Raw genomic sequence first — 57,671 nt, 5'->3', positions numbered from 1 at the left:
CACAGCCGTCTTTGTTGCCGTTCAGTATAAAAGCATGAAATCCAGCATAACCAGCAGTATCCAGCAGACCTGCTCCTCTGTGGCAAAGGATGTGGACCTGCAGATCGGACAAATGGATACTGTCAGCATAAATGTGCTGTATTCCCATCTCATCAAAGATACTTTTGAAAATTATTCCAACCCGGACAGCACATTGACACAGTACATGAAAACCCAGGCGGCATCCATGCTCACCGGGCTTTTGACCTCCATCCGCGGGGCCAACAGTACGGTCCGGCAGATAAACCTTTATAACCTGGACCGGGGCTGCTTAGGCTCCGGCAATTACATGGGCTATCAGGATATTAAAACCTCCGGGCAGGACTGGTATGCGCCCACCATGGAGCGTGACGGGCACCGTTATGTGGCCCCTCCGTCCCGCAATGCGTTTCTCTCCACCAGCAGCGGAACCAGCGAAGACCGGTACTATCTGTCCCTGTACCGCCTCTATTTCAACAACTACCGGAAGCCAGCCGGCATTGTGGAGGTTATGCAGTATTATGACACCACATTTGAGCGGGCTTACCACCCGGACAGCAGCTACAACATTAAACTCGTAGTGTATGACCCGGATGGAAATGTGCTCTTTCCCCTTTCAGAGGCATCTGAGGATCTGTTTGATTATTATGGCAGCCGTGACGGCGCCTCCAGAAAGACTCTGAAAAACACCATAAGCGGAAGAAAAGAATATGTATACTACAGCGATATGGAATTAAGCGGCTTCACCACTGCCGTAGCCGTGGAGGAATCCCAGGTATTTGCGCCTATTTTCAGGAACCTGATCCCTATCCTCCTGATCGTGGCATTGATGGTTTCCCTTTGTTATCTCATTGCCTACAAGCTGTCCCAGAGACTTGGGCGCCCATTGATACATATGTATGAATATCTGTCGGATGTGGATTTTGTGGACCACTGGAAAGGGCTTCCCGTGGAAGATTCCCATGTACGGGAAATAGACAAGCTGCGGGATTCCCTGAATGAATTCCAGGAGCGGCAGAAAAATACAGTCCACTCCATGATGCTTTTAAAGGAACAGGAGCTTCAGTCCCAGATGCTGGCTCTCCAGTCCCAGATGAATCCTCATTTTCTCTACAATTCCCTGGCTACCTTAAGCGCCATGGCGGAGGAGGGCATGACCGGTGAGATCAGCCAGATGTGCATGGACATCACTGCTATTCTGCGCTACATATCTTCCAACAAGCAGACCGTCTCAACCCTGGAAGATGAACTGGAACACGCGATCCGCTACTTAAACTGTCTGAAGCTTCGTTTTGGCCGGGCTCTGACCTTTGATGTGGATGTGGAGGATGAAATGCTGGAAATCACCATGCCAAAGCTCTGCATTCAGCTATTGGTTGAAAACGCGGTCAAGTTTACCACGCAGAGCACACCACCTCCATGGCATATTACCATTGAAGGCTTTATGGATATGACCGAGTGGTGCGTATCCGTAAAGGACAACGGCACAGGATTTTCCAGGGAAGTCATTGACTCTCTCCAGGAGAAAATCAATGAGATCCGGAAAAGCGGCCTGCTCCCCAGTCTGGAACTGGACGGCATGGGGCTTATGAATATTTACATACGTTTTTACCTGACTTACCACGCTGTATTCATTTTTAATCTGGGCAATCTGCCGGAAGGCGGAGCTATTGTCACCATAGGAGGAAAGATCAATGATTAAAATATCTCATTTTAATATTATGCTGGTGGAGGATGAGATTCTGCTCATGCAAAGCCTGGCGCGCCATATCGAGAAGCTGGATATGGGGTTCCATGCTGCCTGTCAGACCACCAACGGCCAGGATGCACTGAAACGGCTGGAAAAGGAAAATATCCATCTGGTCATCACAGATATCCGCATGCCGGTCATGGACGGCCTGCAGTTAGCCAAGGAGATCCATCTGAAATATCCAAGTATCAAGACAGTCATCCTGTCCGGCTACGCGGAATTTGAATACGCAAAAGAAGCTCTCTCCCAGGGCGTCATAGATTACCTTCTGAAACCAGTGGCTGCAGACCAGCTGGAAAATACACTGAGCAAGGTAAAACTGGAACTGGAAAAGACTTATGAGCTGGAGGAGGACACTTCCCTCACAGGGCAGAATGCCGCCCAGGTGGTGGAATACGCCTCGCTGTATCTAAAGGAGCACTATATGGATGATGTGGATTTCAGCATCTTCTCCCAGAAGCTTGGCTTCAGTTCCGCCTACCTGACAAAACTGTTCAATAAATACAAAGGCTGCACCCCTTTGAAATATCTCACGGACATACGCATCCATCAGGCCAGGGATCTTCTGCTGAACACAGACCTGACTATCCGGGAGGTAGGGGAAAAGGCAGGCTATCCCGACCAGTTCCATTTCAGCAAAACCTTCCGCAAGACAACCGGGACCAGCCCCTCTGCCTTCCGCAGCCAGTCTGAGGAGCATTAGCAAAAAAGTGCACCGCCAAAGTAGTTTCCATTTGGCGGTGCACTTTTTTATTTGTCTTATTGTTTTTTAATTCCAGGCTTCATCTCCGGCTGCCTTAGCCTGCGTCTCACGTCTGGAGTCGATTGCCTGCAGAACTTCCTCTGACGTCATATCCCCGATAAACATGGATACCATATCCTGTCCGATATCGCCCCACTGAGGGTTCAAATATTTTATGACATCCTGGAATACCACACCCTGCTTTTCAAAGGAATCCAGAAATTCCTGGGTATAAGCACTGTAAGCCGGAGTCTGTCCCAGTTCATAGGGGAGATTCTCCACCTTTGCCTCCTTGTCGATCATGTGCTGCACGCTTTCTTTCTTCGTGATATATTCCAGATACTGTTTTGCCTCGTCCACATGTTTAGATCCGGAATAAATGAACCGGGACGGTCCGCAGGGATGTACATTCAGTACGTCATTGTCCAGGGTTGGAATCAGGAACATACCGAAATCATCCTCTGTGTAGGCACCGTCAGAAGCTGCCGCTATCTCGGCGATGGTTCCTGGTTTTGCCATACTCATGGCAAATTCGCCGGCGCCCAGCGCCACAGGCAGGTCTGCATACTCGTCAGACAGATAGTTATCTCCGAAATATCCCTTGTCAGCCAGTTCTTTTACCTGGTCCAAAACAATCTTAAACTCTTCCACATCTGCAAACTTTGTCTCATTATTGTTCAGCTTGTCTGTAATACCGGGAAGCAGATCTTCGTATTTGCCGCCGATTTCACAGAACCACATAACATGGTGCCACCCGTCACCCGCACACTCATAAAACGGTGTGATGCCTTTGTCCAGAAGTGTCTGGCAGATGCTCTCAAATTCAGCAAAAGTTGTTGGCTCTTTTAAACCATTTTCTTCAAATATCTTCTTGTTATACACAACATAAAAATCTGTCGTGGTATCAAAATATGTAGCTCCGTAAAGCTTTCCGCCCACACTTGTCTGCTCTTTCGCGAACTCATCATAATTGGCAACCCACGGCTCACCCGAGAGCTCCACTGCATTTTTCTCGATGCTGTACTGAGATACCAGGTCATAACTTCCTGACTGACCGCCGAAAATATCGGGGCCTTCACCGCTGTTCAGTTTTGTCATCAGCAGATTATAATACTGGTCTGAGGGAACGATCTGATAATCCACCTTGATTCCTGTCTCCTCCTCGAACTTCTGCCCCAGCTCCATCTCCGCGTCATAGACCCAGTCCTGGCTGGCCATGATCGTCAGCGTGGTGTCTGATTTCTTCCCGGAACCATCCGCTTCTGCCTCTTTGCTGCCGGAATCACCACTGCCCCCGCATCCTGTCAGCATGGCTGCCGACATAACCCACATAACAAACATACTGCCAATTTCTTTTTCATTTAGGAATACCTCCCTTGGATTTGATAGTTAAAGTATAGCAATCCCCCTGTATTTATACCATGTGTGTTCTTTCCTTGTTTTTGTCATTTTTTAACTCATTTTTCCTATAATGTACGCCATCCTTGTATATTTTGTCCAGTATCCCCTATCCGGCCTTGTACACATTTGTTATATCGTTCCTGATTTTGCAGATTCTTTCGTTGACTCCTGCCTGAAACTCCTTTACAATGAAAGAGCACTGCGAATAATAAAAACTACGCTTCGCAGGTTTTCTATTACGATGAATCACGAAAAGGAGACTGCATATGGAATTTTTTAACCTTGCATGTATAGACCCGTCCCTGATGCCCGGAGCTGTATGTGCCGTGGAATATCTGGAAGAAAACATGACCGGGGGATCCCGTGTAAAAATACTTGCAGAAAAAGGCGGCAGCGGCCTGTCCGTCCGCCTGGACCGGGATTTTGCCAGCATTACATACAGTAAAACTTCCGAGTTTTTCCGGGGCCTGGGTTTTGTAAAGGAATGGATAACGGAAAACCGCACCAGTGCTGCCAGGGAAGAACATCCCGTCTTTGAACATCTCACCTATATGGCTGACTGCTCCCGCAATGGGGTATGCCGCCCTGATCATCTGAGACGGCTCATGGTCAAACTTTCCCTGATGGGATATGACCGCCTAATGCTCTACACAGAGGATACTTACCAGGTGGAGGGCTATCCTTACTTCGGCCATTTCCGGGGCAGGTACAGCAGACAGGAACTGCGGGAACTGGACGAATTTGCCGCCTCACTGGGCATTGAAATGGTTCCCTGCATCCAGACATTGGCCCACTTAAATGCCATTTTCCGCTGGCCTGCCTTTAAACAGGTACACGACACGGGAGATATTCTCCTGTGCGGAAGCGACGATACCTATAAATTGATCGAAGCTATGATACGCACCTGGTCTGAAACCTTTAAAAGCCGTGTGATCAACATTGGGATGGATGAAGCGGAGATGATTGGCCGGGGCGCTTACCTGAACCAATTCGGATATGAGGAACGTATTGACATCATGGAGCGCCATCTGCACCGCGTCCTTGAAATCTGTGAAAAGTATGGATATACTGCCATGATGTGGAGTGACATGTTTTTCAAAATGATCTCCGGCGGAGAATATTACGGAAAGGAATTTCATATCACAGAGGAGATCAAAAAGAAAATCCCACAAAATGTGGAACTTCTCTATTGGGATTACTATTCCAGAGATGAAAAGACCTATGACCAGATGATGAAATACCACAGGGAACTGGCCGGAAACGTGGGCTTTGCCGGCGGTGCCTGGAAATGGAACGGATACGCGCCGCTTCTGAACCACAGTATGCAGGTCTCCCGCCTTGCCCTCAGGCAATGCCAAAAACACGGCATAACCAATGTACTGGTAACCGGCTGGGGAGATGACGGCGGTGAGGCATCCCAGTCTGCCGTTCTGCCTGTGCTCTCCCTTTTCGCAGAGTATAATTATGCGCAGACGGTAAATGACTGTGATCTGGCCCCGCGCTTCCTGGCGTGTACCGGGGCTGTGCTGGAGGATTTCCTGAAGCTGGACCTTCCTAACCTGACACCCGATAATCCGCTGCCAGGAAAGATGAGTGCAGCCCCTGCCAGATATCTGCTGTATCAGGATGTTCTTATGGGTATCTATGACTGCCATGTGGATATGAAGTCCTTTAAATCCCATTACCGACACTGTGCCGAAGAACTCCGGGCGATCGCCCAAAAGGGCGGGGAGTACGCCTGCATGTTCCGCACACTGGCACTCCTAAGTGAAGTGCTGGCAAAAAAAGCCACCCTTGGACTTGAAGCAAAGGCAGCCTATGACGGGGAGGACAAAGCCGCGCTTCTGCAGACTGCGGATATCTGCATCAAAACTGCCGGGCTGGTGGAACAGTTTAAACACGCATTAAAAGACCAGTGGTTTCAGGAAAATAAGGCCTTTGGCTATGAGGTCCTGGATATCCGCTTAGGCGGTCTGATGGAGCGCCTTAAAAGCTGTGCTGCCCGCATGGCGGATTATGCGGAAGGAAAGATCACCTGCATAGAGGAACTGGAGGAAGCGCGTCTTCCCCTGCTTACAGATGACAAAGGACAGCCCCTCTCCCCCGTCTGCGATAATATCTGGCGTGAGATGGTGACTGCCTCTGTGATGTAAACTGTTTACATATATTTATACTCTTAAATATTTAGAAAATTTGATTTTTCTTCCATTTGATCATTGACTATTGTTTCTAAAAGATTTAATATAAAGATAACAAATAAACGTGGAAAGGGGTGTTCATAATGTTGGAAAGATTGATTATCACTTTGATTTTTGCTACTGGATTCCTGTTAGTCTGTTGGACTTTGATGGAATACTGGCTTCGTTCTTCCAGACGCACAACAGAAACGGGGTTACGCGATAAAACCATTTTAGTGATCGGCCGGTTCTGCCAGGCCATTCAGCAGAAAAAGAACTTCCGCCACATCTGGATGGTAGAAGAATTCGGAAGTGCACACCTGAATCCTCTTCACAGTACAAAAAGCACTGCAGAGGCAGATGAACACACTGAGGGCAGAGAACAGGGAAGCAGATACCACGAGAAAAAATTCAAGATGAAGGTCAACATGTGAAGCCTTCATAAAATAGATCCTCTTTTAGAGGCCCGGTCCGATGCTATCGGCCGGGCCCCTTCTATTTCTCATAAATTCATAAACACACAGATCTGCACCGTGGTCAGCTAAGTTCTTCCATAATCTCTTCCACTGTCTCTATTTCATGGGAACGGTATGCATTGGAACCGCAGAACAAAAGTGCGTCCTCCACCCGTCCCTTCGCTGCATTGACCAAAGCCTGCGTGATACAGTATGGTATCTCTGCTGGTTTGCAGGTAACAATACAGTGGTAACAGTGTTCAATCCTGCATTTCTCAGTCTTCACCCTGTCCATAAAAGGATTTTTGATAGCTCTTCCCGGCATTCCCACAGGACTCTGTACAATACAGATATCCTCTTTCTGTGCGTTCAGATATGCCTCCTTGTATTCCGGCGCTGCATCACACTCTTTGGTGGTCACAAAGCGGGTTCCCATCTGTACCCCGTCCGCGCCCAGCGAAAGTGCATGGTCCATATGCGCCCTGTCATATATGCCGCCCGCTACGACCACAGGAATCTTTTTGCTGCATGTTTCCCCGTATTCTTTCACCTTCTCTATAATAGAAAGGATCACTTTATCATAGGATTCATCGGTGAAGGTATCCAGCTCTTCCCTGGAAAATCCCAGATGGCCGCCTGCTTTTGGACCCTCGATGACAACCAGGTCCGGTGCTTTCTTATATTTTCTGTCCCACATACGGCAGATGACATTCAGGGATTTCAGGGAGGACACAATAGGGGCAATCTTTGTTTTGGTACCCTCCACATATTTGGGAAGGTCTATGGGCAGTCCGGCTCCTGAGATGATCAGATCCACCCCTGCCTTCACTGCTGTCTTCACATATTCCTCATATCTCTGGGTGGCTACCATAATGTTCACGCCAATGATACCGCCTTTTGCAATTTCCCTGGCTTTTCTGATCTCCTTTTCTATGGCCCTGTAATTTGCCTCAAAAGGGCGTTTTCCAAAATCCGGCTCCCGCCATCCAATCTGTGCAGTGGATATCACACCCACACCGCCGCAGGCAGCCACACTGCCCGCCAGGCCGGAAAGGCTGATGCCCACTCCCATGCCGCCCTGTATCACAGGGATTTTAGCTGTCAAATCACCTATAACTAATGGTTTCCTCATATTCTAACTCTTTCTGGCTCACATTTTTCTGAATCTCTCGTACCGGAGGGCTGCCAGCTCTTCCGGTGTCTTTCCTTCCATCTCTGTAAGGAACTGGTGCATCCGGTTCTTCATATCCTCTGCGATCTGAGGCAGATTCTGCGCGCAGGCAGGCGTATCCTCCATGATCACATGCTCAATGATCCCCAAATCCTTCAAATCTCTGGCTGTGATCTTCATGACCTCTGCCGCTTCTTTTGCTCTCTTGCTGTCCTTCCAGAGAATGGATGCAAATCCCTCCGGTGAGAGAACGGAATATGTGGCATTTTCCATCATCCAGACTTCATTGCCTACCCCCAGAGCCAGCGCACCGCCGCTTCCGCCTTCGCCGATGACAATACTCAGCACCGGTACTTTCAAAGCAGACATTTCCAGCAGGTTTCTGGCGATGGCCTCCCCCTGCCCTCTCTCCTCCGCCTCAATTCCGCAGAACGCCCCCGGCGTGTCAATAAAATTAATGATAGGGCGGTTAAATTTTTCTGCCTGTTTCATAAGACGCAGTGCTTTTCTGTATCCTTCCGGGGACGGCATACCAAAGTTTCTCAGAATATTATCCTTGGTGTTTCTCCCCTTCTGTACACCGATCACTGTTACCGGCTGCCCGTCCAGCACTGCCAGACCTCCCACAATGGCGCCGTCATCCCGAAATGCCCGGTCTCCGTGCAGTTCCATAAACTCTTCAAAAATAGTTTCTATATAATCCAGACTGGTGGGACGTTTGGAGTCCCTTGCAGTCTCCACGCGCTCCCAGGCAGTCATATGCTTTTCCTTATTTCTGTGCCTGCGCCTTTTCTCCTCTTCCCCTGCTGCTTCCGGCAGGGTGATCCTGGTGAACTGGCAGTAACCGTTCTTTCTCTCATGAAATTTAACAAGACCGGACAGCGTCTTTTTTAACAGATTTCTGGTCACGATCCCATCAATAATACCGTGCTCCACCAGAAATTCCGCTTTCTGGAACCCTTCCGGCAGCTTCTGCCCAATGGTCTGCGCAATAACCCTTGGGCCTGCAAAACCGATCAAGGCTCCCGGTTCGGCCAGGATCATATCACCCAGCATGGCAAAGCTGGCTGTAACGCCCCCTGTCGTCGGGTCTGTGAGCACCGGAATATAGAGAAGACCTGCCTCGCTGTGCCTTTTGATGGCAGCGGATGTCTTCGCCATCTGCATCAGAGATACCATACCCTCCTGCATTCTGGCCCCGCCGGAACAGCAAAACAGGATGACCGGCAGCTTTTCCTCTGTGGCCTGCTCAAAAGAACGGGTGATCTTTTCTCCCACCACATATCCCATGCTCCCCATGAGAAAACGGGCGTCACAGACTCCCAGCACAACCCTGGTGCCGTCAATCCTGGCCTCTCCGATGCGGATGGCCTCCTCCAGATGGGTCTTTTCCTGCTGTTTTGCGATTTTCTCCTCATACTCCGGATAGTCCAGGGGATTAAAGGCATGAAGCCCTGTACACCATTCTTTAAAAGACCCCTTATCCGCCACCAGGCGGATTCTGGTCTTAGCCTTGATCCGGAAATACCCCTTGCATTTGGGACATACAAAATCATTTTTTACAACGTCTTCCTTGTATAGAAGTTCTCCGCACTTCGGGCATTTCACCCATAAACCTTCCGGAACGGAGGGTGTATTTTCACTGCCGGACGTCTCTTCCCCGGACACTTTGCTCTCCTCAGTCTCCGGCTCCTGCACATTAGTAGTCTTCTTGAATAAATCCTTTAATCTGGACATATCTGCCTGCTCCTTACTCGTAATGGTAACCGTTCAGATACCTAACTGTTACTCGTAATGCTCTTCTATGAAATGTGTCGTCACATTTCCATCCAGAAAATCTTTCTGGTTCAATATATCATACTGGAAATCCAGGTTTGTCTGCACGCCCTCGATGATCACTTCACCCAGGGTACTCCGCATTTTTGCTATGGCTCCCGCTCTGTCTTTGTCGTGGACGATCACCTTCATGATCATGGAGTCGTAGTTGGGCGGTATCTGATAACCGTTATACACCGCTGTATCAATGCGGACACCATTTCCACCTGGTACATGCAGGTACTCGATCACTCCCGGACACGGCATGAAGTTCTTCGCCGGATTCTCCGCGTTGATCCTGCACTCAATGGCATGGCCCCTCATGCAGAAATCCTCCTGCTTCACAGACAGGGGAAGGCCTGCTGCCACCCGAATCTGCTCTTTTACCAGGTCTACGCCTGAGACAAATTCTGTCACCGGATGCTCCACCTGTATCCTGGTGTTCATTTCCATGAAGAAAAATTCACCGTTTCCGTCAAGGAGGAACTCAATGGTTCCGGCACTCTCGTACCCTACTGCTTTTGCGGCGCGCACAGCCGTCTCACCCATGATCCTGCGCAGTTCTTTTGTAATGGCGCAGGAGGGGGATTCCTCGATCATCTTCTGGTGGCGGCGCTGGATGGAGCAGTCACGCTCCCCTAACTGTACTACATTTCCCAGTCTGTCCCCGATGATCTGCACCTCAATGTGGCGGGGTCTGCCAACATAGCGTTCTAAATACATTGTATTGTCTGCAAAAGCATTTACAGACTCTCTCTGGGCCGTGCTGAAATTCTCCCGGAAGTCCTCTCTGCTCTCCGCTATACGCATACCCTTTCCGCCGCCGCCAGATGAGGCCTTGATCATAATAGGGAAACCGATCTTCTCCGCCTCCTGCAAAGCCTCCTCCACAGTGTATACCGGCTCTTTTGTACCCGGCACCACCGGAACGCCTGCTTCCATCATGGTTCTTCTGGCCTCTGATTTATTTCCCATTTTATTGATCACCGCAGCGGATGGGCCGATGAATGTCACATTGCATTTCTCACACATCTCCACAAATTTACTGTTCTCAGACAAAAAGCCGAATCCCGGATGGATGGCCTCCGCTTTAGTGGCGATGGTGGCACTTAAGATCCGCTCCATGTTCAGATAGCTCTCCGATGCAGCCGCCGGACCGATGCAGACCGCCTCGTCCGCAAGCTGCGCGTGAAGGGCATCCCTGTCCGCCTCAGAATAGACGGCAACGGTCTTGATTCCCATTTCCCTGCAGGCACGGATTATGCGCACCGCGATTTCTCCTCTGTTTGCGATTAATATCTTCTGAAACATATCCGTTCTCCTATCCGATCACAAATGTCATCTCAGCGGATGTGGTTATTTTGCCGTCCTGGTTTCTGGCAACTGCTTTTCCCACGCCGACAGTCCCTTTTTCCTTAATGATCTCCAGTTCCAGGGTCAGTACATCCCCCGGTACTACTTTTGTTTTAAATTTTGCGGAATTGATAGCTCCAAAGTAAGCTGTCTTTCCTTTATTCTCAGGCTTGCTGAGAATGGCCACGGCTCCTACCTGGGCAAGTGCTTCTAACTGAATTACGCCCGGCATTACAGGCTCCTGGGGAAAATGTCCAGCAAAGTACGGTTCATTGTAGCTCACACATTTTTTTCCCACCCCACGGACACCCGGCTCCAGCTCCTCTATGGTATCAATCAGCAGAAAGGGCTGTCTGTGAGGGATGATTTCCATAATTTCCTTTGTGGTCAGTTTCATATCTATGCCTCCTAACGGATTACGAACAATGGCTGTCCGTACTCTACTACTTCCTCATTTTCCACCAGAATCTGTTCCACGGTTCCGTCAAATTCAGATTCAATTTCATTCATCAGCTTCATGGCCTCCACAATTCCCAATACCTGGCCTTTTTTTACAATATCTCCAACTTTTACAAATGTTTCCGCATCCGGTGAGGGTGCGTTGTAGAAGGTACCTACCAGCGGTGACTTCACCACATTGCCGGAAAGGACTGTCTCCCCTGCTTCCTGAAAAGATACCTCAGTCTGAAGGGGTCCCGGCTGTGCCTGGACAGCCTGCATAACAGGGCCGCCGGCTGTTGATGCCATATCAGATCCCGGTGCAGGTGCCATCATGGGCGCTGCGATCACCTTTGTCTGTTTATTTGTCTTCATGGAAATTTTCAGGTTTCCCTCTTCCATGGCAAACTGGGTCAGGTTTGAGTCGCTGACTGTTTTAATTAACTGAATGATTTTTTCAAATTCCATATGCGGCCTCCTAGTCTTCGTACTTTTTGATCAGCAGGCTGGCGTTGTGTCCGCCAAAGCCCAGGGAATTGGTGAGTGCGTAAGGAATTTCCATCTCCACACCCTTTCCTGTCACATAATCCAGATCGCAGTCTTCGTCCGGCATCCGGTATCCTGCTGTAACATGTACAAAATTGTTTTCCATCTCTTTTATACAGGCAATAAACTCCACCGCTCCTGCTGCTCCAAGCAGATGTCCGATCATGGATTTTGTGGAATTGACTTTCATTTTATATGCATGTTCCCCAAATAACTTCTTGATGGCTCTTGTCTCAAACAGATCGTTGTGATGTGTGCTGGTGCCATGGGCGTTAATGTATGTCGCATCCTCCAAAGAGATCTCTGCTTCCTCCACAGCATTCTTCATGGCCCTTGCCGCGCCTTCCCCGTCCTCAGCCGGGGAAGTGATGTGGTAGGCATCACTGGTGGCGCCGTATCCCACAACCTCAGCCAGGATTTTCGCACCGCGTTTCTTTGCATGTTCCAATTCCTCTAAAACCACAATGCCTGCGCCTTCACCCATGACAAAGCCATCTCTTTCTTTGTCAAAAGGAATGGAACAGCGGTCCGGGTCTGTGGATTTGGAAAGGGCTGTCAAAGCTGCAAATCCGCTGACGCCCACCGGGGTAATACAGGATTCCGCACCTCCGGCTACCATAATATCCGCATCCTCGAACTGGATGGTTCTGTAAGCCTCACCGATACAATGGGTACCGGACGCGCAGGCGGTCACCACATTGATGCTCTTTCCCTTTAAACCAAACTGGATGGACACATTTCCTGCTGCCATATTGGAGATCATCATGGGGACCATCAGCGGATTCACCCGGTTCGGTCCCTTTTCCAGCAGCTTCTTGTGTTCTCTCTCAATGGTCTGCAGGCTTCCGATACCGGAACCGATGGAACACCCCACCCGGTACGGGTCCTCCTCTTCCAGGGAATATCCTGACTGGGCAATGGCCTCTTTTGCCGCTGCCACTGCGTACTGGCAGAACAGTTCCATTCGTTTTGCTGCTTTTACATCCATGTATTCCTTGCCCACGAAGCCTTTTACTTCCCCTGCAAGATGTGCTTTATATTCTGAAGCATCGAATTTGGTTATCTGACCGAACCCATGCCTTCCTTCTTTTATGCCATTCCAGAATTCCTCTACGTTTAATCCCAGCGGGGTAATGGCACCCATTCCTGTCACTACTACTCTTCTCATGAAATCCTCCTATATGTTCATACCGCCATCCACACTGATGACCTGGCCGGTAATATAATCTGCTTTTTCTGATGCCAGAAATACCACCATGTCGGCGATATCTTCCGGTTTTCCGAATTTTCCAATGGGTATCTGGCGGCAGGCTGCCTCTTTGATATCCTCTTTCAGCACATCCGTCATCTCTGTCTCCACAAATCCGGGAGCTACGGCATTGACTGTGATCCCTCTGCTTGCCAGCTCTCTTGCCATGGTCTTGGTAAGTCCGATGACCCCTGCCTTGCTTGCCGCATAATTGGCCTGGCCCGCGTTCCCCAGAATTCCGGATACAGAGGAGATATTGATGATCTTTCCGCTTCTCTGCTTTAACATCTGGCGGGAAGTATGGCGGATGGTATTGAAAGCCCCTTTCAGGTTGGTCTCAATGACCGCGTCAAAATCCTCCTCTTTCATTTTCATGATCAGGTTATCTCTTGCGATGCCTGCATTGTTTACCAGAATATCCAAATGTCCGTATTCTATTATCACGTGCCGGATCATTTCCTGGCACGCCTGGAAATCCCCTACGCTGCACTGATACAGGGACGCCTGGCCTCCCTGGGCTTTGATCGTATCCACAACTTCCTGGGCCCGTTCTCTGGAGCCGTTATAATTCACAACCACTGCTGCCCCCTGTGCTGCAAGGGCAAGTGCAATGGCTCTGCCTATGCCGCGGCTCGCTCCGGTCACTAAAGCTGTTTTATTTTCCAACATAATACATTCCCTCACTTTTCAGGCTTATACTGCCTCTATTCTCTATCTGCCGTCTGGTTTTTCAGCGTTTCCACTGCTTTTTCAAAATCCTCCACGGTCTGGATATTCAGCATTTTTACATCCCTGCTGATTTTCCGCATGAAGCCGCTCAAGGTCTTGCCAGGTCCGATCTCCACGAAAGTATCCACTCCATCCGCAATCATTTTCTCCACGCACTGCTGCCATTTCACTGAGGAGGACACCTGCCTTACCAGCAGCTCCTTTACCTGGGAAGCTTTTGTCACATACTCTGCTGTCACATTAGTGGCGTAGGGTATCTTTGGCTCGCCAACCGCAGCACTTTGAAGAACCTCTGCCAGTTTTTCTCCGGCTCCTGCCAGCATAGCCGAATGAAACGGCCCTGACACGTTCAGTGGAACAATCCTTCTGGCTCCCAGCTCCTTCAGCTTTTCGGAAGCCTTTGCCACTGCCCCTTCTTCTCCGGTGATCACAATCTGTCCGGGACAGTTGTAATTGGCTATGGAGACAATCCCTTCCGTCTCCCGGCAGGCTTTTTCAATCACCTCTGCCTCTGTGCCCATAACCGCGGACATGGCGCCGCCCGCGGGCACTGCCTCCTGCATGAAGATCCCCCTTTTTCTCACTACAAAAAAGGCATCCTCCAAAGAGAGGACTCCTGATGCGATACAGGCTCCATACTCGCCAAGGCTCAGGCCCGCGCTCACATCAGGCATAAGGCCTTCCTGCTCCAGTGCCTTTAATATGGCAGCTTCCACGCTTAACATAGCAATCTGTGTGTACTCTGTAACATGGATCTCCTCATTCTCTGTAAAGCAGATCTTGGGAAGATCCAGGCCGGAAACCTGGCTTGCTTTCTCTATCACCTGTCTGCAGACAGGCATTTTATCGTAAAAGTCCTGGCCCATTCCCACATACTGTGCACCCTGGCCCGGAAATATAAATGCTGTTTTACTCATATGGTCCAAACTCCTTTGGCTGTAGAATATTTTGTATTTCAAAGTAAATATTTTTAAAAATAGAACCTGCCATGGCAGTACAGACCGCCGCGGCAGATTCCATTCATCTGCACTATACAGTTACATTTATTCTTCAACGCCCTTATTTTTCAGATACTCCATAACAGCGCCCACAGTTGTCAGTTCCTGTAATTCCTCAGCGGGAATTTCTACGGAATACTCATCCTCAAGTGCCATAACCAGTTCGAATAAATCCAGAGAATCTGCTCCTAAATCATCCTTGAAATTTGTTTCCGGATTGATTTCGCTTTCTTCACAATTTAACTGCTCTGCAATGATTTCTCTCATTTTTTCTAACATGATTTCTTATTCTCCTTTAAAATACATCTTATTCAAATCCATCTTGTGAATTTGTTTTTCTGATTTGATTTTTTGAAATACTTTGATGACCAAAGTATATCTTCTTTACCACCATTTGTCAACCCTTTTCTAAGGGCAACTGTACAGTTACTTTTATGTTTCAAATTTTATCTGTTTTGATACACTTAGGGCAATTCCCATTTCTATCATAAGAAAGAGAATAGATGTACCTCCGTAACTAACAAAAGGCAGTGTGATTCCGGTAGTTGGAATCAGGTTGATGACCACGCAGATATTCAGGATGACCTGAAGGGCAATGTGGAAAAATATCCCGCTCACGATCATGGAACCGTACAAGTCCGGCGCATTCTGTGCAATGAAAAACAGCCGGTACAAAAGATAGCCAAACAGTGCCAGGACGATCATCCCGCCAAACACCCCAAGCTCTTCACAGATGATGGAGAAAATCATATCATTCTGCGCTTCCGGAACCGGTCCCAGCTTCTGCACACTGTTGCCAAGCCCTTTCCCGAAAAATCCCCCGGAGCCAATGGCATACAGGGCCTGCATGATCTGATAGCCGCCGTCCTTAGAATATTGCTCAGGCTGCAGCCACACCATGATACGGCGGAGACGGAAGTCCTCAATGTTACCCACACCGCTTCCCAGTGTCATATGCAGGATAATGATCACAGCCACCAGTACACCGCCCAATATGGCTCCGCTGATCAGAAACGGCTTCATCTTTGGATGTGCCATAAATATCAGAAGTACAGTGATGGCTCCGATTATAATACCTGTACTCAGGTTATCTGTCAAGAGGAAAGCTCCGAGTGCAAGTACGCCGCCCACCGCCAATAGCAGAATCATGGACTGCCATTGCTTTATCTTCCGCCCTATCTTGATGATCAGACAGGGAATGAACGTGATCACAGCTATCTTGGCGATCTCGGAGGGCTGGAACTGTGTCCAGGATGGGCCGAATTTCAGCCAACGCTTTGCACCGTTGACTGTAACACCAAGCGGTGTTGGAACCAGACACATCAGGAACATGGATACCATGTAGATAATGGGTGACAGGTGAAACAACACATGATAGTCAAATCTTGAAAGCCACAGCGCAACGCCAATACTGACCGCACTGATCACCGCCTGTTTTCCAAAATAAGCCATATCGCTGCCTCTCTTTACCTGTGCCAGATAAGAACTGGTACTGTAAAGCATTACCAGGCCAAAGCAGGTGAGAAGAATAACCACTGCCACCAGATTAAAATCATAGTAGCGGACTCTGTTCGCAAATCTGCCTATGGGCTGGCCTCTTTTTCTCTTTTTTGCTGTTCCGGCTTTTTTAGCCACATTTAATGCCATCTGTTTCCTCCACTTTACTCACATCTGTCGTGCCTTCTTAAAATGACACCATGCATTTTAAGCTGTCTTATATTCTCAGGGCATACTTCATAAGCTCCCAAAAGCCTGTCTCCGTCTCACTTTCCCGGTTCATGACCTTTCGCACCAGGAGCGGATTGTCTGTGATGATATTATCCACTCCCACATCCATCATGCGTTTGATGTCACCACGGTAATTGACTGTCCATGCATGGACTTCTTTACCCAGGGAATGTGCTTCTCTGACAAAGGCTTCGTCAATGTAAGTGTACTTTACGCTGAAAAAATCCGCTGCTGTGATCCGAGAAACACTTCCGTATGTCATGGTCATGATGTAGCCGGTTCTGATATTGGGGTTTGCCTTTTTCACCTGCTGCAAAAAACCATAATTCATGGAAGTGATGACACAGTGGTCTTCAAATCCATTCTGTTCGATGACCCTGACCACCTTTTTTACAATGCCCTTATTTTTACCATTATACTTAATCTCTATATTTAAGTCCAGTCTTCCTTTACAAAATTTTAAAACCTCATCCAGAGTGGGGATTTTTTCACCTCTGAACTTTTTATGGAAACTGGAACCGGCATCCAGTTTTTCAATCTCCGCGTATTCCATTTCCCACACATTTTTGTTGACACCTGCAGTCCGCTTCAAAGAGTTGTCATGAAGCAGCACCAGCTCCCCCTCTTTTGTCTCCTGCACATCAATCTCTGCAAAATCCGCGCCGCTGTCAATGGTATAGCCCAGAGAGCTTATTGTGTTCTCGGGTGCCATCAAAGCCCCGCCCCGGTGGGCCGTAACTCCCATGGCAGTCAGCTGGCTACTCACCGCACTGTCGTGGGCGGAAGCCAAAACCACAAGATAAGCCCCTTCTCCGATAAGCAGTATCAGGGTAAGTACCGCTGCTATCCTACGCCTGCCCACTTTTGAAAACCAGATATGGTTCCGGACGATCGCCTCCATGGCAGCCTCCGTCTGGGGCTGTACGTGGAATCTGGCATATATCACGTACACAAATGCCAGGCTGCAGATCAACTGCACCGCACCGGCAAAGATTCCGAGGCCCATGTCGATCCAGCTGCTGTATATGAGCACTGTACTGACTACCGAGGAGCCGGATTTTGTAAGCATGGCAGCCCCGGTCATGCCTGCCTGCACCAGAACGTAGACCACAGCGATAAATACCAGCATTCCTATATGGAGCAGTACAAATCCGCCAAGCGTTTTTTTCCATTGCTTTTTCAGCAGCCTGAGACCGTCCTTCATTCCCTTAATACTCTTCTGCTCCTCTAAAAGACAGTAGGGCAGGGAAAAGATAAATAAGAAGGAGACCAACAGTGTGATCCCCAAAAGGCCATACAAAATCCAGTGCGGCCTTATCACTTTATAAATCTGTCTGGCCGTAAATTCCAGAACCCTGATATATGAGATTTCCCGAATGAGAAAATACATGGACAAAAAGGGAGCCGCCAGAATAATACACAAAAACCAGGAAACATGACTGTTTTTCAGAAAATCCCAGGAACGCTTCACACCTTCAATGAGCATATCACTGATATAAATCTTCCGGCCCTGGTAAGAGTGCCGGAAACAGGACAGAAGGGCAGAGATCTCTATCAAAAACAATAAAAGGATAAGCACCAGAATCCCCAGCAGCAGCACAATGGACAACGGACTTGCCAGAAATTTCAGATAGTTTTCCGCTGTGAGGTAACTGAAGTTCTGTGCTTTCAGTGAGTAATTGACCGCAGCGGAGACAGCATGCATCACCAGCAGAAAGGATGCCGTCCTGTAACCCGTCTCAAAAAGTATAAGACTTACCATATTCTTTTTTACTGCCCTTAACATACTTTTGAAAATCTGCTTCATGCCCTGTCACTTCCCGCCTATGATTCTGTCAGCCCACAGATGCCGCGCCGGCTGTTTCTTCTATTTTAACAAATATTATACCCGAAACACAAGTATACAAATAATTATTTATGCTGCAAAGCAAACCTTGACTTTCTCCTCCTCTATATTATAATGAATTTAGGTAGTTAAAAACATGTAGTGGAGGGTAACGTTATGACACCAGATGAATTGTATACGCAGGCCAAGGAATCTTCGGTCCTGTCACAGGAAGTAACCGATACTTTATTGGAATCGCTGGAGTACAGCAGTATTTCCTTTCTAAACCAGGCTGTTGAGATCCTCAGTGTTTTCCGGGCACGTCTGGAGCGTGGGGACAGGATCACTGTGGAGGATTCCGGAGATGTCTTAAATCTGAAAATTTTTAGGAAATATGTGGAAAATACATTTTCCGACTATATCTATGACCACGTATTCGCAGAGGAACGTGAACAAAAGAGGAGCTATTTCCATCTGGATGCCTGTGAGGGCGGCTACTCGCTGGTTCTGGCCGAGGATGGCAAACAGAATCTCTTTGAATGGATCTCCTCACCCAATGAGAGATTTTCCTTTGTCTATATGAAGGCCACCAATATTGTGTACATAAAGAATATCCGGACAGGAGATTATTTCCCATTTATATCCGAAAACGGAAAATACTGCAGGTATGACAAAGTACAGGGAATGCTTGTGGAAGTATAATAAAGATGCCGCTGGTTACTGTTAAGTGATCCAGCGGCATCTTTTTGATAATATTAATTATTTGTACAATTCATCCAGGTCATCCTGGCAGAGTGGTTTCACCCCGTTCTTTGTCAGGGCTTCGATTGCTTTTTCATTGTCGCCTACTCTTAAAATCATACATGCTTTATCTTTCACGCCTGCGGTGAAGGCATATGTGTACTCCACATTAATCTGATCATCCCCCAGAATCTGCATCACCTTTCCAAGGCTTCCCGGTTTGTTGGAAATGGCTATTGCCAATACCTTTGTGATGGAACAGATATACCCGCAGTCTTTTAAAACTCTGACTGCGTTAAAGGGATCATCCAAGATCAGGCGGATGATTCCGAAATCCTTGGTCTCAGCCAAAGACAATGCCCTCATATTGATCTTATTTTCATTCAGAGCGTTCGCCAGCTCTGCCAGCATACCCGGTTTATTTTCCACAAATACGGAAATCTGTTTTACTGTCATAAAAATCCCCCCTTTTTCTAGTAAAGATTGCGGTTATCAATCACACGTTTTGCTTTTCCTTCGCTTCTGGCAATAGTCTTAGGCGCAACCAGCTTCACAACGGCATAGATACCCAGCATGGACTTCAGGGCCTCGATCAGCTCCCGCTCTCTCACTTCGATCTCGCGGATGGAGTCAGAGAACATTTCCGGTGTCATCTCCACCTGTACCTCCAGCTTGTCACTGTTCTTTTCGCGGCTCACGATGATCTGGTAGTTGGCCGGATACCCCTTGTTGAGAAGTACGGTTTCAATCTGGCTTGGGAATACATTGACGCCTTTGACAATGAGCATATCATCACTTCTGCCCATTGGTTTGGACATGCGCACATGAGTCCTGCCGCAGGAACATTTTTCACGGTTCAGCACGCAGATGTCTCTGGTCCTGTAGCGCAGAAGAGGGAACGCTTCTTTTGTAATGCTGGTAAATACCAGTTCGCCCTTCTCTCCGTCCGGCAGCACTTCACCTGTGGCCGGGTCAATGATCTCAGCAATAAAATGGTCTTCATTAATATGCATACCACCCTGTGCGCTGCACTCAAAAGATACACCAGGGCCGGAAATCTCTGTGAGGCCATAGATATCATACGCGCGGATTCCAAGCTTGTCCTCCACATCACGGCGCATTTCCTCACTCCAGGCCTCTGCTCCAAAGATACCTGCTTTCAGCTTGATCTTGTCCCTGAGGCCTCTCTCACAGATGGTCTCTGCCAGATACGCCGCATAAGAAGGGGTACAGCAGAGGATGGTGGAGCCAAGGTCACACATAAACTGTATCTGCCTGTCCGTATTTCCGGAGGACATGGGTAGCGTCAGGGAGCCTACCTTGTGGGAACCGCCGTTCAGACCAGGACCGCCGGTAAACAGTCCATATCCATAACATACATGTACCACATCCTCTTTTGTACCGCCTGCTGCCATGATCGCTCTGGCGCAGCAGTCGTCCCACAAATCCAAATCATGCTGGGTATAAAATGCAACCACTCTTCTGCCCGTAGTGCCGCTGGTTGACTGAATACGCACACAGTCAGAGAGGGGAACTGCCAGCAGTCCGTAGGGATATGCCTCACGCAGGTCTTCTTTCGTCAAAAAGGGAAGCTTATGTAAGTCATCCACGGATTTAATATCCTCAGGCACTATGCCTTTTTCTTCCATTTTCGCTCTGTAATAGGGCACGTTGTCATATACATGCTTTACCTGTTTTGCCAGGCGCTCGTCCTGCCACTCCCGAATCTGCTCTCTTGAGGCACATTCGACATCCGGCTGATAATAATTCTCCATTGCTGTAAATTCCTTTCCATCCATTTTACTATAAAAACAACATCCCGGACCATCTATTGTTTCGGTCCTGACACGCCTGCCGCCAAACCTGTCCTGCAGCGGCTCGTTTTTGTTATTATATCATTTTAGCGCTTCAGCGTAAAGAATATTTAACATTTTATGCTTTCTTTCATAAGATATTACTGTATAAGTAAATAAAAAGGATAAACAGATATGGAAAAATGTCGAATGAATTATCAGGGCGTCCGTCCGCATTATCCGCCGAACAGAGAAATGCCGGCCCGGGAAAACTGCGGCCGCCGTACACCCTGCGGCTGTAACTGCGATATGGTAGACAACACCTCAATCTATGAACATGCCGATAAGCTGCCGCTTACCATGGCATATGTACCCATGCAGAAATACAAAAAAACATTTGAACTCTGCAAAGGCCTGCAGATGGGAACCATCTTCCCTGAACTGTGCAAGCCATTCTGCGGAAAGAGAGGTGGCTGTCGATGAAAGAATGCAGACGCAGTAAAGCGCAGTTAATGCAGCTGATCAATGAAGTCAGCTTTGCTGTCAACGATATGAACCTCTATCTTGACACCCATCCGGATGACAAGTCCGCCATGGAATTTATGTGCGATAAAATCCGCATCCGCGAAGAAGCACTGAAAGAATATGCCATGTACTATGGCCCGCTTACCATTGCAACTGCTGATGATGACTGCAGCAACTCATGGGATTGGGTGATGCAGCCGTGGCCTTGGGAATAGAAAGGAGTTTGCTAGAATATGTGGAATTATGAGAAGAGATTACAGTATCCGATTAATATTAAGACTCCGAATGCCAAGGCTGCTTTGTATATTATGAGTCAGTATGGTGGACCTGATGGAGAAATCGCCGCTTCTATGCGTTATCTGTCACAGCGTTTCGCAATGCCTAACCGCATCGCCATGGGTACCCTGAATGATATAGGTATATCGTTACCGCTTTGCCCCCCATTTACCTTTCCCCACCATGCCGTTATTCATATTTTTCTTAACAAGACACACATCCAGGATTTCCGTAGTATAATTTTCACGTTTGCCGCTGGTCTGTATCCGCATTTTTATCCCAAACGGCAAATCTTTCAGCCATATACAAACAATCTGTCCAGGATACACGACAGCCTTATCAAGTATTTCTCGGTAAAGGACATCTTCCTCCTCCTGAAAACGCAAGATACCTTTGATCGTTTTTATGTATTTTTCCGGACAATTACTTTCTTTCTCCTCAATCTCCTTCTCCTTTTCTATTTTTAACAGCCTTCTTTCCAGTCTTTTGATCTGCCCGTCGTACCAATCTTTCTGTTCAGCCAATTCTTGGGCATTTAAGATTCCCTCCAACGCCAAATCAACACATTTTTTCTTTTTGGACTGAATTTCTCCTATCCTTTTCTCAATAAAAGAGTCATCGTCCGTGTATAGCTCTGTCCGTTTCAGCCTTTTAATGCTCTGTAGAAGTTCTGCCGCTATAGTATCCTTTTCAATCCTTACCTGCTTTACCGCAAAAGACACACAGGCACGCAGCGCCAAGTCACTGACTGCTGTGTTTTGGCAGCAGGATTTACCATGATTTGCATGATTATAACATCTCCAGCTTTTGTAGATACTTCCATCGCTGCGTTTTTTTGTACGGATCACGAAACTTCCTCCGCATTCCCCGCATTTTACTTTTCCACTGCACCAATAATGACTGCATTGCCCGGCCACTCTTTGCTGCGATGAGGATCTTACTTTCAGCTCTCTCTGTGTTCTGTCCCACAGTTCCCTGTCAATGACCGGTGTGTGATGGTTTTTCAAATATACCATTTCCTCCTCCCCCTCATTTCTTTTTTTTCTGTGGGACAAGAAATCCGGGGTGATTGTTTTTTTCTGGCACAGATCCCCTGCGTACTTCTCGTTTTTCAGAACTTTTAAAATCATAGTATTAGACCATCTCTCTCCCTGTTTAGGCGGTATCCCCTCCTCCGTAAGCTCTCTGGCAATAACATGCGTGCCTTTTTGTTCATTTGTATATTTGTGGAATATGGCTTTGACGATCCCTGCCTCCTCCTCATTGACAAATAAATTGCCTGCCTTCACCGTATACCCAAGCAGGTCCCTGCCAAATACCACTCCCTGTTCCATCCTGCGTTTCTGTCCCCATTTCACACGTTCAGATGTCTTTCTGCTTTCATCCTGGGCAAGGGTTGCCATGATAGACAGACGAAGTTCTCCATCTCCGTCCATGGTATCAATATTATCAATGGTAAAAATAACGCGGACTCCCTTTTCCTTCAGTTTTCTTATATAAGAAAGAGTATCCACCGTGTTCCTGGCAAATCTTGATACTTCTTTTGTAAGGATTAAATCTATTTTACCAGCCATGGCATCCTGAATCATCTGGTTAAACCCTCTTCGGTTTGCAGTCTGGGTTCCGCTGATACCTTCATCATAATAAATACCGGTCAATTCCCAATCTTCGTGCTGACGAATGTAATCAGAAAAATACTCCCGCTGGCTTATGAGGGAATTCACCTGATCATCCTTCTCTGTGGATACTCTTCCGTACGCAGCTGCCCTTACTTTCTTTTTCATCTGGAAAGCCTCCAAACTTATCATATCAAATATATGACCCGGAAAATGATTCCGGCAGCCACATGATTTCATGGTTCCAGTTCATTCAGCAGCTGACTGAGCTGCTCATCTGTCAGCAGGCCGCTTCCATGAAGCTCTTTACAGATTCCCCGTTTTAACTGCCTGCAAAAATGCATCTGTTGTTTTGGCGTCAGCACAATATTTTCCATACCTTCCTGCTGCATCCAGATATCCTTCTCATTACAATTTCCCACATGGCATCCCCTGCTTTGTCATTATAATAGAATATGCAGAAACAAAACTTTTGCCATACTGTTATGTTTTTACGGTCAGCGCAGCAAATGCGCAGACCTGCTGAACACTTACCTTAAAACTAACATCCTGGACAATGTACAGATATACGGGCAGGATGACAGACAAAAAAGCACCTGAAAGCGGCTGCTGGTCTCTGCCGCTTTTAGGCACTTACTGTCATACTTTTCTTAATTTTATTACTTTACAAGATATCCTCCATCCACAGGAATTATGGCTCCGCCCAAATAATCACTGGCATGTGATGCCAGGAAAATACAGGCACCTTTCATATCCTCTCCGGTCCCCCACCGGTTGGCTGGAATCCTGTCTGTGATCTGCTGATATCTTGGATTTTCCTGGTCCAAAAGAGCCGCATTCATCTCTGTAGCCATATATCCGGGCGCAATAGCATTTACATTGATGCCTCTTGCGATCCAATCATTGCTCAGCTCTTTTGTAAGCTGTGTCACTCCACCCTTTGCCGCAGTATAGGCTGGAACTGTCTGTCCGCCAAACCAGGATACCATGGAGGCAATATTGATGATCTTACCATAGCCCTTTTCCAGCATGACTTTTGCCGCTTCCTGACACAGGATAAATACCGAATTCAGATTGACATTCAAAACCTCATCCCATTCCTCAATCGGAAAAACCTCTGCACTGTGGCGTCTCTGAATCCCATGAGCAGTCACAAGGATATCCAAATCTTTTCCAAGCTTCTCCACACACTCCCGGAAGCAGAGATACACTTCCTCACGGACGGCAAGATTCGCTTTTACGCCATGGCATTTAAAACCTTTCCCGCGAAAATGTGCTGCCGCCTCGTGTACCTTCGCAGATGTTCCTACAATGGCCACTTCACAGCCGGCTTCCATAAGACCCTCTGCCATCCCATATCCCAGGCCTCTTGTCCCGCCTGTCACGATCGCCTTTTTCCCTTCAATATTAAATAATTCATTTCCCTTCATACATATACTGCAGGATTTATATCCTGCCCTCCTTTCTAAAATCCCTATTGTAATCGCTCATCACCGAGCAGCATCATGTCGCCCTGTTTACATACCATACTTAAAACAGGATGACCATTTTCTTCACTGCAGGTTCCGGATGGTCCATATAATAAAATACTTTATCTATTTCACTGAAGTTTATAAATGTAGTGGCAATTCCCTTTGTATCAAACTTCTTATTTTCCATACCAGAAATAGTCGGCTCAAATTTATAACATGACATTCTGGTTCCAATAATATCCAGCTCTCTCTGGTTGATCATGGCCTGTGTGATTTCTTCCGGTTTTGTACAGAATCCCAGGGGAACCACACGCCCTGCATTACAGATGATCCCCGGCTGCATGACCATAGTGAGAGATCCCGGAAAACAGGCTGAATCAAATGCGATGGTAACTCCATGGCCCTCTGTGATCCTCTGTACCGCTTCTGCCAGGTTTTCCTTCTCTGTATTGATCACATGGTCTGCACCGTATCCCCTGGCCCGTTCCAGGGAACTGTCGCTGATATCACAGCAGATGACGGTTTTACATCCTTTTGCCTTGCAGGTCTGCAGTATAATAGCTCCGATCGTACCCGTCCCAAGTATCAGGACTGTATCCTCAGGCACCACCCGGCCTCTTGCCGTACAATGTGCACCGATTGCGTAAGGCTCCACAAGCGCAGCATCCTCCCATGTCACGCTGTCAGCGATCCTGTAGACCTCCTTTGCAGGCGCTGTAAAATATTCCCTCCAGCCGCCGTCCATACCGGAGCCCCTGACCATTACCTTCTCACATACATTCTTTCTTCCAATCCTGCACTGATAGCACTCTTGGCAGGTATGGATCAGGTCCACGATCACATGGTCTCCCTCTTTTATATCTGCCACATTTTTTCCTGTTTTCACCACAATTCCTGCATTTTCATGACCCGGAATACGGGGATATGTGGAGCAGGGATTCGCACCGTGATAAATATGGTGGTCACTTCCGCATACACCTGCAGCTTTCATCTGGATCAGGACTTCATCATCACCGGGAACGGGAATAGGGACTTCACGCACTTCCACCTGATGAGGCTTTACTACAACTACTTCCTTCATGGTATTCTTCATTTTCTTTCCTTTCCGGGTAATCCCCTCTGCCCGGAAAAATACCCGGGCAGTATTTATCTTCACAAATTAAAGTCCAACCATATCACTCCTTCAGGAAACCAGGTTCGGCAGCAGTGTGGATAGGGCGGGAACATAGGCAAAAATAACAGCACACACCACTTCCACTGCCACAAAGGGAATCAGATTCTTTGCCACTTTACTGACCGGCTGCTCCGAGAATCCACATGCCACAAACATGGTGGTTCCAAAAGGCGGTGTAGCCTGTCCAAGTGCCAGCAGAAATACAAACAGCATACCAAAATGAACCGGGTCCACCCCAAATGCCACAGCGATAGGTGCCAGAATAGGACCGAGAATCAGGTTGGTGGCTCCTACTTCCAGAAACATACCGCAGATGAGAAGCAGAACAATGATCAGTGCCAGGAATACATATTTATTACTTGCCACTGCCATAAATGCATTGGTCACTGCAACCGGAATCTTATAATAAGTGATCAGATATCCGAACATCTGTGCCGTAACCACCAGAAACATAAGATTAGCGGTGCTTACAGCCGTTCCTTTCAATATCTCCCACACATCTTTTCCGCTGATTTCCCTGTAAATGGCAATACAAACCAGAAAACCATAGAACACGGCAACCACAGCCGACTCCGTGGGCGTAAAAATTCCCGCGTAAATGCCACCCAGAATAACGATTGGCATGATCAATGCCCAGATCGCATCTTTGAAGGAGAGCAAAAACCTCTTGAAAGAAAATCCGGCTTCTTTTGGAAAATTACATTTCTTAGCTTTGTAAAATGCATATACACAGAGCAGTATTCCGCATAATATCCCCGGCAGGACGCCCGCCATCAGAAGTTTTGCCACCGATACACCTGTAATATTACCATATATAACAAAGACAGTGGACGGCGGGATCACGATCCCCAGTGTTCCGCCGATTGCCTGTACGGCTGCCGCATAATCCTTCGGATATCCACGTTTTACCATTTCCGGATACATCAAACCGCCGATCGCCGCTGTTGTGGCAACAGATGAACCGGAAATTGCCGCAAAAAAGGTACATGCCACTATAGATACCAGGGAAATCCCCCCTGAGATCCACCCCACAAAGGAATCCGCAAAAGCCACCAGCCGTTTGGACAAGCCGCCTTTTGACATAATGTCCCCTGCCAGAAAGAAAGCCGGAAGTGCCAGCATAGAAAAGTTATCACACCCCGTAAAAATTTTCTGAGTGATCATGGCAAAAGATAACGCCGGGTCTAAAAATATAGCACAGATGCATGCCCCTCCCAAAGCCCAGGTGATAGGAAGGCCAAGAAGCATGAGAACGATAAGTACGACGATTAAAGCAACTGCGGAAGCTGACATCAGTGATTTCCCCCTTTCTTTTCTGTAGTTTTCATCATTATGGTTTCCTGCAGTTTAAAGATGACGGAAACCACTGCAAGCCCAAACCCAAGACATAAAATTCCATACATAACATTCATGGGAATCCTCATGGCCGGGCTCATCTGATACCCTCCGATGCGCAGCATACCAAAGGTGCTGTAAAAAAACACTGCAGATATGCCAAGCGCCAGAACCTGTCTTCCTATCTCAAAAGCCTTCTTCATCCTGCCCGGAAGAAAATTATCTATAATGTCTATGCGGACCATAAGGTTCTGGGAAATACCCATATTGATCCCCAGCAGAATCATTGCTACAAACAGATATCTGGATGCCTCCTCAGACCAGGGTATGCTGTAAAAAATCACATATCTGGTAAAGGTCTGCACCAGGATGATCACCATGATCGCCACCAGTATGACCGCAGTCAATGCATTCACAGCATTCTGCAGCCTGTTAAAAACCTGCTTTGCTTTCTCCATTTTCCTTCTCCTCCACTATTTTGCCGCTGCTATTTTGTCCAGAGTCTCTTTATAATCCGCACCGTAAGTATCCCTGACGCTCTGTGTCTCAGTGATCAGCTCTGTCTTGTCCGGGTAAGTCACTGCCATCCCCTGTTCCTCCAGTGTGGAAATAGCCTCCTTATCCATCTGTCTGCTCAGTTCACGCTCCGCCAGGTTGGCTTCCTCCATACATTCCGTAATGATCTGCCGATCCTCATCTGAAAGGGCATCCCATGTCTTTGGTGCCATCAGAACATATACGGTGGAGTACACATGCTCTGTGATCGCCATATATTTATTCACTTCCACCACGTTGTTTTTATCAATAACCGTGGCTGGATTTTCCTGCCCGTCAATGGCCCCCTGCTGCATAGCTGTGTAAGCTTCACTCCAAGCCATGGGTACCGGATCAGCTCCCAGGGCTTTCCATAGCTTCTGATGAATCTCATTTTCCATAACACGGATTCTAAGCCCTTTCACATCCCCCGCACTACCGATATCCCTCTTGGAATTTGTCAGATTGCGGAAGCCGGATTCCCAAATACCAAGACCCTTCAGTTCCACTTTTTCCAGTCTTTTGAGAAAATCCTGTCCAATCTCCCCCATAAATACCTTATCCGCATGCTCTGTTCCCTCAATCACATATGGTAGGTCAAAGGCCGCGATCTCAGGGATGAAATTTGCCAGCACACTTTGATTTACCACCGCCATGTCCAGGTTTCCAAGTTCACATGCCTCGATATTATCTCGCTCTGAACCAAGCTGTCCATTATGAAAAACAGAGATTTCAATTCTTCCCCCTGACTTTTCCCTGACATTTTCCGCAAAAGTCTCCATGGAGATTCCAATTGCCCCGTCCGCTGCTGATGTCTGCGCCATTCTAAGGCTCACCTTACCATTTTCGTCGTAAATATTGCTGTTTTTGCCGCATCCCGCCACAGCCAGCGCCAGTATTATTCCTGCCATGGACAATGCTGCCAGTCTTTTTACCTTCATGTTACCCTCCCTTTACGGTGTCTGAAGAGAACCGTCTCTCAATCTTGTCTGTGTCCATGTAGTGACTGTCTTCTCACATGGATATTTTGCTGCCTCCTTCTCATCCACATCCACGCCAAGTCCTGGTTTGTCATTGGCATATACATAGCCTTCGTAAAATTGTGGCAGTCCCGGAAATACATCCAGCAGGGCACCGTGGGGTCCCTTCAAATCCTGTATCACAAAATTAGGCGGTTCAATCCCGGACCATTCCTGCACCCCAAAATTAGGTGCTGCCAGATCAATATGAATGTTAGCCGCATGAGCCAGAGGAGACATATCCCCGGGTCCGTGCCACGCAGTGCGCACACCAAACTGTTCCGCAAAAATCTGGAGCTTTCTGGCCGGCGTGATCCCCCCAATCTGGCTGATATGTACACGAATGAAATCAATCAACTGTTCCGCAATGAGTTGTTTCCACTCTCTGGGATTATTGAAAAGCTCTCCCTGGGCAATGGGGATGCTGGTCTGCTCCCGCATATTTTTCAGCCAGTTTGTCTGCTCCAGGGGTACCGGGTCCTCCAGGAAAAACAAATCAAAGGGTTCCAGTTCTTTCGCCAGTTTGATGGCTTCCACAGGAGCGATCCGCTCATGTACATCATGTACCAATTCCATGTCATACCCGATTCTGTCACGGATTTCCCCAAAAAGCTTGACTGTGTCACGGACATATTTTCTGGAATCCAGATACATACCGTCATGCGCCCCCACAGGCGCTGTCTTAGGGGTCTGTCCGTAAGGGGTCCCGCCGTAGCCGCCGCACTGGCAGCGCAGATGTGTAATGCCCATCTCTTGAAATCTATGGATATTATCGCAGATTTCCTCAATATCTCTCCCGTCCACATGGCGGTAAACCGGTATCCCCTCTCTCATCCTGCCTCCAAATAGCTGATACAGCGGCATATCTGCCAACTTTCCTTTGATATCCCACAAGGCCATATCAATACCGGATATGGCGTTATTTTCAATCGGACCGTTTCTCCAATAACCATTTTGATGCATGAGCTGCCATAATTCCTCAATATTCTCAGCATCACGCCCCAGAAGAAGCGGTTTCAAATACTCCTCAATCAAATGTTTGACCGCCAAATGGCGGTATGCAAATGTGGCACATCCCAAACCGTACAACCCCGGCTGGTTTGTCTCCACCCTGACCACAACAAGGTTGATACCCTCCGGCGCCGTACATATGACCCGTATGTCCTGAATTTTAACTGACATCTTTCTCCTCCTAATACTTATTACTCGTCATACAAGTTAGCGTATAAAAATCATGGTCATCCCTGTCTGTTCCCCATATAACTGCCTGTTCCATGATCAAAACAGGCAGTAACTGTCCAACCTATCATATCTGCCGCTCTGAAATGCACAAGGTTTCCCATCCGGCAGAACTACTTACAGTTTTTTCATGGCAGCATCCAGATGTTCATACATAATATCATGGGCCGCATCCGCATCCCTGTTTTTGAACGCATCCAGAATCTGAGCGTGATAATGAATACCTGAATCGTAACCAAACAGTTCATTCATCTGTTCATGATTCTGCCTTGTCTCCTGAAAAACTTTGTGAAGACTTTTTTCCAGTAAAGGATTGCCGGTTGAACGGCAGATGACCTCATGGAACTTCAGGTCTGCGTTTACAAACTTTTCCCGGTTTCCCTGAAACATCTGCATCTGCTCCAGATATGTCTCCAGAGCGGTCATAATCTCAGGGGTAGACTTTTCCACCGCCAGTCTGCAGGCATCCGGTTCCAGTATCTTTCTGAATTCCAGCACTTTTTCAATATCCCTGCAGTCCTCCGATGTGATTTTGTTCTCAGTCTCATCCCAGTTTTCCACACGGCTGTTGATCAGATAGGTGCCTTTTCCATGCACACTTTCCAGAACACCCAGGCCAATCAGGTATTGCAGCGCGGTCCTGATGCTGGAACGGCTCACACCAAGTTCTTCTGTCATCTGATTCTCTGATGGTATCTTCTCCCCAACGGCCCAGTTTCCGGATTCAATATTCTTCTTCAGATAATCCACCACCTGGCTGGTTACATTGACACGTTTTATCTTCATATCTCTTCCCTTCGCCTCAACTTGTAGGACAAGTGATAAGTTCATTATAATCCTTTTTCCTTTTCTGTCAATATTATTCGGAGATAATTTTACCACAGCACCATGTTTTCGTAAATAATGGACAAAAGCAGCCGGCACGACTTAGTAAAATTGACGTAACCGCTCGGTGATCCGAACGGTTACAAACTGATTTTACTTCTCTTTACTTATGCAGCCGCAGTCTCCCGGATGCTCTCCTTCTTCAGCACTCTGTCTTCCTTCGGCACCCTCAGTGCACGTACCGCGTTTAAGATGGCAATGACAGATACGCCTACATCCGCAAATACGGCTGCCCACATGGATGCAATTCCAAGAGCTCCGAGAAGCAGCACAATGCCTTTGACTCCCAGGGCAAATATTATATTCTGGCGGACAATCCGCAGTGTTTTTCTTGAAATGCCTATGGCTGCCGCGATTTTTGACGGCTCATCTGTCATAATGACAATGTCCGCCGCTTCGATGGCCGCATCAGACCCCAGACCTCCCATGGCAATTCCGATGTCAGCCCTGGCAAGTACAGGGGCATCGTTGATTCCATCCCCAACAAAGGCCAGCCTGCCCTTTTCGCTTGTCTCTTCCAGCAGTCTCTCCATATGCTCCACTTTATCCGCAGGAAGCAGTTCTGTATAAGCCAAATCCAGCCCCAGTTTTTCTGCCACTTTTTCTCCCACAGCCTTCGCATCTCCGGTGAGCATAACGGTTTTCCGGACACCGGCTTTTTTCAGTTCCCTGACTGCAAACGCTGCATCATCCTTGATCTCATCCTCAATCAGGACAGCTCCCCGGTATTTCCCATCTTCGGCAACATACACAACTGTACCGGCTTCGGTAACAGGCTGAAATGGTATGTTTTTTGATCTCATCAGCTTTGCGTTTCCAGCCAGTACCTTTTTCCCATCCAGAGAGACAGAGATACCGTGGCCCGCGATCTCCTGCACATCTGTTACCCCAAACCGCTCTGTGTCTTTTCCGTATGCTTTCACAATAGACCTGGAAATGGGATGGCTGGAGTCTTTTTCCGCACGGGCGGCCAGTTCCAGCAGTCTTTCACCGGAAATCCCCTGGGGATAACATCTAGTCACAGCAAAGGACCCTTTTGTAAGTGTTCCTGTTTTATCAAACACCACTGTCTCCGCTTTTGCAAGAGCTTCCAGATAATTACTTCCTTTAATCAGCACACCACATTTTGAAGCACCGCCGATTCCTCCGAAGAAACTCAGGGGGACAGAGATCACAAGGGCACACGGGCAGGAAATCACAAGGAATGTGAGCGCTCTGTGTATCCAGGGTGCAAATGCCTGCCCCATAAGTAAAGGAGGTAAAACAGCCAGCAGCGCGGCCGCGGCTACAACAGAAGGTGTATAATATTTTGCAAATCGTGTGATAAAAGCCTCGGATTTTGACTTTTTACTGCTGGCATTCTCTACCAAGTCCAGTATTTTAGATACCGTTGATTCTCCGTAGAGCCTGCCCACACGGATTCTCAGCGTTCCTGTCTGGTTAATACATCCGCTGATGACTTCTGCGCCGGCTCCGATTTCCCTGGGCATGGATTCCCCGGTGAGCGCGGAGGTATCTAAAGTGGAATTTCCCTCCAGAACCGTTCCGTCAAGAGGTACCCTTTCTCCCGGCTTCACCAGTATCACATCTCCTACAAGAACTTCGTCCGGGTCAACTCTGGTTTCTTTTCCTTCCCGCACCACATTGGCATAGTCAGGCCGTATATCCATCAGCCCTGCAATAGAACGGCGTGATTTGCTGACAGCATAAGACTGAAATAACTCTCCCACCTGATAAAACAACATGACTGCAACGCCCTCTTTATATTCTCCCAAGTACATAGCACCCACAGTGGCTACTGTCATCAGGAAATTTTCATCAAACACCTGACCGTGGAGAATATTGGAAATAGCTTTCCAGATAATATCCCACCCGATCACTGCATAACAGACCAGAAATCCTATAAATTTCCCTGTTTCATTCATGGGAAGCCATAAAACCGGAAGGAAAATAAGAACAGCCGTTAGAATCCTGTATAATTGTTTTTTCTGTTTTTTGGTCATTTTTTTCATCCTTTCTTTGAATGACAGCGGCGGTCCCGCAGACCTGCCGCTACTGACTTAGATTTTCTTTACCGTGACATCCGGTTCGATTTTCCGGATCAATGTAACCACTTTCTCTGCAATCTCCTGAAAATGCTCCTGATCTGCCTCTAATACCATTTTCTGATTCAAAAAATTAACTTCAGCACTGGCTACCCCCTCTATCTTTCTCACGGAGTCCTCAATTTTTGCAGCACAGTGTGCACAGTCTAAATCTAACAACTTAAATGTTTTTTTCATAACTATATTCTCCCTATACTATTATTATTTTCATATGAACATTTATTCATATGTTCATATATAATATACAAAGTATTTTCCGGTCTGTCAATACCTTTCTTTAAAAAACAATTAAAAAACAGAGCGTCAGCGCTCATTACAAGCTGCTGCCGCTCTGTTTCAGGTTTAAATTTATTTAATAGTGCTCATTGTCTTCCTGCCGCCCTACTTGTTTCTTTTTCTTCTGGATGCCAAAAGATAGGTGATCCCGGCAAGAGCAATCCCTCCAGTTCCTATAAACAGAACAACGGGGGTGGAATCTCCTGTTTTAACACTGCCTGTTTTTGTCTTAGCTGCATTTCCCACTTTAGCCTTTGGACTCTTCTTATTCCCTGTGTCTGTGCCGTTATTCGTATTTTTTTCCTTATCAGATGACTCTTTCTTGTCTGCCGTCTTCAAACCTTTCACTGCTTTATCAAGAGCATCCGCGGCGGTATTGACTTCTTCCTGGGATGCCTCTTCGGAGGCCAGCAGACTTTTTGCCGATTCCATTGCTGCCTGCAGTGCCTTCCAGGATTCTTCTGTAAAGTCTTCCTTATTAAGCTTAGACGCTGCATTGAACAATTGCTGCAGACTGCTCTTATCCACAATCTGAAGCTGCTCTGCTTTTACAAGGCCTTTGATCGCTGTGAAAAGTGCGTCTTTTGCACGGTCGATTTCCGCCTGACTGGCATCTTCTTTCTGAAGCACCACACCGGCCTGCTCTTTTGCCGTCTTAAATGCTTCCCAGCTCTCTTTTGTGTAATTCTCCTCCAGATATCCTGCACACACATCGTACACATTCTGAAGGGGGGTCTTATCTGCCTGTTTTGCATCCTCCTCTTCCCTTACCAGTTCTTTTGCCGCCTGAAGAAGTGCGTTTGCTGCTTCATCTGCCTTCTGCTGGTCAGCCAGCTCAGAATCCAGGACCATTTTGGCTGCTTCCTGCGCCTTTACAAGATTTTCCCAGCTTTCTGCTGTATAATCATTTTCTGACAGAATGCCTGTCATCTCATAGAGATTCTGCAGCCCTGTCTTGTCCGCCAGATTTTCCTTCTGGATCTTCACCAGGCCTTTCATGGCGCTGTAAAGTTCCGCGGCAGCAGCATCTATCTCTGCCTGGCTTATATCCGCTGCCGTATCCCCGGATTCCTCCTTTGCTGCTACAGTTTCTGTAACTGAAAGCTTCTGAAGAAGTGCCTCTGCTGTCTGCTTTTTCTCAGAATAAATACTCCAGTTGTCCTGTGTATAATTTTCCTTTCTGTACTGTATACAAAGCTCCAGAAGGTTGGAGAGCCCTATAGTTGTTTGTCCTTCAGCTATTTCCTGAAGTTCCAGCCCAGCCACTGCATCTGTCACTGCCTCTGCTGCCCTATCCACATCTGCCTGAACAGCCGAGTCATTTTCCAGGACTTTCTGCATATTGTCAAAAGCTGCCTGACAGATATCCCTGGTTTCTCTTGTATAAATGCTTAAATCCTTTTCCTCAAATATGGAAGCGAGAGCCTGCAGATCGGTTTTATCCGCCTTTGTGGAAGCAGTCAGCTTTCCTGCTGCCTCCAAAATTGCATTGGCGGCTTCATCCACAGATACCTGTGTGTATTCTCCCTGTTCCAGAAGATTTACGGCTGCTGAAAGTGTCTGCGCAAAGGCAGCCCAGCTTTCTGCAGTATAATCTTCCGGATTCTTGTTCTTATTCAGACCGATCAAGGTTTCCAAAACATCTGTGTGTACGGATTTATCAGCTCTTAAGTTCAGTACAGCCTCTACCAATGAATTTTTCGCATTCTTCACCATTTCCGCATCTGCTTCCTCATTTCTGATGACTGCGTCTGCCTGGTCAAGGGCTTCCTGAAAAGCCCGCCAGCTCTCCTCTGTATATTTCTCGGATTCTTTGTCCTTGTTTGCTTCATACAGACGGATAAGTTCTCCCTTGTCGGGTTTTTCACCTGACTTTGCAATACCCAAAAATGTAATGACTGCCCCTTGATCGGTGGAAGCGTAGACATTAAGCTGTACCTCTGTCTTTTCCTCAAGGGTGAGCCTGCCGCTGCCTATTGCATTGGGGCTGTAGCCATTTCCCACTGACAGTCCTTCCGCGATCATAACGGACTGTGGCTCACCGGCTGCTGTTGTATAAACAGCTTCAAAATTACTGGTACGCGGGCCTGACCACCACTCATGAGACTGCACTGTAATATCATATTCCCCTGCATCTAATGTAAATTTGTAGGCATAGCCTTTCTCTTTTCCTGCTGCATTGACTCCATAGTATCCGGTAGTGTATTTATCAGCATGTTCCCCTGTCTTTGCGCCATCATATCCACTTAAAATACCCCAGCCGCTCTCCTCAGAATAGGTCTGGTCAGACACCTGATTCTTCATCACGGTTCCTGACGCAGCTACTGCATTGAATGCCCCGGAGCCTGTTTCCTGTGTACCGCAGTCAATAAAATAGATCAGGTTATCCGGAATCACTTCCACACTGCAGCTTACTTTCAAACCCGTATTTCTCACCACTCCCTCAACAGAAACTGTGCTGTAAGGGGAGGTGAACTGTTCTTTTGAAATATTCCAGTCAATCTCTGCCTCTGCAGACAGACCTTCCTGTGTCTCCACCATCACTACAGGTGCCAATGCCGGAAGTGTGCCCGCTGCGGTTGCCGTGTCACTGACCGCTCCTGTCACTTTCACCGGAGTCCCGGCACCCCTTTTCAACCCCTCGTATGCAGTCTTTAACGCTTTTACAGCATCTTCGTATTCCGACTCTGCCGCTTCCCCTTTTTCCAGGATTTCTTTTGCTTTCTTCAGTGCTTTTTGAAATTCTTTATAGGAGGCTCTGGTGTAATAGCCCTGCTCAACAGATTTGTACTGTTCATATAAAATATCCAGGACTTTATGGGAAGCCGTTTTTTGAGAGGCATAGACTTCCACCTCTACCAGTCCCGCTGCCCAGGCCGCGCCATTGCCATTATGGGCATTGACCACATTGTCGACGACCAGCCTCACATAACGGTAGGACCCGCTTACAGGATTGCTTCTAAAGGCGGCAGTTGTATTGGATGACTCATCCAAGATCTGTTCCCAGTTTACTTTGTCATTGCTTCCCTCCACACGGTACTGGTAATAAGTCTCAGAGCCGTTGCACAGACGTGTGGAAAGGTCAAATCTATTTAGATCATATACCTCTTCCAGATCAATAGTGTAGGAAAAGGGCACGGATGCAGGCGCAAAATAGTTGCTGTTCCCCCATTCTGAGGTAGTGTCACGAATGCCGTCCACAGCCTGTTCTACCGGATGAGCATCACTACCTGCCACGCTGGCCTCCACGGTTTTTCCCTGTGATACCAGTTCGCTGTCCGGAAGCTCAACTTTGCCGCTTCCTGCATTGAATGACCACGCATCCACATAATCCATGGATGCGGTAACCCCCTCCTCCCCGGCTTCTATATTGAGCGGAAGCCATACGAATGTGGATTTTCCCAACGCACCGGGATTCCAGCGGTCACCCATATAAATGTACTGTCCATCTCCAATCGAGGCGATATTGGTTGGCTGACTGTAAAAGGTTGAATTGTTTCCAATGGTTTTCAGTTCATCTGCCGGTGTCCATCCGTTGGGATCTGTGATATCTTTTGTATACCCGTACATGGACTGATTGGGATACCAGCCGGACTGGCCTGAAGTCACCAGCACGTAATAATCGGCGGATTTTACAAGGGCAGGGGCCTCCCTTCCTGCTCCGATCCAGAACTGGTAACTCTCCTCAGGAATTACATCCATACAATCCTGGGTCAGCTTATAGAGTGCCATATTATGACCATTGGCGGAAATCAGATACGCCTGGTTATGTACCGTTCCATCCGCATCGGTTTCCGTATCATTGTAAATAGTCATATCCAGGGAACGGTTGGTAGTTATCTCATATTCACCGGTCTCCGCATTATACGTTTTGGACTTGGGATTGAAGCGGTTTACAAATTCGTAATCACCGTTGACCGTATCACATTTGGCTACGATCAATTTTGATTCGCCATAATCTTTGCCGTTTTCCCAATGTGCCCACAGTACAAATTCCGAGCCATTAAAAATCAGTTTCGGACGCTCTATGGTACAGAAGCCTATGGTACCGTCATCATCCGGCGTATCCGGTGTCAGAATCATGTTCTCAAATTTCCAGTCTGCCAGGTCTGAGGATGAATAAAGGGCAATGCCGCTGAAATTGGCGTTCTCCTTGTACTCCCCTACCCAGTAATATCTGCCCTCATACTCCAGGATATTGCCGCCGTGCCCCTGAATGTTCTCTCCACGGTCATCATACCACAATGCCCCGTTCACAATGGTGTTCTGCTCCGTCTGTTCTGCATCCGCCTGCACCGGAACTGTCATTCCGCCGCCTGAGAATACTACACAGACCGCCAGCAGGGCACTCAGGAATTTTGAGTGCCGCTTTCTCTTCGCCTTTGTCTGTTCCATAACTTCCTCCTTAAAAATTTATTCAAGCACATCCTGTCCCAAGGCCTCAGATGACCGGATGATCACTTGCTATGTACAATATGGGATATGTCCATATGAAATCGGTTTCATTATTTACACAAAATATTATAAGAATTTATAAGATATTACCTGGTATTTCTGCATTTTATTTCCGAATTATTTTTGAAACCCATTTCATATAAAATTATACTATCCCACGCAATTTCTTGTCAAGCTTCTTTATGCAATATAACCCCTTTTTTAAATTTAATATTGGATTTTTCCTCAAAATCGCTTAAAATAAAACCAGAAAGGATGGAGTTATTTTATGGAGAACACACAACAGATAAAGGAAAACCCTTTGGGATGCAGTCCCATTGGTAAATTACTGCCCAAATTCGCAGTGCCGGCCATTATCAGTATGCTGGTAAATGCACTGTATAACATTGTGGACCAGATCTTCATCGGACAGGGTGTCGGTATGTACGGAAACGCCGCGACCAATGTGGCTTTCCCTATCACCACCATAACCACGGCGATCGCTCTCCTTATAGGAATCGGAGGGGCATCCAACTTTAATCTGGAACTTGGCCGCAAGCATGAAGAAAAAGCAAAGCATATTGCAGGCGCCGGGTTTGGCAGTCTGATACTGTGCGGCATTGTCCTGATAATCATTATCCGCCTGTTTTTGAAACCGCTGATTCTGGCCTTCGGAGCTACCCCCAAGGTTCTGCCTTATGCCATGACTTATGTGGGAATCACTACCTGGGGTATCCCCTTTTTTATGCTGACAACCGGAGGCAATCATTTAATCCGGGCAGACGGCAGTCCCACATATTCCATGATCTCCATGGTCTCCGGGGCACTGATCAACACAGTGCTGGATCCTCTGTTTATCTTTACCTTTGGCTGGGGGATCGCCGGTGCTGCATGGGCAACCGTGATCGGTCAGGTTTTTTCAGCCTGTATGGTCCTCTTCTATCTTCCGCAGTATAAGACCGTACATTTGAAGCTGAAGACTCTCATTCCCAGGATGTCCTGTGTGCAGGCCATCGCCTCCCTTGGAATGGCCTCCTGCTTCAACCAGCTGGCGCTCACTGTGGTACAGATAACCATGAACAATGTCCTGCGCCACTTTGGTTCACATTCCGTTTACGGAAGCGACATTCCTCTGGCTGTGGTAGGGATTGTGGCCAAAGTAAACATGGTGTTTCTGTCCATTGTCATTGGGATCGCACAAGGGTCCCAGCCTATTGTGGGGTTCAATTACGGAGCAAAAAACTATACCCGTGTAAAAAAGACCTATCTGTGTGCTGCCGGAACTGCAACTATACTGGCTGTTGCCGCCTTTCTATGTTTCCAGCTTTTCCCCCGGCAGATAGTGGGACTTTTCGGTTCCGGAGATAAACTCTATTATCAATTTGCCCAGAAGTATTTCCGCATTTTTATGTTCTGCACTTTTTTAAACGGCTTACAGCCGGTGACAGCAAACTTTTTTACCTCCATCGGCAAAGCTGCCAGGGGTATTGTGCTCTCCATGACCAGGCAGATCCTGTTTCTGATTCCGCTGATCCTGATCTTCCCGCTCTTTATGGGAATTGACGGAGTCATGTATGCAGGTCCTATCGCGGATGGGGCTGCCGGTATTCTGGCTGTTCTTCTGGTCCGGAAAGAGATAAAGCGGATGCCTGCGGACGGGGAACTGCCAGCATGAGAAACATACGGCTGATCAAGTATCCTGTACCGGTCGGTCACTCTTGTCAACATTGAGCTTTTTGTACTGTTTCGGCGTTATATGGTGATACTGCTTAAAAATTTTCCCAAAGTAGCTGCTGGTCCCAAAGCCGGTCTCCACAGCAACCTCCAGGACACTTTTATCCGTATAGCGCAGAAGCTCCTGCGCCTTCTGAAGGCGCAGGGAAACCATAAATTCCCCAGGTGTCTCCCCAAGACTTGTCTGGAACAGACGGTAGCACTCCCGCTGGCTGATATGTATACTGGACGCAATGTCCTCTACTGTTATCTTCTCATTGTAATGTTCCTGGATATAGGATAGCATCTGTTTGATCCGTTCGTCCTCCAGGGTATTGTACCCTGTTCCCTTCTTATTCTCATCCATAGCCCAGGAATACACAATCTCCCAGAGTTCTGAAAAAAGACTTCTTAGGCGCAGTTCAAAAAAACGCTCCCCTTTGATGCTCAGCTCTGCGCCTTCTCTCATTTTTTCCAGAAATCTGGCGCTCCCCGCATCAGAACAGTAAAGCGGCACTGCATCAAGCTGTCTCTGTTCCAGCACCGGAGCAATGTACTTAATGTCCAGTATACTTCCGGAAGCACCCGCCAGAAAAGACCGGTCAAAGAACTGGGACTGCAGTCTCACATCCTCCACAGGCTTTAGGGGATGAAGATAATGCAGGACACCGGAATTGATAAATATCCCGTCTCCTTCATGCAGTATAAATTCGTGATGATTGGTTTTATACTGCATACTTCCCCCTAAAATATGCCCGAACTCAAATTCATCATGCCAATGCCAGGGAATATCCCCAAAGAAATACGCCTCCGGCCTTGGCACATACAATCCATAGTGAAGCATCTGGTTTTGAAACACGATTTTCTCTTTTTTTCTTCCGTCTATATCAAATTTTCTAAATTGTACCATAGGCCCCTCCGTAAATGGCAGGATTTTTATATTTTCAGGCAGTATGATTATTTTTATATACCTAAATCCACAGTATAATTATATTATTGCGAGACCAAAAAGGTCAATAGAAAATACGCTTAACACGATCAAAGGAGGATACACCTATGATTTATTATGTAGCCGCAAATGCTCCGAGAAACGGATGCGGTACAAAAGAAAAACCGTTCCAGACCATCAGCGAGGCAGCTAAAATCGCTTGTGCAGGCGATGAAGTTCTGGTAGCTCCCGGTATCTACCGGGAATATGTAAATCCGGCAAACGGCGGTACCGATGACCAGAACCGCATTGTATACCGCTCTGAGGAGCCGATGGCCGCTGTCATAACCGGCGCGGAACCTGTAAAAAACTGGACGCAGTACCAAGGCAATGTATGGATGGCCCGCATCCCTAATGGAATCTTCGGCAGCTACAATCCCTACACCACAGTGATCGCCGGTGACTGGTACCGCGCTCTGGAACCAGTCCATACCGGAGAAGTGTACATAAACGGCAAATCCATGTACGAGACATTTTCTCTGGAAGACGTGGCAAACCCAACAGTATACAAAGGCTCCTGGGACCCGGATTTTACCCTCTACAAATGGTATACCGAACAGGACGGTGCCTTCACGGTGATCTACGCCAATTTCCAGGGCGCTGACCCTAATGAGGAAACTGTAGAGATCAATGTGCGCCGGAACTGTTTCTATCCGGATAAGACAGGTGTAAATCACATCACCCTGTCCGGATTTACCGTAAAACAGGCAGCTACTACCTGGGCACCGCCCACTGCTTACCAGGAAGGCATGATCGGCCCTCACTGGTCAAAAGGCTGGATCATCGAGGACTGTGAAGTCTCTGATTCCAAATGCTCCGGTATTTCCCTTGGAAAATATCTGCAGCCCAACAATGAAAACAAGTGGACCACCAAATTCTATAAAGACGGCACCCAGACAGAACGTGATGCTATCTGCCAGGCACAGACAGAGGGTTGGACCAAAGAGAACATCGGCTCTCACACAGTCCGCCGCTGTAACATCCACGACTGTGGGCAGACCGGTATTGTAGGACATTTAGGCGGTGTGTTCTCTGTCATAGAGGACAACCATATTCACCATATCAATAACAAACAGGACCTGGCCGGTGCGGAAATCGGCGGTATCAAAATGCATGCTGCCATTGATGTGATCATCCGCCGCAACCATTTCCACCACTGCACCCGTGGTCTGTGGCTTGACTGGCAGGCACAGGGAACCCGTGTCACACAAAACCTGTTCCACGACAATGTTCCGCCAAAAGGTACGGAGATCGCCAATGGGCTGGCTCTGGCTGAGGACATTTTTATTGAGGTTTCCCATGGTCCCACACTGGTTGACAACAACCTGCTCCTGTCCGACTGCGCATGCCGCATCAGCACACAGGGCACTGCTCTTGTGCACAACCTGATCGCAGGCTCCTTTACCTGGGTAGGCGCCGGAGTGGATAACGGCGGACAATATCTGCCTACCCCAAGATATACACCATACCACGTTCCCCACCGCACAGAGGTTGCCGGTTTCATGACCATCCTCCACGGTGATGCACGCTTCTACAACAACATATTTGTACAGAAGGATATCCGCCGGGACCTGGCTGCCTATGCAGAGGCTGAAGGCATGGGAACCATGGATAAATACCAGTTTATCTGCGGTACGAAACCGTACGACGGATATCCCACGGCAGAGACATACTTTGGTCGTTTCAACGCAGAGACTGCTGTGGACCACGACAACAAAGACATCTATTATGACCATCTTCCCATCTACACCGGAGGCAATGTATACTTTAATGGCGCTAAACCGTGTGATGCAGAGGAAAATTATAAAGTGGATGAGGAAAACAAGATCACACTGGAATTGAAAGAAGAAGGCGGCGAATACCGCCTGGAGACGAATCTGTATGAATTCCTGCCAAAATTTGAGACCCCGTTTGTGAGCACGGAATTGCTGGGAGAGGCTTTTGAGCCGGAACAGAAATTTGAAGCGCCTGACGGAACTCCTATTGTGTTTGACCAGGATTATTTTGGTAAAAAACGTGATATGATGCCTCTTGCAGGACCTTTTGCCTGCGGATGTGAAGCAGAGGATGTATTATAAGCAATTCCCGCTCCTGACCGGGCAGCCTGTTCTTTTATAGAACAGGCTGCCTCAGTAAGGGGCTTTTTTTCATTTCTGACAGGAGTTTTTCGTCACTCCACAGGGCGTTGTGACCTCCCAGCCTGATATTTGGCTTATGTCTGCCATGAAAATCACTGCCGCAGGTAGCAAGAAGACCACCCTGTATGGCAGCTTCCAGATAATGCGCCGCTTCTGCCCTGCTGTGATAAGAAGAAAATGCCTCAATCCCGTCAATCTTCTCCTCTATTATTCTATCCAACAGTTCATCATCCCCTTTCAGATTCTGGCCCGGATGTGCAAGAACCGCCATGCCGCCGGCGCTGTGTATCAGAGATGCAGCATCTGGAAGGGAAAGATAAGAGATTTCCACATAGGCAGGCTTTCCTTTGGAGAAAAAATCCCAGTAGAACCGCACATTGGGCATATCACTTTTCTGTCCGCCGGGAAGATAAGGCACCAGTCTCTCATCTCTCTCTGCGTCCTCCCGGCCCAGGACATAAGCAGCGATCTGCTCTCCTGTCACAACACCACTCTCTGATTCTGCAAGAATTTTATCTGCATCAACATAAATGCCGGACGCCTTTGAAAACAGCCTGATTTTTTCCTCTGCTGCCCTTCTCTCCTGGCTGAGGATATCCTGTTCTATCTCCCAAAATTCCTCCCGGGACGCATTAATGCCATATCCCAAAAGGTGAAAATTATGCCCCCTGTACACACAGTCCAGCTCCACACCGGATATGACACGGACAGAAACAGCCTCCTCCATAGCTTTTGGCACGCCGCGGACAGAATTATGGTCTGTAACGGCAATCCACTCCATCCCTTCGGCCTCACACTGTCTGACAATCTCTCCTGGAGAAAATTCTCCGTCATCACTGAACTTGGTATGGATATGGAAATCAACCTTTGACATGGACACACACCTCCCTTTTTCCCTGCAGGTGATGATAAATCACCTGCAGAAGCAAAATACCCGCTGTGGATATCAGATACAGACCACGTATCCCGTTCATAGCGGCAGCAGATCTCACGGCATCACCTGACTCCTGAATGCCTTTTACGGCCCCACCGATCATTGGCCCCAAAATCGGCCTGGTATGGAGGATTTTCTTTCTCTTACTCATAAACATGGCTGCTCTTTTATAAACTGTACCTCGTCGAACATTTTCCCGGCGGTAAGACTTGCCATACCGTCAAAATAATCCTGCCACACATCCGGAGAATAGAGGATCTCAGGCAGAAGATGCTTCGGCAGAAAGGCGGAAAGCCCATCACCAACAGGCCCGATACAGTTCTTCCGCAGACTGGGACCGCCAAGGACCACATACTGCGGATTCAGAATTCCGCAGATAAAACTGATGACTTGGACCACCAGATTGACATATCTGACAGCCTCCATAGGTTCTGCCATACACGCATCCAGCGTCTTTCCGTGTTCCATGGGCAGCAGTCCCAGCTCCCCGGCAAAATTATTATTTCCGCGGACAACCCTGCCCCCTGAGATAAAGCCCGCGCTTACACAGCCCTTTTCAAAATAGAGAAATGCCATATTCACGTTATTCGGATTCTCACATAGAAACTCTTTTGCGTAACACCGCCCGAATCCGAAGGCAGTGGCATTTAAGTCATTTTCCAGCACTACCGGTATTTTGTACCGTTTTTCAAGGTTGTCACCTATATTTATTTTATATAATTTCCCGTCAGTCTCATTGGTTCTCCAGTACCCTCCCCCTTCCACTGCACCGGGCACGCCAATGCCTATGGACTTGAGTTCTCTTTTTTTGACCTGCTCATCCAGCCAGGCGGTGACGGCGCTCTCAAAATCACCGTTGGCCGCCTCCAGCCTTGTTTTTTCCACGATCTCGCCGCAGACATTGATCAACAAACCGTAGATCTGGTCTCCTGTGATACAGAAAGCTGCACCGTAATACCGATGGGGCCTGAATCCATAGCGCTCCGCTTTTCTTCCTCCGCTGGACTCATCGTATCCAATACTCTCAATTTCTCCGTTCTGCATCATTTCAGACAACAGGGAGCGGACTGTGGTGGAACTGATCTTTGTCTCATAGGCAATCTCTGCCCTGGTGGCAGTTCCTTTTGCTTTCAGAACTTTCCGTATGAGGGAAAGATTTGCCTGTTTTAATACTTTTGGTCTGGCAGTCAGAGTGTCCATATGCATTCTACTTTACACTCTTATCAGATACTTTTATAAGTTTATGATAGAAGCGTATAACAAACGACATTCTTTGTCAAGTTCCCTTTTTACCCATTTGCAGTTTACTTTAAAAGCCCGCACACCAGCACAAAATAATGGGGCAGCTTCCCCTCTTCCATCCATTCCAGCTCGATTCCCATGAGCTTACTGAGTGTGAGCCCCACATTGCCTCCCATGGATTCTATGGAATAACGCATCTTTTCCGGAAAACGACATGCTTTTTTATCCGGTCTGGTACAGTTTCCTTGACACAAATCGCAGGAACCTGCTGACAGGCTGATACTTCCCGGATATTCCTTTTCTTTTTCCCAGAGTATTTCCGATAACTTTCCCTTCTCCACACGGAGGGACTGCCCAAGGATCTCGTCCTGCTCCTCCTTTGTAAATGCCTTTCCTGCAAAATCCTCGTCAAATATTATTTTAACGGCGGTCAGTTCCAGATTCTTGTATTTTCTCCAGTATGACAAAACATCAAAATCGTAAGACGGGCAGGACCATACCGTATCGTAATTCGGACATGCTCTGCAGCACTCTAGAAACGTGACCACATCCACATAACCTTCTATGTAGTCTTCCACCGGTACCACTGCTGTGTAAGTTTCTGTTTTGTACATATCATACTCCTCCTTTTTTCTTATAGTATAACACTTCCGTACAGGCAGCACCACGTTAATCATTACTTCACGTGTACAATACCGATAACGATACAGGTACAGAGGAACTGGCTCACATGGAAATGGTATCCACCATTGTACACCAGCTCACCCGCAACCTTTCCATGGAAGAAATAGAAAAGTCCGGTCTTGGCCCCTATTATATCGACCATACCGTAGGCATCTGGCCGCAGGCTGCCGGAGGTATCCCCTTTAATGCCTGTGAGTTCCAGTCAAAAGGAGATCCCATCACAGATTTATTTGAAGATATGGCTGCTGAACAGAAAGCACGCTCCACTTACGACAACATACTCCGTGTCATCAAAGACCCGGATGTTATAGACCCCATCCGATTCCTGCGTGAAAGAGAAGTTGTGCATTTCCAGCGTTTCGGTGAAACCCTACGTTCCGTACAGGAAGAACTGGACTTTAAGAACTTCTATGCCTTTAACCCCAGCTTTGACATGCCCGCCAAATGCAGCTGCGATCCGGGATGCAGCAAATGACATATATGCGCCGGGAATTATTAGAAGCCATGCAAAAGGTAGTCACCACTGCACCGGAAGCCTATTCCTTTGTATACGGAGGAAAGAGATACCCCAATATCAAAGGTTTCGTATACTTTTTCCCGCTGTGGGGCGGTACGGTTGTCCTTGCCGACATTGCCGGACTTCCCACTTCGGAAGCTGCCTGTCAGGAAAAAGTCTTTGCCTTTCACATTCATGAAGGCTCTTCCTGCGAAGAAAACGCAGAGGGGGATTATCCTCTTACCGGCAGCCATTTAAATCCCAAAGATTGTCCGCACCCGGAACATGCCGGGGATTTACCTCCGCTCTTTGAAAATGACGGGTATGCGCTTTCTATGTTCTATACAAACCGGTTCGTTCCGGAAGAAATCATAGGCCGGACGGTAATCATCCATGAAAAACCTGATGACTTTAAAACACAGCCATCAGGGGATTCCGGCAGCAAAATCGCGTGTGGGGAAATAAAAAGCAATCTGGAAGATTAAAAAACGGCTTTTTATCCCATAAAAACGGCATCGGCAGATGAACCTTCACCTGCCGATGCCGTTTCTTTTGCAGTTATAACCGTATTAATTCCCGCAGTGATGGCCGCACTCATGGGTATGTTCCCCACAGTTACTGCCCTCATGTCCGTGACCGTGATGTGCACAGACTGTATCCGGGTCATAATTCAGGCTTCCGGCCAAAAATGCTTCCACCTGTGCATCCGCATCTCCGCACGCTCCCGGATAAAGCTGGATTCCCGCCTCCGCCAGCGCATTCCTTGCACCACCGCCGATACCTCCGCAGATGAGCACCTGTGCACCGCACTGGTTCAGAAATCCTGCCAGCGCACCGTGTCCGCTGCCATTGGTATCAATCACCTCAGATGACACGATCTTTCCATCCTCCACCTCATATACCTTGAACTGCTCTGTGTGTCCAAAATGCTGAAATACCTCTCCATTGTCATATGTCACTGCAATTTTCATGTTTGAATCTCCTCTCCTGATTGATGAAACGCACCCGTTCTGCCGACGGCCATCCTGCCCGCAGATCCTATAGCTTCCGCCGCTGATCTCCAGAGAAGACGCCTCCACCAAAAAACGTGCCAGTTTCTTCCTGGCCTCTGCATAAACTGCCTGCACAGTAGCTCTCCCTACTTCCATCTGCACCGCACATTCTTCCTGGGTATACCCCAAATAATCAATGAGCCGAATCGTCTCATACTCATCAACCGTCATCCGAATCCGATGCGCAGGTTCACCCCCCTCACCCGGCACAAACAACCCGCACCCCGGCAGTCTGCAAATCCTCTTTTCCTTACTAGGCCTGGACATCTCCTCACCTCCCAACAACACTCCGCCTTCTCAATGCATTTTTATTAACATATGCCCATTATATCACATTATTAACATAAGTCAACTATATTCACATATGATTCGCCCTCCTCAATATCTCATACACATCCCCCTGATGCAATTCCTTAAACTTCGCCACACAAAACGTATCCTTCCCCGTCGCCCTCTCAGCCATATCCACCAACGCATCCTCCGCCAGCACTCCCGCATCCAGTTCTCCCAGACACACAGGCATATTCAAACTTTTAAAATATCCCACAGTCCTCCTGATCCCCTCTTTAGCCGCCTCCACATCATCATCCTCCTGCACGCCCCACACCTTTCTTGCATACTGAGCAAACCGTGCCGGTTCTTCCATATACACATACTCTGCCCATGCCTCCCAGACAGCAGACAGACTGGCCCCGTGAGCCACATCATATTTTGCACTGAGCTCATGCCCTATTTTATGAGGCGCGAAATCCTTTTCTGCCCCAAGTCCTGTGATCCCATTATGGGACAGGCTGCTGCACCACATCAGCTCACTCATGGCCTCATAATCCGTCTGGTCCCCCCAGGCCTTTCTTCCATTTTCAATCACAGTCCTCAGAAGTGCTTCCGCAATCTCATCTGTCATCCGGTTTCCCTTTGTATGGGTAAAATACCGGTCCAGCGTATGCATCATAATATCCACAATACCGCATGTCACCTGATATTTCGGCAGCGTGTAAGTAAGCTCCGGATTCATAACAGCAAATTTCACCCTGTTAAAATCCGTGCTCAATCCCTGCTTCCTTCCAATCGCTTCATTCGTCAGCACCGCGGAGTCGCTCATCTCACTGCCCGCGGCCGCAATGGTCAGGACAACCCCCACCGGAAGACTTTTTGTCAGCGGCACCTTCTGCGTCCAGATATCCCAAAGTGCAGTTCCCGGGTTTGCTGTTCCGTGCGCAATACCTTTTGCCGTGTCAATGGAACTTCCCCCACCTACAGCCAAAATAAAATCCGCTCCAAAAGAAACCGCAGCCTCCACACCTGCCTCCGCAAAAGACAGTCTGGGATTTGGCTTAACCCCGCCCCACTCTTTGAAGGCGATCCCCGCATCCGCAAGTTCCCCCTCAATGGTGTCCAACAGACCACTCTTTTTTACACTGCCACTCCCATAGACAAGAAGCACCCGGCTGCCGCCCCACTTCCTCACTTCCGCTGCTGTCTTCTTCTCCGCATCTTTTCCAAACACCACTTCTGTAGGCGCATAATAAATAAATTCCTGCATATCATTTACTCTCCTTTTTAGCATTTACAGACAGCTGTCTGTCTTTTCTCCAGTATACTTTATTTTCTCATCCATTTCCATGAAAAAGATATGGGCATGGCCTAATAATTCAGGAAATCTCTTGTCATCTCCCTGCATAGAATGATAAAATAGATATCAGCTACTAATTAAATTATTTTGACTGAAATAGAGGAGGTTTTTACACAATGGAATACCGTAAATTTGAGAATCTGGGTGTATCCCCATCCCTTCTGGGCTTTGGATGTATGCGCTTTCCGCAGACAGCAGACGGAAATATCGACGAGGCTAAAGCCGAGAGCATGCTGGACCGTGCATTGAAGGCCGGAGTCACATACATAGATACCGCCTATCCGTACCACAACGGGGACAGTGAACCATTTGTGGGCAGGGTCCTGAAAAAATATGACCGTAAAAGTTTCTATCTGGCAACCAAGCTGCCTGTATGGAACGTGAAAACCCTGGATGACGCAAAACGGATTTTCCAGGAACAGCTTGACCGTCTGGAAGTGGATTACGTGGACTTCTATCTGCTTCACTGCCTGGATAAGGAAAAATGGCAGAACGTTCTGGATCTGGGGATCATTCCTTATATGGAAGAAATGAAAAAACAAGGAAAAATTAAATTCTTCGGTTTCTCCTTCCACGATGATTTTGAAACTTTTAAAACCATAGCCACTTACCGCAAATGGGATTTCTGCCAGATTCAGTACAACTATGTTGACACAGATATCCAGGCCGGAGACAAAGGCTATGAACTGACAGAGGAACTGGGCATTCCGCTGGTGATCATGGAACCGGTCAAAGGCGGTTCTCTTGCCACTTTGCCGGACGCAGTGACAGAACCCTTCAAAGATTACAAACCAAACGCCAGCATTTCCTCCTGGGCTCTCCGCTGGGTGGCCAGCAAACCCAATGTCAAAGTTGTATTAAGCGGTATGACTACAATGGAGCAGGTGGAAGACAATCTGAACACATTTGAGAACTTCACACCTCTCAACCTGAAAGAGAAGGAAATTGTAGCTGATGTAGCTTCTGCCATCAAACAGCGGACGAAAAACGGCTGCACCGGATGCGCTTACTGTATGCCATGTCCTTTTGGCGTCAATATTCCACAGAATTTCCGCATCTGGAATGATCTGTCCATGTATGAAAATAAAGAGCAGGCAAAACGTGCCTACTTTAATGACCTGGCAGAGGATGCCCGTGCTGACCAGTGCCAGAAATGCGGCAAGTGCGAGGAGGTCTGTCCCCAGGCAATGTCCATCCGGGATGATTTGGAACGCGTAAAAGAAACCATGGAGAAACTCTGACCGCAAAGATACAGAACCGTTACACACCGGAAAGGTATAAAGGAGCATTGACACATGAAGGAAAAATTATCTTCCAAAACTTTAAAACATGCTGCGATCGCAGGAGCAGGTGTCTGCGTGGGCGCATCTTATGTACTCACCAGTTTTCTGCGCCGCTTTGCTCTCTCCCGTACATTTCCCATGTACCGGACCGAGCGGAAAAACGCAGACAAGCCTGATCCCTTAGGTGATTTTCTCCGTCCCGGTAAGGAGTGGATCAAAAAAGAGGCCTCCCCGGTGACACTCATTAACCGGGACGGCATGAAGCTGAACGGGCTTTTTCTTCCATCCATACAGGCGGGAAGCACACGCTATGTGATTCTCTGTCACGGTTACCGCAACAACTGCTGCGAACTGGGCGTGTACGCCAGACATTTCTGGCACAGGGGATATTCTGTCCTTCTGCCTGACGCCAGAGGCCACGGGGACAGCGAGGGCAAATACATTGGCATGGGATGGCAGGAGCGAAAAGATGTGCTGGAATGGGTTGATTTTCTCCGCCAGAAAGACCCGAAATCCCAGATTGTCCTGATGGGTATTTCCATGGGTGCCGCCACAGTCATGATGACTTCCGGCGAGAATCTGCCGTCTAATGTTAAAGCCATCATTGAGGACTGTGGATATACCAGTGTCTGGGAAGAATTCAGCGTGCAGATCCGTAATTATTTCCATCTGCCGGCCTTTCCCTTTTTGCACCTGTCCTCCCTTGCTTCCAGGATCCGTTACGGTTTCTCCTTCAAGGAAGCCAGCGCCATACGGCAGGTGGCAAAATGCAACCGCCCCATTCTTTTTATACACGGGTCAAAGGACGCGTTTGTTCCATTCTACATGCTGAACAAGCTGTACCATGCAGCCAAATGTGAAAAAGAAAAACTGGTTATAGACGGCGCGGGCCACGCGCTTTCCTGTGCCACTGACCCCAAACTGTATTTCCGCACGGTAGACCGTTTTCTGGACAAATATATCATATAAGGTAAGGAAGTAAGCAGAAATGCTGCCGCACAGCGTCAAAAACCACTGTACGGCAGCATTTCATTTTATAAATAAACAAGCATGTATTCTTCTCAGCACGCTGTCAGCACTTCTGTAACTGCGCAAAGCAGCGCCTCATCCAGTTCCATGGCAAAGAGTGCGGGAACCGCCTTCTCACCAAGCTCCTCCACGGTTTTCAGCACAGCTTCCTTCAAGTCATAAGCGATCTGTGCACGCTCCAGGATCTCATATACAAATTGGGTCATGTGATTTTCAGCCGTTAAAAGCCCTTCTTCAAACTGCACCTCAAGTGCACTGGTCACCGGAATATCCGCTGTCCGGACAGTGAGGGTACATGCAGCGGCATCATAAGACTGCTCTGCTGCCACGTTTAGTCCCTCTGCCTGCACTTTGACAGTAGCATTCTCCACCCCTCTGAAATGCAGGGTCCATGTTCTTTTTCCCGGCAGTACGGAAATATTTCCCTGGGCAGCAGAGACGAAAAAGCCTTCCTTGTTCTTTAGTGTCAATTTCGTGCAGACCCAGTTTTCATCTGCATCCTCCAGGGAATCTCCCTCATCCTCCCAGAGAGAAAAACAGTTGTCAGCTCCCGGAAAAACGTAAATCTCCATTTTTTCAGGATTGCTCAGGTCATTCATCTGCTCCGGCAGCTCCTGCATAGGTACAATGGCTCCTGCACGGGCAAACACAGGCATCTCCTCCACACTTCTCCAGACGGAAAGAAGACGTCCGCCTTCATAGCGGCGTCCTGTAAAGAAATCAAACCAGGTGCCTTTCGGAAGCCATGCCTTTGCACATCCCATACAGGTACAGGGATCTGCAGGGTCTGTTATGGGCACTGCAATCAGCTCTGTCCCGAAATAATATTCATTTGGCACATCATAGGTTTCCTCCCGCTCCGGCTCCAGCCAGTACATAGGGCGCACCAGAGGCTGCCCGTCCCTGCTGGCATAACGGTTCATGGTGTACAGATACGGCACCATTTTATGGCGCAGACGCAGGAACTCTTCCATAACACTCTGGGTTATCTTATTATATTTCCATGGTTCCTTTCCGTTGAAAGGATTATCTGTGCTGTGCAGACGGTTTAAAGGTGAAAAGACACCTAACTGCACCCATCTGGCTGTCATCTCATCATCCCGGACACCGTGCATATGGCCTCCGATATCATGGCTCCACCATCCGTATCCCGCATTGCTGGCAGTGGCTGTAAAATAGGGCTGGAATTTCAGGCTGTCCCAGGTGATCACCGTATCTCCTGAAAATCCAATGGGATACCTGTGGCTTCCGATTCCGGCATATCTGGAAAAGGTAAGACGCCGCTTCCCTCTCCTGGCACTGTCCAGATAATGAAAATGGTTCAGCATCCACAGCGGGTCTAATCCCGGAATCTTTGTGACAGTTCCCTGCTGCCAGTCCAGCCACCAAAAATCCACACCTTCATCCTCCAGGGGATGATGCAGTTCTTCAAAATACACCTCCAGAAAATGTCTGTCCGTCACATCGAACTGCACCGGTTCCTGGCTGTCCGGATTTATTCCCATACGCTTTGCCACCCGCTCATAGGCCTCCTCATAGGCGCGGACCCCGTCTGCAGGATGCACATTCAGCGTGATCTTCATATTTCTGCCATGCAGCCAGTCCATAAACTCACCGGGGTCCGGAAAAAAATCACGGTTCCATGTATAACCCGTCCATCCGCTCCCGTATTTTGGATCAATATCCACCAGATGCCAGTCCATATCCACCACTGCCACAGAAAACGGAATCCGCTCCTGCTCAAAGCGCTCCATCAGCTCCTTGTATTCCTTCTCCGTATATCTGTGATAACGGCTCCACCAGTTTCCAAATACCCAGCGGGGAAGAAGCGGTGTCTTTCCGCAAAGGTAATATAAATCTTTTACTGCCTCCTGATACCTGTGTCCGTAACCAAAGAAATAGAAATCTATACTGTCTTTCGGACGCACTTCCACCCATCCGTTCTCTGTAATGGCCATGCTGCTGCTGTCATCCACAATGGAAAATCCATTTCTTGACACTACACCGCTCTCTAAGGGAATGGCGCCGTCCGCCTCATCAAGGGTACGGGCTGTTCCGCCTAAGTCCTTCACCGGGTCCCCGTAATGCCAGTTTGTCTCATTGGATCTTCCGCCGGTCACTTTAATGAACAGACCGTTTGGGGCAAACTCCCTCTTGTTGTATGTCATCTCCAGGGCACTGGTAAAAAGTCTCAGCTCCTCCGCTGTCTCTGTTACTTTGAAAGCAGGTACCGGAAAATCCCGGTTCAGGACTGTCTGGGTGGCCCTGTCCTCAAAAACACCCTCTCTGCTGTATTCCAGACGCAAAAGGGATTCTGTCAAAACCGTAATTCTGTAATTTTCCCCCTGAATCATACTTGCCTTTGCCGCCATTGGCCTTGCATCCAGCTTCTCATTTATTCCGTTCATGTCTGTACCTCTCCTGTTTGTAATTAATTTTCACCGAAGCCTCGCCTTCGCTTTCTTTCATTGTAATTGTTTTGTATAATACCCGCAAAGGTTTTTTAAGAAAACCTCACATTTTTATGCAATATTATTATTTTTGCCATTTTATCCTGTCGATATCTTCTAATTGACATTAGTTTCTGATTCTGGTATGATAGAAGCTGCTGATTGTGTATAAGAGGGTGCCGCGATAAGCATTTACATCGCTTATGCGGCGCCTATTTTTGATGACCGCAAGCGGTCCTATTTTTGAAGGATTCGGGGCAGTCCCCCGACAGAAAGGATTTTTATTTTATATGGAAACAATGAAATTTGAAGAATTGGGATTATTTCCTGAAATTGAAAAAGCAGTGAGTTACATGGGATTTGAGGAGGCCTCCCCCATTCAGGCCAAAGCAATTCCTGCTATGATAAGCGGTCGTGACATTATCGGCCAGGCACAGACCGGAACAGGAAAAACCGCAGCTTTTGGTATCCCTCTTTTGCAGAAGATAGATATTAAGGACAAAAAACTTCAGGCCATTGTACTCTGCCCCACAAGAGAGCTGGCCATACAGGTAGCGGACGAAATCCGTAACCTGGCAAAATACCTGCACGGCATCAAGGTGCTCCCCATCTATGGCGGTCAGGATATTGTAAAACAGATTCGTTCCCTAAAAAGTGGAACACAGTTGATCATCGGCACACCGGGCCGTGTCATGGACCATATGCGCAGAAAAACCCTGAAAATGGATGACGTACACACAGTTGTTCTGGATGAGGCGGACGAAATGCTCAACATGGGATTCCGTGAAGATATTGAAACTATTTTAAGCGGTGTTCCAGAGGAACGTCAGACTGTTCTCTTCTCAGCCACCATGCCGAAGCCTATTCTGGAGATCACCAAAAAGTTCCAAAAAGACGCGGAAGTCATCAAGGTGACAAAAAAAGAACTGACCGTTCCCAATATTGAACAGTTCTACTATGACGTAAAACCTAAGAATAAAGAGGAAGTGCTCTCCCGTCTTCTGGACCTCTACTCCCCAAGGCTCTCCGTAGTGTTCTGCAACACCAAAAAACAGGTGGATCTTCTGGTCAATGCCCTGATCGGCAGAGGTTATTTTGCCGCAGGCCTGCACGGAGATATGAAGCAGGCACAGCGTGACCGGGTGATGCAGAGCTTCCGAAAAGGAAGGACTGACATTCTGGTTGCCACAGATGTGGCTGCCCGCGGCATTGATGTGGATGACATTGAGGCAGTATTTAACTACGACCTTCCCCAGGATGACGAGTATTATGTACATCGTATCGGGCGTACGGGACGTGCAGGAAGAGGCGGCCGTGCCTTCACATTTGCCAGCGGAAAGGAACTTTACAAATTAAAAGAGATCCAGCGCTACTGCAAGACTAAAATCTATGCCCAGAAAGTGCCTTCTTTAAATGATGTGGCCAACACCAAGATGGAAAACATTTTGGAAAACGTGGATTCTGTCATTGAAAGAGAAAACCTTTCCCTTATGATCGACGCTATTGATGAAAAAGTCAACAATTCTGACTACACCACCTTAGACCTGGCTGCTGCCCTGCTTAAAATGTATATGGGTATGGTTCAGGAGGAGCCGGATGAGGAAGTGGTTGATTTCGGTGACACTGGTGCGGAGGAGCCCGGAATGGTACGTCTCTTCATCAACATCGGTAAAAAACAGCGTGTCCGCCCCGGTGACATCCTGGGCGCCATTGCCGGTGAAAGCGGAATGCCAGGAAAGCTTATCGGAAGCATTGACATGTTCGATAAATACACCTTTGTAGAAGTTCCGAGAGAATACGCAAAAGACGTACTTAATGCCATGAAGACCGCTAAGATCAAAGGCAACACCATAGCCATTGAGCCTGCCAATCAGAGGTAGTGAACGGTAATACTGTGGTTTACAGGCAGCCCAAGAGGCTATACAACCATCCGTTCTTATGATAAAATATCTGTATCCTGAATGAAATAAGGGGATACAGATATTTTTTTATGCCGAAATACAGCATACATATGCTGCGGCTGATAAGGGGGAACACAAATGAAGAAAAAATTTATAACTTTGATACTGGCAGCACTTCTAGCTTCTTCCATGTTTTTTTCTGTGAGCGGCTGCGGCAATGAAAAAGCCAAAGAGGCTTCTGCTGAGACAGAAACATCCGCGGAAACAAAAAAAGATACCGGGGACAGTGAAGCGGAAAATAATTCCGGCAGCAAAAAAAGCACGACAAAGATACTGGACGGAAAAGGCATTTCTCTGAATAATGATCCAATATCTGCACCTGCGGATTCCGGCCAGGAGGAAACGGCTCCTGCAAAGACACCTGAGACAGAAGTTCCGGACAATACGCAGGAAAACAAGACTACCGAGATGCCTGATCCCCTGACAGGCACAGAGGAACGCCGTGACCTGAGCACAGAGGAACTGGACTATTTTTCCTCCTTCGTAAGCGACATGGAGAATTATGGATTTCTCTGCTCCTCTTACAGCATTCCCCAGGAAGTGGATTTGGATCAGGTATTGTACACCGGTGCAGGCATGGATTTTGAACCGCTTACCTTTGAGGAGAGCGCTGCGCTTCAGGCCGCAAACGGACAGCCGTTTATGACAGACGTGATCCATCTGACTTCACAGCAGATCGAGGAGTTCCTGCAGCGCAAGCTGGGCATCAGCCTGGGAGAAATCCGTAAGTTTAACTGGACTTATCTGGAGCAGTTCGACAGCTACTATGTGGAGCACGGGGATACCAACTGTGTGACCTTTATCTGTACCAGCGGCTGGACAGAGGACGGCATGTATTACCTTGATTGTCAAACCCCGGATGGAACCATGCACACTGCGCTGACGCTTGAAAAAAGCGGTGACACATATCTGTTCCGCTCTAATATTCTGCAGTAATATATACCCGCTGCAAAAAAGCTGCTGTACGGATAGTCATGGAATCTGCTTCCTGACATTCTGTACAGCAGCTTTCTGCCTGTCCGGCAGACTTAAAGTCATTAATCTACCACTTCAATACTTTCAATAACCGGCTGGTTTTCAGGGGCCACACTTCCATTGCTGTCCTCTGTTTTAACATCATCGCAGATTTTGTCCACAATCTCCATCCCTTCTGTCACATGGCCGAACGCGGCGTACTCTTTATCCAGATGCGCAGATGTTTCCTGCACGATAAAAAATTGTGAACTGGCGCTGTCCATATCACTGGAACGGGCCATGGAAATGGTCCCTCTTGTATGTTTTAAAGGATTCTCCACTCCGTTTTTGGCAAATTCTCCTTTAACAGTCTTCTCCGAACCGCCGGTACCGTCGCCGTTTGGGTCACCGCCCTGGATCATGAAACCTTTTATCACCCGGTGAAAGGTTAAGCCATCGTAAAATCCATCCTTTGCCAGATTGATAAAATTTTCCACTGTTAACGGCGCTGCCTGGCTGTCCAGCTCCACAGAGATGGTTCCGTAGTCCTTCACTTTAATTTTCACATGATGCAGGTCCTCCGGGGAAGTCTGACTGACCTGCTCCTCCTCCTGCTGTTGTCCTCCGCAGCCTGTCAGTATAACAGACAATGCTAACGTCACTGCTGCCAGTAAAAAATTCCATTTCTTCATATCTCTCATGCCTTTCCTGTTTTTCTCTGTTCTGTCCGGAAATTTATACTCTCCGGCCGCGTTGTCAGTATATCATATTTTCTGTCTAAGGAAAAGGCTGGGTGTTATATTATCTCAGTCCCACATAAATATGCACTTCCGCGTTCTCCACGTCCTGATTCCTGTATTCTTCAAAGTCGGCGCCAAACGCCCTGTCCAGGTCCATACTCCACAGTTCCTGCCAAAATGCTGCCACTGCCCTCTGCATATGGCCTTTTACCACAAATCTGGCGTATCTCCCGGCCGGGATCTGCCTCTTTTCCATTCCTTTCGGAACATAGTCTCCTGCTGTTGTCTCACATCCCACGGTAAAATCATAGTCATCCAGGACACCGCCCGCATAGTCGGAATAAATCCCAAGAGGCATCCCGCTTCTCTTGTCCGGTACACCCTCATAAATACCCTGGGTAAAAAACTTCTCCCAAAGCCCTCCGATCACTGCTCCCATATGGGGCGCCTGATTATTTGTACGGGTGCTGATACCAATTACAGTTTTCTCTTCCAATTCCACAATTTCATATTCCATTTATAACAGCCTCATCTCTTCATTTTTCCCGTATCCAT

51 protein-coding genes and 1 pseudogene (1 of these 52 cut by a window edge) are annotated in these 57,671 nt (G+C 47.8%); 16 read left to right on the top strand and 36 right to left on the bottom strand.

Going from position 1 to position 57,671, the window contains the following annotated elements:
* A protein-coding gene (locus A4V09_RS03620; RefSeq protein ID WP_065541143.1) for a cache domain-containing sensor histidine kinase crosses the window boundary here: on the top strand, window positions 1-1,720 show its 3' portion. Its footprint begins 89 nt before the window's first position; 1,720 of the gene's 1,809 nt are visible here — the last part of the coding sequence; the start codon falls outside the window, past its left edge; it ends in the stop codon at window positions 1,718-1,720.
* Window positions 1,713-2,471 (top strand): response regulator transcription factor, encoded by a 759-nt coding sequence (locus A4V09_RS03615; protein WP_065541142.1) that lies wholly within the window; start codon window positions 1,713-1,715, stop codon window positions 2,469-2,471. The genes A4V09_RS03620 and A4V09_RS03615 overlap by 8 nt, the downstream gene beginning before the upstream one ends.
* A 66-nt stretch (window positions 2,472-2,537) precedes the next feature.
* Here the strand turns inward: A4V09_RS03615 and A4V09_RS03610 are convergent, their stop codons facing one another.
* A complete protein-coding gene (locus A4V09_RS03610) occupies window positions 2,538-3,851 on the bottom strand; it encodes an ABC transporter substrate-binding protein (RefSeq protein WP_065541141.1) in 1,314 nt (437 codons plus the stop codon).
* Window positions 3,852-4,177: 326 nt separating this feature from the next.
* Between A4V09_RS03610 and A4V09_RS03605 the strand changes: the two genes are divergently transcribed.
* Complete coding sequence (locus A4V09_RS03605; protein WP_065541140.1) at window positions 4,178-6,064, top strand: beta-N-acetylhexosaminidase; 1,887 nt, start codon at window positions 4,178-4,180, stop codon at window positions 6,062-6,064.
* 128 nt (window positions 6,065-6,192) lie between these two features.
* Window positions 6,193-6,522 (top strand): hypothetical protein, encoded by a 330-nt coding sequence (locus tag A4V09_RS03600; RefSeq protein WP_065541139.1) that lies wholly within the window; start codon window positions 6,193-6,195, stop codon window positions 6,520-6,522.
* 103 nt (window positions 6,523-6,625) lie between these two features.
* Here A4V09_RS03600 and A4V09_RS03595 read toward each other — a convergent pair whose 3' ends face one another.
* The 11 genes from A4V09_RS03595 to A4V09_RS03545 form a co-directional block, all read right to left on the bottom strand.
* The gene (locus A4V09_RS03595) at window positions 6,626-7,675 is read right to left on the bottom strand and encodes an NAD(P)H-dependent flavin oxidoreductase (protein WP_065541138.1); all 1,050 of its coding nucleotides are present in this window, start codon (window positions 7,673-7,675) and stop codon (window positions 6,626-6,628) included.
* A gap of 18 nt (window positions 7,676-7,693) precedes the next feature.
* Window positions 7,694-9,451 (bottom strand): acetyl-CoA carboxylase carboxyltransferase subunit alpha, encoded by a 1,758-nt coding sequence (locus A4V09_RS03590; RefSeq protein WP_065541137.1) that lies wholly within the window; start codon window positions 9,449-9,451, stop codon window positions 7,694-7,696.
* A gap of 48 nt (window positions 9,452-9,499) precedes the next feature.
* Window positions 9,500-10,840 (bottom strand): acetyl-CoA carboxylase biotin carboxylase subunit, encoded by a 1,341-nt coding sequence (locus tag A4V09_RS03585; RefSeq protein ID WP_065541136.1) that lies wholly within the window; start codon window positions 10,838-10,840, stop codon window positions 9,500-9,502.
* Between the two features lie 10 nt (window positions 10,841-10,850).
* A complete protein-coding gene (fabZ, locus tag A4V09_RS03580; protein WP_065541135.1) occupies window positions 10,851-11,279 on the bottom strand; it encodes a 3-hydroxyacyl-ACP dehydratase FabZ in 429 nt (142 codons plus the stop codon).
* 11 nt (window positions 11,280-11,290) lie between these two features.
* Window positions 11,291-11,788 (bottom strand): acetyl-CoA carboxylase biotin carboxyl carrier protein, encoded by a 498-nt coding sequence (gene accB / locus A4V09_RS03575; RefSeq protein ID WP_065541134.1) that lies wholly within the window; start codon window positions 11,786-11,788, stop codon window positions 11,291-11,293.
* A gap of 10 nt (window positions 11,789-11,798) precedes the next feature.
* Window positions 11,799-13,034: a beta-ketoacyl-ACP synthase II gene (gene fabF / locus A4V09_RS03570; protein ID WP_065541133.1), complete on the bottom strand. Its 1,236-nt coding sequence runs from the start codon at window positions 13,032-13,034 to the stop codon at window positions 11,799-11,801.
* A gap of 9 nt (window positions 13,035-13,043) precedes the next feature.
* Complete coding sequence (gene fabG, locus A4V09_RS03565) at window positions 13,044-13,784, bottom strand: 3-oxoacyl-[acyl-carrier-protein] reductase (RefSeq protein ID WP_065541132.1); 741 nt, start codon at window positions 13,782-13,784, stop codon at window positions 13,044-13,046.
* A gap of 35 nt (window positions 13,785-13,819) precedes the next feature.
* A complete protein-coding gene (fabD, locus tag A4V09_RS03560; RefSeq protein WP_065541131.1) occupies window positions 13,820-14,761 on the bottom strand; it encodes an ACP S-malonyltransferase in 942 nt (313 codons plus the stop codon).
* A 126-nt stretch (window positions 14,762-14,887) separates the two neighbouring features.
* Complete coding sequence (acpP, locus tag A4V09_RS03555) at window positions 14,888-15,121, bottom strand: acyl carrier protein (RefSeq protein ID WP_065541130.1); 234 nt, start codon at window positions 15,119-15,121, stop codon at window positions 14,888-14,890.
* A gap of 153 nt (window positions 15,122-15,274) precedes the next feature.
* Entirely contained in the window at window positions 15,275-16,489 is a 1,215-nt protein-coding gene (locus tag A4V09_RS03550; protein WP_242963938.1) for an FtsW/RodA/SpoVE family cell cycle protein, read from the bottom strand.
* Between the two features lie 67 nt (window positions 16,490-16,556).
* Window positions 16,557-18,377: a glycerophosphodiester phosphodiesterase gene (locus tag A4V09_RS03545; RefSeq protein ID WP_065541129.1), complete on the bottom strand. Its 1,821-nt coding sequence runs from the start codon at window positions 18,375-18,377 to the stop codon at window positions 16,557-16,559.
* A 195-nt stretch (window positions 18,378-18,572) separates the two neighbouring features.
* Between A4V09_RS03545 and A4V09_RS03540 the strand changes: the two genes are divergently transcribed.
* A complete protein-coding gene (locus A4V09_RS03540; RefSeq protein WP_065541128.1) occupies window positions 18,573-19,097 on the top strand; it encodes a hypothetical protein in 525 nt (174 codons plus the stop codon).
* A gap of 57 nt (window positions 19,098-19,154) precedes the next feature.
* On the opposite strand, the gene A4V09_RS03535 is transcribed toward A4V09_RS03540, so the two are convergent.
* Window positions 19,155-19,592, bottom strand: a complete 438-nt coding sequence (locus tag A4V09_RS03535; RefSeq protein ID WP_065541127.1) for an ACT domain-containing protein — start codon at window positions 19,590-19,592, stop codon at window positions 19,155-19,157.
* A gap of 17 nt (window positions 19,593-19,609) precedes the next feature.
* Window positions 19,610-20,911, bottom strand: coding sequence for a phenylacetate--CoA ligase family protein (locus A4V09_RS03530; RefSeq protein WP_065544618.1), 1,302 nt, complete (start codon window positions 20,909-20,911; stop codon window positions 19,610-19,612).
* Window positions 20,912-21,124: 213 nt separating this feature from the next.
* Between A4V09_RS03530 and A4V09_RS25125 the strand changes: the two genes are divergently transcribed.
* The 3 genes and pseudogenes from A4V09_RS25125 to A4V09_RS26305 form a co-directional block, all read left to right on the top strand.
* Complete coding sequence (locus A4V09_RS25125; RefSeq protein WP_089280587.1) at window positions 21,125-21,412, top strand: spore coat associated protein CotJA; 288 nt, start codon at window positions 21,125-21,127, stop codon at window positions 21,410-21,412.
* A complete protein-coding gene (locus A4V09_RS03520; protein ID WP_065541125.1) occupies window positions 21,409-21,669 on the top strand; it encodes a spore coat protein CotJB in 261 nt (86 codons plus the stop codon). Before A4V09_RS25125 ends, A4V09_RS03520 begins: the two co-directional genes overlap by 4 nt.
* Before the next feature lie 18 nt (window positions 21,670-21,687).
* Window positions 21,688-21,873, top strand: a pseudogene (locus A4V09_RS26305) (manganese catalase family protein); the annotation flags it as partial.
* 6 nt (window positions 21,874-21,879) lie between these two features.
* Here A4V09_RS26305 and A4V09_RS03510 read toward each other — a convergent pair.
* The 12 genes from A4V09_RS03510 to A4V09_RS03455 all read right to left on the bottom strand — a co-directional run bounded on the left by A4V09_RS03510 (window position 21,880) and on the right by A4V09_RS03455 (window position 37,780).
* Complete coding sequence (locus A4V09_RS03510) at window positions 21,880-23,514, bottom strand: recombinase family protein (RefSeq protein ID WP_065541124.1); 1,635 nt, start codon at window positions 23,512-23,514, stop codon at window positions 21,880-21,882.
* Window positions 23,515-23,582: 68 nt separating this feature from the next.
* Window positions 23,583-23,768, bottom strand: coding sequence for a hypothetical protein (locus tag A4V09_RS03505; RefSeq protein WP_065541123.1), 186 nt, complete (start codon window positions 23,766-23,768; stop codon window positions 23,583-23,585).
* 237 nt (window positions 23,769-24,005) lie between these two features.
* Window positions 24,006-24,776, bottom strand: a complete 771-nt coding sequence (locus A4V09_RS03500) for an SDR family oxidoreductase (protein ID WP_065541122.1) — start codon at window positions 24,774-24,776, stop codon at window positions 24,006-24,008.
* A 100-nt stretch (window positions 24,777-24,876) separates the two neighbouring features.
* Window positions 24,877-25,911 (bottom strand): alcohol dehydrogenase catalytic domain-containing protein, encoded by a 1,035-nt coding sequence (locus A4V09_RS03495; protein WP_065544617.1) that lies wholly within the window; start codon window positions 25,909-25,911, stop codon window positions 24,877-24,879.
* Window positions 25,912-26,001: 90 nt separating this feature from the next.
* Window positions 26,002-27,285 (bottom strand): TRAP transporter large permease, encoded by a 1,284-nt coding sequence (locus A4V09_RS03490; protein ID WP_065541121.1) that lies wholly within the window; start codon window positions 27,283-27,285, stop codon window positions 26,002-26,004.
* The gene (locus A4V09_RS03485) at window positions 27,285-27,785 is read right to left on the bottom strand and encodes a TRAP transporter small permease (RefSeq protein ID WP_065541120.1); all 501 of its coding nucleotides are present in this window, start codon (window positions 27,783-27,785) and stop codon (window positions 27,285-27,287) included. The genes A4V09_RS03490 and A4V09_RS03485 overlap by 1 nt, the downstream gene beginning before the upstream one ends.
* A 15-nt stretch (window positions 27,786-27,800) precedes the next feature.
* Entirely contained in the window at window positions 27,801-28,802 is a 1,002-nt protein-coding gene (locus tag A4V09_RS03480) for a TRAP transporter substrate-binding protein (protein ID WP_065541119.1), read from the bottom strand.
* A gap of 12 nt (window positions 28,803-28,814) precedes the next feature.
* Window positions 28,815-30,062: an enolase C-terminal domain-like protein gene (locus A4V09_RS03475; RefSeq protein WP_065541118.1), complete on the bottom strand. Its 1,248-nt coding sequence runs from the start codon at window positions 30,060-30,062 to the stop codon at window positions 28,815-28,817.
* 174 nt (window positions 30,063-30,236) lie between these two features.
* The gene (locus A4V09_RS03470) at window positions 30,237-30,905 is read right to left on the bottom strand and encodes a FadR/GntR family transcriptional regulator (RefSeq protein WP_065541117.1); all 669 of its coding nucleotides are present in this window, start codon (window positions 30,903-30,905) and stop codon (window positions 30,237-30,239) included.
* 206 nt (window positions 30,906-31,111) lie between these two features.
* Entirely contained in the window at window positions 31,112-33,007 is a 1,896-nt protein-coding gene (locus A4V09_RS03465) for a heavy metal translocating P-type ATPase (protein WP_065541116.1), read from the bottom strand.
* 57 nt (window positions 33,008-33,064) lie between these two features.
* On the bottom strand, window positions 33,065-33,286 hold the full coding sequence (locus A4V09_RS03460; protein WP_065541115.1) for a cation transporter: 222 nt from the start codon (window positions 33,284-33,286) through the stop codon (window positions 33,065-33,067).
* Between the two features lie 204 nt (window positions 33,287-33,490).
* Window positions 33,491-37,780, bottom strand: a complete 4,290-nt coding sequence (locus A4V09_RS03455; RefSeq protein ID WP_065541114.1) for a discoidin domain-containing protein — start codon at window positions 37,778-37,780, stop codon at window positions 33,491-33,493.
* 328 nt (window positions 37,781-38,108) lie between these two features.
* Between A4V09_RS03455 and A4V09_RS03450 the strand changes: the two genes are divergently transcribed.
* Window positions 38,109-39,494, top strand: coding sequence for an MATE family efflux transporter (locus A4V09_RS03450; RefSeq protein ID WP_065541113.1), 1,386 nt, complete (start codon window positions 38,109-38,111; stop codon window positions 39,492-39,494).
* 15 nt (window positions 39,495-39,509) lie between these two features.
* On the opposite strand, the gene A4V09_RS03445 is transcribed toward A4V09_RS03450, so the two are convergent.
* Window positions 39,510-40,442 (bottom strand): AraC family transcriptional regulator, encoded by a 933-nt coding sequence (locus tag A4V09_RS03445; RefSeq protein ID WP_065541112.1) that lies wholly within the window; start codon window positions 40,440-40,442, stop codon window positions 39,510-39,512.
* Between the two features lie 146 nt (window positions 40,443-40,588).
* On the opposite strand from A4V09_RS03445, the gene A4V09_RS03440 reads away from it, so the two are divergent.
* On the top strand, window positions 40,589-42,598 hold the full coding sequence (locus tag A4V09_RS03440; protein ID WP_065541111.1) for a right-handed parallel beta-helix repeat-containing protein: 2,010 nt from the start codon (window positions 40,589-40,591) through the stop codon (window positions 42,596-42,598).
* 34 nt (window positions 42,599-42,632) lie between these two features.
* Here the strand turns inward: A4V09_RS03440 and A4V09_RS03435 are convergent, their stop codons facing one another.
* From A4V09_RS03435 to A4V09_RS03420, 4 genes are all read right to left on the bottom strand, one after another.
* Window positions 42,633-43,532 carry a PHP domain-containing protein gene (locus A4V09_RS03435; protein ID WP_065541110.1) on the bottom strand — a complete coding sequence of 300 codons (900 nt, stop codon included), beginning with the start codon at window positions 43,530-43,532 and terminating at the stop codon, window positions 42,633-42,635.
* A complete protein-coding gene (locus A4V09_RS03430) occupies window positions 43,519-43,743 on the bottom strand; it encodes a hypothetical protein (RefSeq protein WP_065541109.1) in 225 nt (74 codons plus the stop codon). The genes A4V09_RS03435 and A4V09_RS03430 overlap by 14 nt, the downstream gene beginning before the upstream one ends.
* Window positions 43,740-44,798, bottom strand: coding sequence for an ROK family protein (locus A4V09_RS03425; protein WP_242963937.1), 1,059 nt, complete (start codon window positions 44,796-44,798; stop codon window positions 43,740-43,742). The genes A4V09_RS03430 and A4V09_RS03425 overlap by 4 nt, the downstream gene beginning before the upstream one ends.
* 98 nt (window positions 44,799-44,896) lie before the next feature.
* The gene (locus tag A4V09_RS03420) at window positions 44,897-45,448 is read right to left on the bottom strand and encodes a DUF2284 domain-containing protein (protein ID WP_065541108.1); all 552 of its coding nucleotides are present in this window, start codon (window positions 45,446-45,448) and stop codon (window positions 44,897-44,899) included.
* Between the two features lie 71 nt (window positions 45,449-45,519).
* Here A4V09_RS03420 and A4V09_RS03415 point away from each other — a divergent pair, with 71 nt between their 5' ends.
* Both A4V09_RS03415 and A4V09_RS03410 read left to right on the top strand, forming a co-directional pair.
* Window positions 45,520-45,993, top strand: coding sequence for a manganese catalase family protein (locus tag A4V09_RS03415; RefSeq protein WP_084043422.1), 474 nt, complete (start codon window positions 45,520-45,522; stop codon window positions 45,991-45,993).
* The gene (locus tag A4V09_RS03410) at window positions 45,990-46,499 is read left to right on the top strand and encodes a superoxide dismutase family protein (RefSeq protein ID WP_084043421.1); all 510 of its coding nucleotides are present in this window, start codon (window positions 45,990-45,992) and stop codon (window positions 46,497-46,499) included. Before A4V09_RS03415 ends, A4V09_RS03410 begins: the two co-directional genes overlap by 4 nt.
* Window positions 46,500-46,583: 84 nt before the next feature.
* Here A4V09_RS03410 and A4V09_RS03405 read toward each other — a convergent pair whose 3' ends face one another.
* Both A4V09_RS03405 and A4V09_RS03400 read right to left on the bottom strand, forming a co-directional pair.
* A complete protein-coding gene (locus tag A4V09_RS03405; protein WP_084043420.1) occupies window positions 46,584-47,333 on the bottom strand; it encodes a NifB/NifX family molybdenum-iron cluster-binding protein in 750 nt (249 codons plus the stop codon).
* Window positions 47,334-47,424: 91 nt separating this feature from the next.
* On the bottom strand, window positions 47,425-48,609 hold the full coding sequence (locus A4V09_RS03400) for an iron-containing alcohol dehydrogenase (protein ID WP_065541106.1): 1,185 nt from the start codon (window positions 48,607-48,609) through the stop codon (window positions 47,425-47,427).
* A gap of 206 nt (window positions 48,610-48,815) precedes the next feature.
* Between A4V09_RS03400 and A4V09_RS03395 the strand changes: the two genes are divergently transcribed.
* Both A4V09_RS03395 and A4V09_RS03390 read left to right on the top strand, forming a co-directional pair.
* Complete coding sequence (locus A4V09_RS03395; RefSeq protein ID WP_065541105.1) at window positions 48,816-49,940, top strand: aldo/keto reductase; 1,125 nt, start codon at window positions 48,816-48,818, stop codon at window positions 49,938-49,940.
* A 54-nt stretch (window positions 49,941-49,994) separates the two neighbouring features.
* Window positions 49,995-50,951 carry an alpha/beta hydrolase gene (locus A4V09_RS03390; protein ID WP_065541104.1) on the top strand — a complete coding sequence of 319 codons (957 nt, stop codon included), beginning with the start codon at window positions 49,995-49,997 and terminating at the stop codon, window positions 50,949-50,951.
* A gap of 92 nt (window positions 50,952-51,043) precedes the next feature.
* Here A4V09_RS03390 and A4V09_RS03385 read toward each other — a convergent pair whose 3' ends face one another.
* Window positions 51,044-53,419, bottom strand: a complete 2,376-nt coding sequence (locus A4V09_RS03385) for a glycoside hydrolase family 31 protein (protein ID WP_065541103.1) — start codon at window positions 53,417-53,419, stop codon at window positions 51,044-51,046.
* A 332-nt stretch (window positions 53,420-53,751) separates the two neighbouring features.
* Between A4V09_RS03385 and A4V09_RS03380 the strand changes: the two genes are divergently transcribed.
* Window positions 53,752-55,341: a DEAD/DEAH box helicase gene (locus A4V09_RS03380; protein ID WP_065544614.1), complete on the top strand. Its 1,590-nt coding sequence runs from the start codon at window positions 53,752-53,754 to the stop codon at window positions 55,339-55,341.
* Between the two features lie 159 nt (window positions 55,342-55,500).
* Window positions 55,501-56,358, top strand: coding sequence for a hypothetical protein (locus A4V09_RS03375; RefSeq protein ID WP_065541102.1), 858 nt, complete (start codon window positions 55,501-55,503; stop codon window positions 56,356-56,358).
* A gap of 101 nt (window positions 56,359-56,459) precedes the next feature.
* On the opposite strand, the gene A4V09_RS03370 is transcribed toward A4V09_RS03375, so the two are convergent.
* Window positions 56,460-57,068, bottom strand: a complete 609-nt coding sequence (locus A4V09_RS03370) for a peptidylprolyl isomerase (RefSeq protein ID WP_065544613.1) — start codon at window positions 57,066-57,068, stop codon at window positions 56,460-56,462.
* 109 nt (window positions 57,069-57,177) lie between these two features.
* Window positions 57,178-57,633: a GyrI-like domain-containing protein gene (locus A4V09_RS03365; RefSeq protein ID WP_065541101.1), complete on the bottom strand. Its 456-nt coding sequence runs from the start codon at window positions 57,631-57,633 to the stop codon at window positions 57,178-57,180.
* Window positions 57,634-57,671 lie beyond the last annotated feature (38 nt).

The sequence above is a fragment of the Blautia pseudococcoides genome, assembly GCF_001689125.2.
Lineage (GTDB): Bacteria > Bacillota > Clostridia > Lachnospirales > Lachnospiraceae > Blautia > Blautia pseudococcoides.
Note: the sequence above shows the minus strand (reverse complement) of the source record. Positions and strands in the feature narration are given on the sequence as shown.

Coding starts and splice junctions, on each gene's coding strand:
- A4V09_RS03395 (WP_065541105.1), top strand. CDS start 48,816: ATGGAATACCGTAAATTTGAGAATCTGGGTGTATCCCCATCCCTTCTG.
- A4V09_RS03440 (WP_065541111.1), top strand. CDS start 40,589: ATGATTTATTATGTAGCCGCAAATGCTCCGAGAAACGGATGCGGTACA.
- A4V09_RS25125 (WP_089280587.1), top strand. CDS start 21,125: ATGGAAAAATGTCGAATGAATTATCAGGGCGTCCGTCCGCATTATCCG.
- A4V09_RS03540 (WP_065541128.1), top strand. CDS start 18,573: ATGACACCAGATGAATTGTATACGCAGGCCAAGGAATCTTCGGTCCTG.
- A4V09_RS03550 (WP_242963938.1), bottom strand. CDS start 16,489: ATGGCATTAAATGTGGCTAAAAAAGCCGGAACAGCAAAAAAGAGAAAA.
- A4V09_RS03405 (WP_084043420.1), bottom strand. CDS start 47,333: ATGTCCAGGCCTAGTAAGGAAAAGAGGATTTGCAGACTGCCGGGGTGC.
- A4V09_RS03530 (WP_065544618.1), bottom strand. CDS start 20,911: ATGGAGAATTATTATCAGCCGGATGTCGAATGTGCCTCAAGAGAGCAG.
- A4V09_RS03485 (WP_065541120.1), bottom strand. CDS start 27,785: ATGGAGAAAGCAAAGCAGGTTTTTAACAGGCTGCAGAATGCTGTGAAT.
- acpP (WP_065541130.1), bottom strand. CDS start 15,121: ATGTTAGAAAAAATGAGAGAAATCATTGCAGAGCAGTTAAATTGTGAA.
- fabG (WP_065541132.1), bottom strand. CDS start 13,784: ATGTTGGAAAATAAAACAGCTTTAGTGACCGGAGCGAGCCGCGGCATA.
- A4V09_RS03410 (WP_084043421.1), top strand. CDS start 45,990: ATGACATATATGCGCCGGGAATTATTAGAAGCCATGCAAAAGGTAGTC.
- A4V09_RS03600 (WP_065541139.1), top strand. CDS start 6,193: ATGTTGGAAAGATTGATTATCACTTTGATTTTTGCTACTGGATTCCTG.
- A4V09_RS03425 (WP_242963937.1), bottom strand. CDS start 44,798: ATGCATATGGACACTCTGACTGCCAGACCAAAAGTATTAAAACAGGCA.
- A4V09_RS03475 (WP_065541118.1), bottom strand. CDS start 30,062: ATGTCAGTTAAAATTCAGGACATACGGGTCATATGTACGGCGCCGGAG.
- A4V09_RS03370 (WP_065544613.1), bottom strand. CDS start 57,068: ATGAAGAAATGGAATTTTTTACTGGCAGCAGTGACGTTAGCATTGTCT.
- A4V09_RS03615 (WP_065541142.1), top strand. CDS start 1,713: ATGATTAAAATATCTCATTTTAATATTATGCTGGTGGAGGATGAGATT.
- A4V09_RS03380 (WP_065544614.1), top strand. CDS start 53,752: ATGGAAACAATGAAATTTGAAGAATTGGGATTATTTCCTGAAATTGAA.
- A4V09_RS03445 (WP_065541112.1), bottom strand. CDS start 40,442: ATGGTACAATTTAGAAAATTTGATATAGACGGAAGAAAAAAAGAGAAA.
- A4V09_RS03420 (WP_065541108.1), bottom strand. CDS start 45,448: ATGTACAAAACAGAAACTTACACAGCAGTGGTACCGGTGGAAGACTAC.
- A4V09_RS03590 (WP_065541137.1), bottom strand. CDS start 9,451: ATGTCCAGATTAAAGGATTTATTCAAGAAGACTACTAATGTGCAGGAG.
- A4V09_RS03430 (WP_065541109.1), bottom strand. CDS start 43,743: ATGAGTAAGAGAAAGAAAATCCTCCATACCAGGCCGATTTTGGGGCCA.
- A4V09_RS03400 (WP_065541106.1), bottom strand. CDS start 48,609: ATGCAGGAATTTATTTATTATGCGCCTACAGAAGTGGTGTTTGGAAAA.
- A4V09_RS03470 (WP_065541117.1), bottom strand. CDS start 30,905: ATGAAGATAAAACGTGTCAATGTAACCAGCCAGGTGGTGGATTATCTG.
- A4V09_RS03455 (WP_065541114.1), bottom strand. CDS start 37,780: ATGGAACAGACAAAGGCGAAGAGAAAGCGGCACTCAAAATTCCTGAGT.
- A4V09_RS03500 (WP_065541122.1), bottom strand. CDS start 24,776: ATGAAGGGAAATGAATTATTTAATATTGAAGGGAAAAAGGCGATCGTG.
- A4V09_RS03385 (WP_065541103.1), bottom strand. CDS start 53,419: ATGAACGGAATAAATGAGAAGCTGGATGCAAGGCCAATGGCGGCAAAG.
- fabD (WP_065541131.1), bottom strand. CDS start 14,761: ATGAGTAAAACAGCATTTATATTTCCGGGCCAGGGTGCACAGTATGTG.
- A4V09_RS03495 (WP_065544617.1), bottom strand. CDS start 25,911: ATGAAGAATACCATGAAGGAAGTAGTTGTAGTAAAGCCTCATCAGGTG.
- A4V09_RS03520 (WP_065541125.1), top strand. CDS start 21,409: ATGAAAGAATGCAGACGCAGTAAAGCGCAGTTAATGCAGCTGATCAAT.
- A4V09_RS03465 (WP_065541116.1), bottom strand. CDS start 33,007: ATGACCAAAAAACAGAAAAAACAATTATACAGGATTCTAACGGCTGTT.
- A4V09_RS03610 (WP_065541141.1), bottom strand. CDS start 3,851: ATGTTTGTTATGTGGGTTATGTCGGCAGCCATGCTGACAGGATGCGGG.
- A4V09_RS03535 (WP_065541127.1), bottom strand. CDS start 19,592: ATGACAGTAAAACAGATTTCCGTATTTGTGGAAAATAAACCGGGTATG.
- accB (WP_065541134.1), bottom strand. CDS start 11,788: ATGGAATTTGAAAAAATCATTCAGTTAATTAAAACAGTCAGCGACTCA.
- A4V09_RS03375 (WP_065541102.1), top strand. CDS start 55,501: ATGAAGAAAAAATTTATAACTTTGATACTGGCAGCACTTCTAGCTTCT.
- A4V09_RS03450 (WP_065541113.1), top strand. CDS start 38,109: ATGGAGAACACACAACAGATAAAGGAAAACCCTTTGGGATGCAGTCCC.
- A4V09_RS03490 (WP_065541121.1), bottom strand. CDS start 27,285: ATGTCAGCTTCCGCAGTTGCTTTAATCGTCGTACTTATCGTTCTCATG.
- A4V09_RS03605 (WP_065541140.1), top strand. CDS start 4,178: ATGGAATTTTTTAACCTTGCATGTATAGACCCGTCCCTGATGCCCGGA.
- fabZ (WP_065541135.1), bottom strand. CDS start 11,279: ATGAAACTGACCACAAAGGAAATTATGGAAATCATCCCTCACAGACAG.
- A4V09_RS03365 (WP_065541101.1), bottom strand. CDS start 57,633: ATGGAATATGAAATTGTGGAATTGGAAGAGAAAACTGTAATTGGTATC.
- A4V09_RS03435 (WP_065541110.1), bottom strand. CDS start 43,532: ATGTCAAAGGTTGATTTCCATATCCATACCAAGTTCAGTGATGACGGA.
- A4V09_RS03390 (WP_065541104.1), top strand. CDS start 49,995: ATGAAGGAAAAATTATCTTCCAAAACTTTAAAACATGCTGCGATCGCA.
- A4V09_RS03545 (WP_065541129.1), bottom strand. CDS start 18,377: ATGAAGCAGATTTTCAAAAGTATGTTAAGGGCAGTAAAAAAGAATATG.
- A4V09_RS03480 (WP_065541119.1), bottom strand. CDS start 28,802: ATGAAGGTAAAAAGACTGGCAGCATTGTCCATGGCAGGAATAATACTG.
- A4V09_RS03585 (WP_065541136.1), bottom strand. CDS start 10,840: ATGTTTCAGAAGATATTAATCGCAAACAGAGGAGAAATCGCGGTGCGC.
- fabF (WP_065541133.1), bottom strand. CDS start 13,034: ATGAGAAGAGTAGTAGTGACAGGAATGGGTGCCATTACCCCGCTGGGA.
- A4V09_RS03510 (WP_065541124.1), bottom strand. CDS start 23,514: ATGAAAAAGAAAGTAAGGGCAGCTGCGTACGGAAGAGTATCCACAGAG.
- A4V09_RS03460 (WP_065541115.1), bottom strand. CDS start 33,286: ATGAAAAAAACATTTAAGTTGTTAGATTTAGACTGTGCACACTGTGCT.
- A4V09_RS03595 (WP_065541138.1), bottom strand. CDS start 7,675: ATGAGGAAACCATTAGTTATAGGTGATTTGACAGCTAAAATCCCTGTG.